Annotated in this window: 42 protein-coding genes (2 of these 42 only partly in view); 20 read left to right on the top strand and 22 right to left on the bottom strand. The window is 64.8% G+C overall.

The window, feature by feature from the left end:
• On the bottom strand, positions 1–53 hold the 5' end (the start) of the coding sequence (locus VVS03_RS06655) for an AMP-binding protein (protein ID WP_368534410.1). It extends 1,603 nt beyond the left edge of the window; the window shows 53 of its 1,656 coding nt (coding positions 1–53); it begins with the start codon at positions 51–53; the stop codon falls past the left edge of the window.
• 171 nt (positions 54–224) lie between these two features.
• Between VVS03_RS06655 and VVS03_RS06650 the strand changes: the two genes are divergently transcribed.
• From VVS03_RS06650 to VVS03_RS06640, 3 genes are all read left to right on the top strand, one after another.
• Complete coding sequence (locus tag VVS03_RS06650; RefSeq protein WP_368520456.1) at positions 225–1,061, top strand: GDSL-type esterase/lipase family protein; 837 nt, start codon at positions 225–227, stop codon at positions 1,059–1,061.
• A 125-nt stretch (positions 1,062–1,186) separates the two neighbouring features.
• Complete coding sequence (locus VVS03_RS06645) at positions 1,187–2,293, top strand: S-(hydroxymethyl)mycothiol dehydrogenase (protein WP_368534411.1); 1,107 nt, start codon at positions 1,187–1,189, stop codon at positions 2,291–2,293.
• 83 nt (positions 2,294–2,376) lie between these two features.
• Positions 2,377–2,997: an MBL fold metallo-hydrolase gene (locus VVS03_RS06640; protein WP_368521552.1), complete on the top strand. Its 621-nt coding sequence runs from the start codon at positions 2,377–2,379 to the stop codon at positions 2,995–2,997.
• A 37-nt stretch (positions 2,998–3,034) separates the two neighbouring features.
• On the opposite strand, the gene VVS03_RS06635 is transcribed toward VVS03_RS06640, so the two are convergent.
• From VVS03_RS06635 to VVS03_RS06595, 9 genes are all read right to left on the bottom strand, one after another.
• Positions 3,035–3,790: a cytochrome c biogenesis CcdA family protein gene (locus VVS03_RS06635; protein ID WP_368534645.1), complete on the bottom strand. Its 756-nt coding sequence runs from the start codon at positions 3,788–3,790 to the stop codon at positions 3,035–3,037.
• 214 nt (positions 3,791–4,004) lie between these two features.
• A complete protein-coding gene (locus VVS03_RS06630; RefSeq protein ID WP_368534450.1) occupies positions 4,005–4,862 on the bottom strand; it encodes a DsbA family protein in 858 nt (285 codons plus the stop codon).
• Between the two features lie 112 nt (positions 4,863–4,974).
• Positions 4,975–5,838 (bottom strand): glucose-1-phosphate thymidylyltransferase RfbA, encoded by an 864-nt coding sequence (rfbA, locus tag VVS03_RS06625; protein ID WP_368534640.1) that lies wholly within the window; start codon positions 5,836–5,838, stop codon positions 4,975–4,977.
• An 11-nt stretch (positions 5,839–5,849) separates the two neighbouring features.
• Positions 5,850–7,220, bottom strand: coding sequence for a dTDP-4-dehydrorhamnose reductase (gene rfbD / locus VVS03_RS06620; RefSeq protein ID WP_368520450.1), 1,371 nt, complete (start codon positions 7,218–7,220; stop codon positions 5,850–5,852).
• A 92-nt stretch (positions 7,221–7,312) separates the two neighbouring features.
• Positions 7,313–8,311, bottom strand: coding sequence for a dTDP-glucose 4,6-dehydratase (gene rfbB / locus VVS03_RS06615; RefSeq protein WP_368520594.1), 999 nt, complete (start codon positions 8,309–8,311; stop codon positions 7,313–7,315).
• A gap of 320 nt (positions 8,312–8,631) precedes the next feature.
• Positions 8,632–10,182, bottom strand: coding sequence for a DUF222 domain-containing protein (locus VVS03_RS06610; RefSeq protein ID WP_368534639.1), 1,551 nt, complete (start codon positions 10,180–10,182; stop codon positions 8,632–8,634).
• Positions 10,183–10,419: 237 nt separating this feature from the next.
• On the bottom strand, positions 10,420–11,814 hold the full coding sequence (locus VVS03_RS06605) for a M1 family metallopeptidase (RefSeq protein WP_368521555.1): 1,395 nt from the start codon (positions 11,812–11,814) through the stop codon (positions 10,420–10,422).
• An 86-nt stretch (positions 11,815–11,900) separates the two neighbouring features.
• Positions 11,901–12,980 carry an alpha/beta hydrolase gene (locus VVS03_RS06600; RefSeq protein WP_368534414.1) on the bottom strand — a complete coding sequence of 360 codons (1,080 nt, stop codon included), beginning with the start codon at positions 12,978–12,980 and terminating at the stop codon, positions 11,901–11,903.
• Between the two features lie 35 nt (positions 12,981–13,015).
• Entirely contained in the window at positions 13,016–14,380 is a 1,365-nt protein-coding gene (locus tag VVS03_RS06595) for an alpha/beta hydrolase (RefSeq protein ID WP_368534415.1), read from the bottom strand.
• A gap of 578 nt (positions 14,381–14,958) precedes the next feature.
• On the opposite strand from VVS03_RS06595, the gene lpdA reads away from it, so the two are divergent.
• Both lpdA and VVS03_RS06585 read left to right on the top strand, forming a co-directional pair.
• Positions 14,959–16,371 carry a dihydrolipoyl dehydrogenase gene (lpdA, locus tag VVS03_RS06590; RefSeq protein WP_368520445.1) on the top strand — a complete coding sequence of 471 codons (1,413 nt, stop codon included), beginning with the start codon at positions 14,959–14,961 and terminating at the stop codon, positions 16,369–16,371.
• 182 nt (positions 16,372–16,553) lie between these two features.
• Positions 16,554–17,429 carry a MetQ/NlpA family ABC transporter substrate-binding protein gene (locus VVS03_RS06585; protein ID WP_368521557.1) on the top strand — a complete coding sequence of 292 codons (876 nt, stop codon included), beginning with the start codon at positions 16,554–16,556 and terminating at the stop codon, positions 17,427–17,429.
• 14 nt (positions 17,430–17,443) lie between these two features.
• On the opposite strand, the gene ramB is transcribed toward VVS03_RS06585, so the two are convergent.
• The gene (gene ramB / locus VVS03_RS06580) at positions 17,444–18,853 is read right to left on the bottom strand and encodes an acetate metabolism transcriptional regulator RamB (protein WP_368534416.1); all 1,410 of its coding nucleotides are present in this window, start codon (positions 18,851–18,853) and stop codon (positions 17,444–17,446) included.
• A 423-nt stretch (positions 18,854–19,276) separates the two neighbouring features.
• On the opposite strand from ramB, the gene VVS03_RS06575 reads away from it, so the two are divergent.
• From VVS03_RS06575 to VVS03_RS11320, 8 genes are all read left to right on the top strand, one after another.
• Positions 19,277–20,032 (top strand): succinate dehydrogenase cytochrome b subunit, encoded by a 756-nt coding sequence (locus tag VVS03_RS06575; RefSeq protein WP_290224413.1) that lies wholly within the window; start codon positions 19,277–19,279, stop codon positions 20,030–20,032.
• Between the two features lie 30 nt (positions 20,033–20,062).
• Positions 20,063–22,078 carry a fumarate reductase/succinate dehydrogenase flavoprotein subunit gene (locus tag VVS03_RS06570; protein WP_368534417.1) on the top strand — a complete coding sequence of 672 codons (2,016 nt, stop codon included), beginning with the start codon at positions 20,063–20,065 and terminating at the stop codon, positions 22,076–22,078.
• Positions 22,078–22,827: a succinate dehydrogenase/fumarate reductase iron-sulfur subunit gene (locus VVS03_RS06565; RefSeq protein WP_368534418.1), complete on the top strand. Its 750-nt coding sequence runs from the start codon at positions 22,078–22,080 to the stop codon at positions 22,825–22,827. The genes VVS03_RS06570 and VVS03_RS06565 overlap by 1 nt, the downstream gene beginning before the upstream one ends.
• Before the next feature lie 57 nt (positions 22,828–22,884).
• A complete protein-coding gene (locus VVS03_RS06560) occupies positions 22,885–23,259 on the top strand; it encodes a hypothetical protein (RefSeq protein ID WP_070768891.1) in 375 nt (124 codons plus the stop codon).
• Positions 23,260–23,487: 228 nt separating this feature from the next.
• On the top strand, positions 23,488–24,798 hold the full coding sequence (locus VVS03_RS06555) for a DUF445 domain-containing protein (RefSeq protein WP_368534451.1): 1,311 nt from the start codon (positions 23,488–23,490) through the stop codon (positions 24,796–24,798).
• A 131-nt stretch (positions 24,799–24,929) separates the two neighbouring features.
• The gene (locus VVS03_RS06550) at positions 24,930–25,430 is read left to right on the top strand and encodes a CGLAU_01105 family protein (RefSeq protein ID WP_368534638.1); all 501 of its coding nucleotides are present in this window, start codon (positions 24,930–24,932) and stop codon (positions 25,428–25,430) included.
• A 36-nt stretch (positions 25,431–25,466) separates the two neighbouring features.
• Positions 25,467–25,745, top strand: coding sequence for a DUF2516 family protein (locus VVS03_RS06545; protein WP_409338398.1), 279 nt, complete (start codon positions 25,467–25,469; stop codon positions 25,743–25,745).
• A 13-nt stretch (positions 25,746–25,758) separates the two neighbouring features.
• Complete coding sequence (locus tag VVS03_RS11320; RefSeq protein ID WP_409338397.1) at positions 25,759–26,322, top strand: hypothetical protein; 564 nt, start codon at positions 25,759–25,761, stop codon at positions 26,320–26,322.
• On the opposite strand, the gene VVS03_RS06535 is transcribed toward VVS03_RS11320, so the two are convergent.
• The 3 genes from VVS03_RS06535 to VVS03_RS06525 are packed head-to-tail and all read right to left on the bottom strand — an operon-like array spanning position 26,319 to position 28,493.
• Complete coding sequence (locus tag VVS03_RS06535; RefSeq protein WP_368534420.1) at positions 26,319–27,122, bottom strand: DUF2993 domain-containing protein; 804 nt, start codon at positions 27,120–27,122, stop codon at positions 26,319–26,321. The genes VVS03_RS11320 and VVS03_RS06535 overlap by 4 nt on opposite strands.
• A gap of 57 nt (positions 27,123–27,179) precedes the next feature.
• The gene (locus VVS03_RS06530) at positions 27,180–27,986 is read right to left on the bottom strand and encodes a class I SAM-dependent methyltransferase (protein ID WP_368534637.1); all 807 of its coding nucleotides are present in this window, start codon (positions 27,984–27,986) and stop codon (positions 27,180–27,182) included.
• Positions 27,987–28,001: 15 nt separating this feature from the next.
• Complete coding sequence (locus VVS03_RS06525; protein WP_368520436.1) at positions 28,002–28,493, bottom strand: DUF2505 domain-containing protein; 492 nt, start codon at positions 28,491–28,493, stop codon at positions 28,002–28,004.
• Positions 28,494–28,517: 24 nt separating this feature from the next.
• Here VVS03_RS06525 and VVS03_RS06520 point away from each other — a divergent pair, with 24 nt between their 5' ends.
• Complete coding sequence (locus tag VVS03_RS06520; RefSeq protein ID WP_368534422.1) at positions 28,518–29,624, top strand: UDP-N-acetylmuramate dehydrogenase; 1,107 nt, start codon at positions 28,518–28,520, stop codon at positions 29,622–29,624.
• 30 nt (positions 29,625–29,654) lie between these two features.
• Here the strand turns inward: VVS03_RS06520 and VVS03_RS06515 are convergent, their stop codons facing one another.
• The gene (locus VVS03_RS06515) at positions 29,655–30,149 is read right to left on the bottom strand and encodes an S-ribosylhomocysteine lyase (protein WP_368520434.1); all 495 of its coding nucleotides are present in this window, start codon (positions 30,147–30,149) and stop codon (positions 29,655–29,657) included.
• 79 nt (positions 30,150–30,228) lie between these two features.
• Here VVS03_RS06515 and VVS03_RS06510 point away from each other — a divergent pair, with 79 nt between their 5' ends.
• Positions 30,229–31,386: a YihY/virulence factor BrkB family protein gene (locus tag VVS03_RS06510; protein ID WP_368534423.1), complete on the top strand. Its 1,158-nt coding sequence runs from the start codon at positions 30,229–30,231 to the stop codon at positions 31,384–31,386.
• A 36-nt stretch (positions 31,387–31,422) separates the two neighbouring features.
• Here the strand turns inward: VVS03_RS06510 and dcuC are convergent, their stop codons facing one another.
• The 7 genes from dcuC to VVS03_RS06475 form a co-directional block, all read right to left on the bottom strand.
• Positions 31,423–32,838, bottom strand: a complete 1,416-nt coding sequence (gene dcuC / locus VVS03_RS06505) for a C4-dicarboxylate transporter DcuC (RefSeq protein ID WP_368534424.1) — start codon at positions 32,836–32,838, stop codon at positions 31,423–31,425.
• Between the two features lie 412 nt (positions 32,839–33,250).
• The gene (locus tag VVS03_RS06500) at positions 33,251–42,370 is read right to left on the bottom strand and encodes a fatty acid synthase subunit beta domain-containing protein (protein WP_368534636.1); all 9,120 of its coding nucleotides are present in this window, start codon (positions 42,368–42,370) and stop codon (positions 33,251–33,253) included.
• 236 nt (positions 42,371–42,606) lie between these two features.
• Complete coding sequence (locus VVS03_RS06495) at positions 42,607–43,251, bottom strand: exonuclease SbcCD subunit D (RefSeq protein WP_368534425.1); 645 nt, start codon at positions 43,249–43,251, stop codon at positions 42,607–42,609.
• Entirely contained in the window at positions 43,248–45,020 is a 1,773-nt protein-coding gene (locus VVS03_RS06490) for an ABC transporter permease (RefSeq protein WP_368534426.1), read from the bottom strand. The genes VVS03_RS06495 and VVS03_RS06490 overlap by 4 nt, the downstream gene beginning before the upstream one ends.
• 86 nt (positions 45,021–45,106) lie before the next feature.
• Positions 45,107–46,171 (bottom strand): ABC transporter substrate-binding protein, encoded by a 1,065-nt coding sequence (locus VVS03_RS06485; protein WP_368534427.1) that lies wholly within the window; start codon positions 46,169–46,171, stop codon positions 45,107–45,109.
• 43 nt (positions 46,172–46,214) lie between these two features.
• On the bottom strand, positions 46,215–47,219 hold the full coding sequence (locus VVS03_RS06480) for an ABC transporter ATP-binding protein (RefSeq protein ID WP_368534428.1): 1,005 nt from the start codon (positions 47,217–47,219) through the stop codon (positions 46,215–46,217).
• A gap of 18 nt (positions 47,220–47,237) precedes the next feature.
• Positions 47,238–48,074, bottom strand: coding sequence for a hypothetical protein (locus VVS03_RS06475; RefSeq protein ID WP_368534429.1), 837 nt, complete (start codon positions 48,072–48,074; stop codon positions 47,238–47,240).
• 228 nt (positions 48,075–48,302) lie between these two features.
• Here VVS03_RS06475 and VVS03_RS06470 point away from each other — a divergent pair, with 228 nt between their 5' ends.
• The 5 genes from VVS03_RS06470 to VVS03_RS06450 form a co-directional block, all read left to right on the top strand.
• Complete coding sequence (locus VVS03_RS06470; RefSeq protein ID WP_368534430.1) at positions 48,303–50,042, top strand: DUF262 domain-containing protein; 1,740 nt, start codon at positions 48,303–48,305, stop codon at positions 50,040–50,042.
• 89 nt (positions 50,043–50,131) lie between these two features.
• Entirely contained in the window at positions 50,132–51,049 is a 918-nt protein-coding gene (locus VVS03_RS06465; RefSeq protein WP_368534431.1) for a restriction endonuclease, read from the top strand.
• A gap of 694 nt (positions 51,050–51,743) precedes the next feature.
• Positions 51,744–53,318 carry a type I restriction-modification system subunit M gene (locus tag VVS03_RS06460; RefSeq protein WP_368534432.1) on the top strand — a complete coding sequence of 525 codons (1,575 nt, stop codon included), beginning with the start codon at positions 51,744–51,746 and terminating at the stop codon, positions 53,316–53,318.
• A 3-nt stretch (positions 53,319–53,321) separates the two neighbouring features.
• A complete protein-coding gene (locus VVS03_RS06455; protein ID WP_368534433.1) occupies positions 53,322–54,518 on the top strand; it encodes a restriction endonuclease subunit S in 1,197 nt (398 codons plus the stop codon).
• Between the two features lie 6 nt (positions 54,519–54,524).
• Positions 54,525–57,671, top strand: partial view of a type I restriction endonuclease subunit R gene (locus VVS03_RS06450; protein ID WP_368534434.1) — the 5' portion only. 6 nt of this gene lie beyond the right edge of the window; only the first 3,147 of its 3,153 coding nucleotides appear in the window; it begins with the start codon at positions 54,525–54,527; its stop codon lies off the right edge, out of view.

Below are 57,671 nucleotides of genomic sequence, written 5' to 3'. Positions count from 1 at the left end.
GCGAGCGCCCGGGAGTGGAAGGACAGTGAGTGGGCCGCCGAGGAAAAAGACATAAATACCAATCTAAAAGCTACGGGGTTGACATCCGGTATATCGCCGCGGGGGTGGCCCGGCGCTACCCGCCGGTAATGCCGGGGGTGTGTGCAGCGATTGATAAGTACCGGTCGTTGTGGCTGTGAATATAGTGTACTTTTGTAGGGGAATGTAGCGGAGAAAGGAAGCTCGTGTCTGTCGATCTACTGAAAAAGCCTGTTCTAGCCGTCTTTGTTTCTGTCTTTACTTTGCTGGCGGCGCTGCTGGCCGCCCCCGCCCCGCAGGCCCAGGCCGCCGAGCGCAACCTGGTCGCCTTCGGGGACTCGGTGCTGGCGGACCCGGACATGGGGACCTACCTGCGCGACCGCATCGGTGGCGCCTTCGACCAGCGCCCGCTGGGGGTCAACTGCCCGAAGGGCAACAACTACGCGGCCCGCACCGGCGCCAAGCTGGGTCTGCCGGTGCGCGACTTCTCCTGTTCCGGGGCGGCCTCCATGTCCCCGGGGCCGCAGATTTCCGCGCAGATCGACACCGCCATCGCCCGCGGGGCGCTGAACCCGTCGACGGCGCGCGTCATCTACGCCACCGGCTTTAACGACACCTACAACAACGCGAACCTGAACCAGGCCCAGATCCGGGACAAGTTCGTCCGCTTCAACCGCCCGCTCATCGACCGCATCCGCGCGGCCGCCCCCAACGCCCGCATCCAGATCGTGGGCTACCCGACCATCGGCGATGGGATCCACTACTGCCTGATCCACGCCGGTTCCTCCTGGGACCGCACCCCGCTGCCGCAGGTCGCCGACTTTGAGAACAAGGCCCAGTGGATGCAGGTCGACCTGGCCCGCGCGACCGGCACCGAGTTCGTCGACCTGAAGCCCTCGACCCGCAACGCCGGCATGTGCGGCCCGGACGGCAACCGCAAGTGGGCCGGCCTGGTGGACTTCAACGCGGGCGGCGGTAACCTGCCGCTGCACGTCAATGCCCGCGGCCACGAGCACATCGCGAACGTGTTGGCGGCGTCGTAGTCTCGCCCGTTCTTCCGCGCCCGTTCTGCGGGGAGGAGCGGGCGCCTAAACCCCTGGTTGCCCCGGCAATTGGGGGTTGTTTTCATTAGCTGCCGGGTAGTGAAAACATGGGTAGGCTCGCGGGTATGAGCGAGAAGAATGAACAGATTGTATCTGGTGTAATCGCCCGTTCGAAGGGCGCGGAAGTCGAGAAGGTCAACATTGTCATCCCGGCCCCGGGCCCGAATGACGTTGTCGTCAAGATCCAGGCCTGCGGCGTCTGCCACACGGACCTGGCCTACCGCAACGGCGACATCGAAGACGCCTACCCCTTCCTGCTCGGCCACGAGGCGGCCGGCATCGTCGAGACGGTCGGCGAGGACGTCACCCACGTCGCCGAGGGCGACTTCGTGGTGCTGAACTGGCGCGCCGTGTGCGGCGAGTGCCGGGCCTGCAAGAAGGGTGAGCCGAAGTACTGCTTCGACACCTTCAACGCCTCCCAGGCCATGACCCTGGAGGACGGCACCGAGCTGACCCCGGCCCTGGGCATCGGCGCCTTTGCCGAGAAGACCCTGGTCCACGAGGGCCAGTGCACCAAGGTGGATCCGGACGAGGATCCGGCCGCCGCCGGCTTGCTGGGCTGCGGCATCATGGCCGGCCTCGGCGCGGCCGTCAACACCGGCGAGGTCCAGCTGGGCGAGTCGGTCGCCGTCTTCGGCTGCGGCGGCGTGGGCACCGCGGCGGTGGCCGGCGCCAAGCTGGCCGGGGCCGCCAAGATCATCGCGGTCGACCTGGATCAGTCCAAGCTGGACGTGGCCCGCGAATTCGGCGCCACCGACACCATCTGCTCCGCCGGCATGGAGGAGCAGGAGGTCATCGACGCCGTCCGCGAGCTCACCGAGGGCTTCGGCGTCGACGTGGCTATCGATGCCGTGGGCATCCAGCCCACCTGGCGCCAGGCCTTCTACTCCCGCGACCACGCCGGCCGCCTGGTCATGGTGGGCGTGCCCAACCTGACCGACCACGTCGACGTGCCGGCCATCGACCTTTACGGCCGCGGCGGATCCATCCGTCCGGCCTGGTACGGCGACTGCCTGCCGGAGCGCGACTTCCCTGCCTACGTCTCGCTGCACCGCACCGGCCAGTTCCCGCTGGACAAGTTCGTCTCCGAGCGGATCGCCCTGGACGACGTCGAGCGCGCCTTCGGCACCATGCAGGAGGGCAAGGTCCTGCGTTCGGTCGTCGAGATCTAGGCCGGAGATTGAGGCCGCGCCTCCACGCCCCTAGATCCCTGATTCCTCTGTCTGAGTAACCGCACGATAAGGAGACTAACCACATGCGGATTGAAAACCTGGTGACTTCCGGCAAGTTCTGCCTCGACGGCGGCTGCTGGGACGTCGACAACAACGTCTACGTGCTGTCGGTCGGCGACTCCGTCGTGGTGGTTGACCCCTCCCACGATCTGGACGCGATTGCCGACCAGGTGGGCGACCGCGAGGTACGCGCCATCCTGCTCACCCACGCCCACAACGACCACTGCGAGCTGGCCCCGCGGGCGGCCCGCCGCTTCAACGCCCCGGTCTACCTGCACCCGGACGACGACGTCCTGTGGCAGGAGTCGAACGGCAACGAGCCCTACCTCCACCTTTACGACGGGCAGCGCTTCCTGCTCAAGGGCGAGGAGATCCGCGTGCTGCACACGCCGGGTCACTCCCCGGGCTGCGTGGTGCTCTACCTGCCGGGCGAGGAGACCCTGCTCTCCGGCGACACCCTCTTCTCGGGTGGCCCGGGGGCTACGGGGCGCAAGTACTCCGACTTCGATGTCATCGTCGAGTCCCTGCGCGACGTCGTCTTCTTCCTGCCGGCCGAGACCCGGGTGCTGCCCGGGCACGGCGATGCCACCACGGTCGGGGCTGAGGCCGACCGCATCGACGAGTACGTGCGCCGCGGCTACTAAGCGCCGCTAGCGATTACTGGGAGGGCCGGGCTGGACATTACCCGGCTGGGGCCGGGGTGCGGGCGGCCTTGAGGCCCACCGCTGCGGCCGCCACCCCGCTGATCCCGCAGGCCACCCAAGCGTCGGGGACGCAGCTGGCCAGGCGTGCCACCCATTCCTGCACGGCAAAGGCCTCCTCGGTGCCCACCGGGCTGGGCAGCAGGCTCGTGCCGTGGGAGAAGATAAACAGCACCCCGATGCCCACGAACAGGGCCCCGGCCAGCACCGACAGCGAATTGGTGCGGATGGGCCCCAGCTGCAGGGGACGCCCGCGCAGCCAGGGCCGGCGACCCAGATCGAAGCGATCCCAGGCGGCGGCCAGAACGAACAGGGGGATGGTCATGCCGAGGGCGTAAGAGAGCATCGTTAGCGCCCCGTAGCCCAAGGAACCGCTGACGGCGGCCGTGGTGAGGACCGCACCCAGCAGGGGGCCGGCGCAGAACCCGGCGAAGCCGTAGACGCAGCCCAGCAAGAAGACGCTCACGTAGCCGTCGCCGCGGACCTGCTGGCTGAGCCGGCCCAGCCCCGGGAGGGTGAAGCCGCCGCCGAGGGCGATAAAGATCCCGAGGGCCACCATGGCGGCCCCGCCGGCGGTGATGACGGCCTCGCGGTGCTGGTTAAACAGGCCGCCGATTCCTCCCAGCCCCGTGCCCACCGGCACCAGCACGGCCGCCAGCCCGCAGAAAAACACCCTGGTCCGGGCCACCAGCTGGGTCACCGACCGGAAGGCGTAGGCGAAAAAGGCCGGTAGCAGCAGCGCGGAGCAGGGGCTGGCAGCGACAAGACCCCGGTCAGGAAGGAACCCAGCAAGCCGATTTCCACCATGCGGTGCGTCTCCTTTCTCCTGAAGTCTCTTTAAGCTCTTGAAGTCTTCCCTTTAAGCTCCCAGCGCGCTGCCGAGGCCGAGCCCAAAGAAGAACCCGGTGCAGGCCAGCAGGGCGATGAACAGCCAGACGAGCCAGTGGGCCTTACGCACCCCGGGACAGCTCCTCCTCGATGACCTGGCGGAAGACATCCTCGGGCTGGGCGCCGGAGACGAATTGGTTGCCCACCACGAAGGACGGGGTGCCGGTGATGCCCAGGCTGGCCGCGTAATCGCGGGCGTCCTCGACGACCTGGGTGTAGGTGTCGTCGCCGGCCTCCTGGCGGAAGCGTTCGATGTCCTCGACGCCGGCCTCCTCGGCGAAGCGCACGTAGTCGTCCATGCCGAAGTTGGGGTGGCCGTCCATGTCGGCGCTGGCGGCGAAGGCGGCCTTCTGGAACTCCGTGAACTTGCCCTGGGCGGCCGCGGCCCGGCCGGCCTTCGCCCCATCGATGGCGAGGGGGCCGTTGACCGGGAAGTCATTCCACTCGATGCGTACCAGGCCCTTGTCGACGTAATCCGCGATGAGGGCGGGCGCGGTCTGGTTATGGAAGCGGGAGCAGAAGGGGCACTCGAAGTCGGAGAACTCGGAGATCACGACGGGGGCATCGAGGGTGCCGAGGGCGAAGGGATCGTTATCGGCCCGGCGGTGGACCTTGTCGATGTCCTCGTTGGAGGAGATGGTGCCGGCGGGGCCGTACAGCTTGGGATCGCCGTTGGGCTCTTCGAAGTTGGTGCCCGGGGCGGCCTGGGATGCCTCGTCTGATTGGCCGTCTGCCGGTTGGCTGTGGCTGGCCGCCCCGCTGCTGCTGCTGTTGCCGCCGTTGCTGGCGGCATCGTCGGCGTCGTTGCGGTCGGCGACCAGGAAGCCGATGACGATGGCCAACACCACGATGACGGCGGTGAGCACCCACACCAGGGCGGGGACGTCGCGGAGGGCGGAGGGGCGCTTCTGGCCCACCAGGGGTTGGTCGTACATTGAGCTATCGGGCACGGGGCCTCCTCCGTAAAGAACTCTAAAGGTGCGGCGTGAATAAACCTGCGTACCGGACAGTCTAGCCCGGGCGGGGTCGCGGCTAGTCCTCGGCCGCGGCGCGCAGATAGGCGCCGTAGCCCGATTTGTCGAGGCCGGCGGCCAGGCGCAGCAGCTGTTCGCGGTCGATGAAGCCCTCGCGGTAGGCAGCCACCTCGGGCGATCCCAGAACGGTGCCGGTGCGCTTCTGGATGACCTCGACGTAGGCGGAGGCCTCGCTCATCGAATCCACGGTGCCGGTGTCCAGCCACACGTCGCCGCGGCGCATGCGCTTGACCGAGAGTTCCCCGCGGCGCAGGTATTCCTCGTTGACGGCGGTGATTTCCAGCTCCCCGCGGGCCGAGGGCTGAATGGACCGGGCGATCTCGCAGACCTGGTTGTCGTAGAAGTACAGGCCGACGACGGCGTGGCTGGACTTCGGGTGTTCCGGCTTCTCCTCGATGCTGATGGCCCGCCCGTCGGGGGCGAACTCCACCACGCCGTAGCGCTGGGGATCGGAGACCTCGTAGGCGAAGATGACGCCCCCGTGCGGGGATCGGCACTCGGGCAGGGCGCTGCTGAAGCCGTGGCCGTCGAAGATGTTGTCGCCCAAAACGAGGGCGACGTCGTCGCCGCCGATGAACTCCTCGCCGATGATGAAGGCCTGCGCCAGGCCCTCGGGACGGGGCTGGACCGCGTAGGAGAGCATGAGGCCCAGCTGGGATCCGTCGCCGAGCAGGCGCTGGAAGGAGGCGGAATCCTCCGGGGTGGTGATGATGAGGATCTCCCGGATGCCCGCCTGGATCAGGGTGGACAGCGGGTAGTAGACCATCGGCTTGTCGTAGATCGGCATGAGCTGCTTAGAGATCCCCTGGGTGATGGGGTAGAGCCGCGTGCCGGAACCGCCGGCCAGGATGATGCCTTTCATGCTTTAAAAGTCTAGCTTTCCGCTTCCCCGGCGGCCGGGTACAACGCCAGGTAGAGGGCCAGGGCGGCCCGCCAGTTCTGGGGCCGGAAGCCGGTGGCCTCCAGCTTGCTCAGATCGAGGGTCGACTCGGCCGGGCGCGGGGCCGCGCCGGGCTGGGCGAAGTGATCGGTGGTGGTCGGGTGGACCTCGGCCGGATCGTGCCCGATGCCGATGAAGGCGGCCATCGCCAGCTCGTCCCGCCCGACGGTGTCACCGGAGTTGGTGACGTTGTAGACGCCGTACTCGGCCCCGGAGTCCAGCAGGTGGGCGATGGCCTTGGCCAGGTCCTCGGCGAAGGTGGGGCGGCCGCGCTGATCGGCGACGACCTCGGGCTCCACCCCGCGCAGGGCGAGGCCGCGCATGGCCTCGACGAAGTTGTTGCCGTCGCCGAAGACCCAGCTGGTGCGCACCACGTAGTGGCGGGCGGTGGCCTGGGCGGCGGCATCGCCAGCCGCCTTCGATGCCCCATACACGCTCAGCGGGCTCACCGGTTCTTGCTCGGTGTGGAGCTTCTCGGTGCCGTCGAAGATGTAGTCGCTGCTGACGTGCACCAAGGTCAGGTTGTGGGCGCTAGCGATGCCGGCCAGCCGCGCCACCGCCTCCGCGTTGACGGCCCAGGCGCCTGCGCGATCGCGCTCGGCCCCGTCGACGTTGTTGTAGGCGGCGCAGTTGATGATCGCGGAATACTCGCGCCAGCGGCGGGCCTCGGCGAGGCGGGGGTCGGTGATGTCGAGATCGGCGCGGGTGGCGAACTCGGCGTGGGGCAGGATCCGCCGGAGGGCGCGCCCCAGCTGCCCGTCGGCGCCGGTGACCAGGACCTTGCGCGGGGGCATCGGGGTCGCCTCGGAAAGCTGCGGGTGGGCCGCGTCCTTGTCGGAGATCTCGGTCGGATCCAGCGGCCAGTCCACCAGGTCGAGGTTGACGGCCGGGTAGGTGGCCTCCGGGGACCAGTGATCGTTGACCAGGTAGGAATAGGCGGTCGGCTCCAGGGCCTGGAAGCCGTTGGCCACCCCGCGGGGGACGAAGACGGCCGTGTCGGGGCCGATCGCGGTGGTGACCAACTCCCCGTAGGTCTCGGATCCTTCCCGCAGATCGCACCAGGCCCCGAAGACCTTGCCGTAGGCGACGGAGACCAGCTTGTCCCAGGGCTCGGCGTGCAGGCCCCGGGTCACCCCGGCGGTCGCGTTGAAGGACACGTTGTTTTGGACCGGCGCGAAGTCGGGGAGGCCGGCCGCGACCATCTTCTCCCGCTGCCAGTTCTCCTTGAACCAGCCTCGGTCATCCCCGTGGACGTCCAAGTCCACAATGAGGAGCCCCTCGATGCCCGTGGTGCGAATGTCCATTCTGTCCTTCCGTGGTTCTTAGCTGCTAGGTCTGGTTTTGAGTCTGGTAGTGGGTCTGGTTGTTAGACCTGGTTGTTAAACCTTGGCCGATCCTACTGTCCCTGCCGCGCGTAGCCGGCCTCGACGTCCTGCTTGCTGGCCTCCCACCAGTCGCGGTTGTTGGCGTACCACGCGATGGTGTCTTCCAGGCCGGCCCGCAGATCCGTGAACCGCGGGGTCCAGCCGAGTTCGGTGCGCAGCTTGGTCGCGTCCATGGCGTAGCGCTGGTCGTGCCCGGGCCGGTCCGCCACGTGGTCGAAGCCGTCGGCCCCCATGAGGTCGCAGATGATTTCCATGACCTGCAGGTTGCTGGTGTCGGGTTGGTCGGCGCCGATGTTGTAGGTCTCGCCCAGCCGGCCGCGTTCCAGGATGTCGATCACGGCCCGGTTGTGGTCGTCGACGTGGATCCAGTCGCGCACCTGCTCCCCGGTGCCGTACAGCTTCGGGCGCAGGCCGGACAGGATATTCGTGATCTGGCGGGGGATGAACTTCTCGATGTGCTGGTACGGGCCGTAATTGTTCGAGCAGTTCGACACCGTCACGGGCAGGCCGAAGGACCGCGCCCAGGCGCGCACCAGGTGATCGGATCCCGCCTTCGATGACGAGTACGGCGACGACGGCTGATACGCCGTCGATTCCGTAAAGCGCGTGTCGGCCCCAATCTCCAGATCGCCGAAGACCTCGTCGGTAGAAACGTGGTGGAAGCGGGTCCCGCGGGCGCGGGCGGCTTCAAGCAGGGTAAACGTGCCCACCAGGTTGGTCTGGATGAACGGCGACGGGTCGCGCAGGGAGTTGTCGTTGTGGGACTCGGCTGCGAAGTGGACCACGGCGTCAACGTCCCGCATGACCTGGTTAACCAGTTCTACGTCCGCGATGTCGCCCTGGACGAAGGAGCAGCGGTCCCCCTCCAGATCGGCGATGCTGGCGCGGTTCCCCGCGTAGGTCAGCTTGTCGAGGACGACCACCGAGTAGTCGGTTTCCGCTAGGGTCAGCCGGACGAAATTGGAACCGATGAAGCCGGCCCCGCCGGTCACGAGCAACGTAGACATAATGGTCACCATCCTACTTCAGCGGATCCCGCGGAGCCTGCCACCGCCATCTCCCGCTCCAAAGTTCTGCAGCCAACTCCCGCAGCCAACCCCCCGCTGGCAACTCCCGCTGCCAGCACTTACCGTTAGATCCCCGCCAAGATCCCCGGCGACCATCTCCCACCCCGAGCAGCCCAGTGGACCCAAGCTGCCCCGAACAGTCCTCAGCAGCCCCGGGCAGCTCCGAACAGCCCCGAGGAGCCTCAAGAGCCCAGGCACGCGTGAATCCCCGCCAGGACACACGGGCGTGCCCTTGGCAGGGGAGGGTGAACAGGGACAACATCTTAACTAAACAAAGGAGCCTGGCTGTGCGACTTTGGCGGGGGATCCTCGGCGCCGGGGCTAGCCCCTGCGGTTGGTGCCCCGCGGTGGCGGACCTTATGGCCGCACGATTGCTGGGCCGCGGGCGATTCGTTGAACCGCAGCGGTTGTCCCGGCCCGGCCCGGTGGCCGGTGCGCCCGGTATCGGGGGACCTGTCGGCGTGGCCCATGTTGTTGGCACCATCCCGGAAGTCGTTGTTATCCACGTGATGGCGCCGGCACCGGAGCGTGAGGTTGGAAATATCGGTATCTCCTCCCAAAGCCCAGGCGATGACGTGGTGGACGTCGCAGTCAATCCAGGCCCGGTTGCAGTCCGGGTGGGTGCACACCAGCTCGGAGGCGGCCAGGGCAATCTTTTGCCAGAGGCTCGCCGTGCGCTTATTGCGCGCTAGCTCGAGCGGGAAGCCGTGGGGGTCGAGGACGCAGAGGAAGTCGTGCTCAGCCAGCCCCATCCGGAGAAGGTCGAGCGGGCTGACCGAGATTCCCGCGGTGGTGGGGAAGCGGCTGTCGCCGGTCATGTTCTCGAGGTCGTCCATGGTGAGGGTGACCAGAAGGCCCGCCGCACCACCGGTGGACTGGTCCTTGGAGGATAGGTACCGCCGGCAGATATAGCGCAGGTGGTCCACGTTGCGTTCTTGGAAGCTGCGCTTGTCTTCCTGGTCCAGCCCGCTTTCCTTCAAAGCGGCGTTATCCGCGTTGCGGGCGTTCGCCAGGGCGCTCTTGACGAGCGCGGCGGTGGCGGGGTCCAGGTAGCCGCGGACGTGCACGCCGCCGTCGGCGTCCGGGTTGGACAGGGATAGCCGGCGCTTCTTGTAGGCTGCGTCCTTGTCCTTGGTGCCTTCCGGGGTGCGGGCGGCCAGGTTGGAGTTCTTAATCTGCTTGCGCAGCCAGTCCCGCAGCGTGTGCAGCGAGGTATCTTTTGCCTTTTCCAGGGCCTGCTCGCGCAGCTGCTTGCGGCCCGGGGTGGCGTGCTGATTGAGGTGCTTGAGCTCCGACTCAATCATCGCCAGCACCTTGGCGCTGGTGGTTTGGCCGTCCTCCAGGAGGCGCTTGCGGCGACGCTCCTCAGCTTCCTTTTCCGCCTGTGCGCGGCGCTGCGCTTCCGCGTCGGCGGCCTGCTGGCGGGCGCGCTCCTCATCGCTGACAGCCTGGGCGTCGTCGGGCAGGGGAGTCGGTTCCGGGGCGGGCGCGGCCTCCTCGAGAGGGCTGAACAGATCGCGGCCGGTCTCGAGACGCTCCCGGGCGGTGGCAAAATCCAGGCCGAGGCGTGCCATGAGGTAGTCGATGGCCTTGGATGAGCCGACCTGGCGGCCGGCGTCGTCGCGCTCGGCGAGGAAGGCGAAGGCGGCATCGATGACGGTCTTGTTGTTGAAGGCGTATTCGAAGGCCTCGAAGCCGCGGTGAAGGCGTCCAAAGGACAGGTCTTCGGGTTTCTTCATCAGGGAGCGTAACCGCTCCATGGAGCCAGAGATTTCTTTGAGCGTTGCTAGGATTTCGTCGTGCTGGTCAGTCATGGCGGTCACCCCCTAAGGAACCGTCGTATAGAACCTTTGTTCGCTTACGTGTTCTAGTATACCGACGAAAAAGCCCGTGTCAACAGCAAAAAAGAAAATATGTTCGAATTTTCTAAAGTCCCTGTTCGCCAGAGCTGGCTTAGTTTAAGCCGAAACTAAACTAGGCCGCGAACCAAGCCAACCCAGCCAACCAAGCCAACCAAGCCAACCAAGCCAACCAAGCCAACCCAGCACCAACTACTCCGGGAACCGCGGCAACTCCCGCTCGTTCAGCCATTGGTTCCAGAGGCCCTCCACGTCCGCAACAGAAACACCGGAAGCGCCCTCTTCTGCGTCTTCTACAGCCCCCGTCAGAGCCTCCCAGAAGTCCTGCGCAACCACGTTTCCGTGCTGGTTATCGGCGAGGTAGGAGCGGACGAGGGGGAAGAAGGTGGCATCGCCAAGCAGGCGCCGCAGGGAGTGGACGAACAGGGCGCCGCGCTTGTAGACGCGGTCATCGAACATGTCGCGGGTGCCGGGGTCGCCCAGCAGGAGGTCGTGGGGCTTGCGGGAGAGGACCGAGTAGTGGGAGTGGGCGGCATCGTGGGCCCTGGCCTGGCCGGTGTGCTCGCCCCAGAGCCATTCGCAGTAGCAGGCGAAACCCTCGTTGAGCCAGATGTCCTGCCAGCGGCTAAGGCCCACGGCGTTGCCGAACCACTGGTGGGAAAGCTCGTGGAAGATGAGCCGCTCGAAGGCGTGGTCGCCGCGCACGTGGTTGGAGCCAAAGATGGAAATGCCCTGCGCCTCCAGCGGGATTTCCAGCTCGTCTTCGGTCACGACCACGCGGTAGTCGGGGAAGGGGTACGGCCCGAAGGTCTCGGCCAGGAAATCGAGCATCTCCTGCTGGCGGCCGAATTCCTCGGTCACCTGTTCACGCAGGTCGGCGGGCGCGTACGCCACGGTGTTGGGGCCTAGGCGGAACTCGCTGAACTCGCCCACCTGCACCGTCGCCAGGTAGGTCGCCATAGGCTTATCGATGCGGTAGTGCCACGCCGTCCGCGACGACCCCGCCGTGGCCTTGTCGACCAGCGTGCCGTTGGCGACGATGGTGAAGGGATCGTCGGCCGTGATGGCGAGGTCGAAGGTGGCCTTCTGGCTCGGGTGATCGTCGCACGGGAACCAGCTCGGCGCCCCGTTGGGCTGGCTGGCGACCAGGGAACCGGATTCGGTTTCCTCCCAACCGATTTCACCCCAGGGGCTGGCGATGGGCCGCGGGTTGCCGCCGTAGCGGATGGCCAGCGTGATTTCTGCCCCCGATGCCACCGGCTCCGCGAACGAAATTCGCAGCTTGCCGCCCGAGGTCTTAAAGCGGGCCACCCGCGGGCCCCCGGGGCAGCTAACGCGGCGCACCGCCATCGCGGGGCCTAGGTCGAGCTGCAGGGCGTTCAGGTCTTCCTCGCCCACCTCGATGGTCAGCGTGGCCTGCGCAGACAGCAGGTTGGGCTCGACCTTGTAGTCCAGCTCCAGCTGGTAGTGGCGCACCCGAAAGCCCAGGTTGTAGTCAACCTTGGTGTACGGGTCCCGGGTGGCGTTAGAGGCAACCCCGGCACTAGAACCAGCAACAGCAGAAAGGGCGGTAGAAGAAAGCATCATGATAGATGCTAAGTCTACCGCCCTTGCAGAAAGCCCCAGGAGCCAGTCCGAGAACCGGCGTTAAGGCCCGCGCTTAGAACGCAGCGTTAGTTGTAGAAGGCCTGCCAGAAGGTGGCCCAGGACTTCTCCAGGTCCTCGCGCCAGCCGGTCCAGTTGTGGACGCCGGCGTTGCGGAAGTTGTAGGTAGCCGGGATCTTCTGGGAGTCCAGCTTGGCCTTGAGGTTGTGGGTGCAGTGGTTGACGCCGGCCTCGATGACGCCGCCCTCGACCTGGTTGATGGCGGAGCCGACGGCGGCCTCAGCCTGGCTGGCGCCCTTGGACTGCAGGTAGCTCGGCATGGCGGTCTCATCGGCTAGGCCGGAACCGGAGGAGATGTAGAGCTTGGTGCCGCGCAGCTTCTCCGAGTTCATCAGGGCGTCGTTGTAGCGGTTGTTCGCGGAGCCCTGGCGGCCCCACATCTGCTCCGGCTGGCCGCCGCCCCGGTTGACGGTCAGGCGCAGGAACTCGTATTCCATCGGGTAAGCGGTGGCGGCGCAGCCGGCGAAGGAGCCGACGGCGTCGTAGAAACCCTGGTTGTGCTGGGCCAGCAGCAGCGAGGAGGTCGCGGACATGGACATGCCGGCGATGGCGCGCTTGTTGTTGGCCTGCAGGCGGGACTCGATCGAGCCCGGCAGCTCCTTGGTCAGGAAGGTCTCCCACTTCTGCGGGCCCTGCAGGTACTTGCCGTTCGGGGTCTGCTCCCAGTCGGTGTAGTAGGAGAAGGCGCCGGCCTGCGGGATGACCACGTTGACCTTCTTGTCGGCGTAGAAGTCGACGGTCTGGGCCTTGGACAGCCAGTCCGCGTCCTGCTCGGCGCTGCCGGCACCGTTGAGCAGGTAGATGGTGGGGCGGTTGGGCTCGCCCGCCGGGATGACGGCCAGCGGAATCTGGCGGCCATTCATGGCCGGAGAGCTAGCCTGCAGCTTGAGTACCCGGTCGTCGTCCTTGTACTGCTTGTACCACTTGGAGTTCGCGACGGCGTCGGTGACCTGCAGGTTGCTAACCTCTGAGACTGGGGCGCCGCCGTTGACGTCAGCCGGGGTCAGGGTGGCAGCGGTGGCCGCCGGGACGGCGGTGGCCGTGGCAGCCAGGGCTGCGGTGGCCAGGAGGGTACTCAGTCGCTTCATGCTAGCGCTCTCTTTCTGGTTATGTTCTTAGTTCTTTAATTCTCGCCGAAGGCCCGCTCGAAGGTCGGCCAGGACTCGCTGATGTCCTTGATCCAGCCCGGCCAGGAGTGGGTACCGGTGTTGCGGAAGTTCCAGTCCGCCGGGATGGACAGGGAGTCCATCTTGGCCTTCAGGTCGTGGGTGCAGGCGTTCATGGCCGCCTCGATGACGCCGCCCTCGATGGTGAGGGTGGAGGACCCGGCCAGCGCGGTCGACAGGTCAGCGCCCTGGTTCATCAGGTGGGAGACGGTGTCTTCCTTGCCCACCAGGCCGGAGTTGGCGGACACGTAGATCTCGTGGCCGCGGAGCTTCTCAGCGTTGGCGAGGCCGTCGTAGCGGCGGTTCTCGGCGGAGCCGCGGGCGCCCCAGATCTGCTCCGGGGTGGCGCCGCCGCGGTTGACGGTCAGGCCGACGAACTGGTGCGGCAGCACCGTCGAGGTGGCGGCGCAGCCGGAGAAGGAACCGACCGCGTCGTAGAGGTCCGGGTGCTGCTGGGCGAGCACCAGCGCGGAGGTCGCGGACATGGACATGCCGGCGATGCCGCGCTTGCCGTTACCGTTGATGGTCTGCTCCAGTGCGCCCGGCAGCTCCTGGGTCAGGAAGGTCTCCCACTTCTGCGGGCCCTTCAGGTACTTGCTGTTGGGGTCCTTCTGCCAGTCGAAGTAGTAGGAGAAGGCGCCGGCCTGCGGGATGACCACGTTGATGCCCTTGTCGACGTAGAAGTCCACCATGTCCTGGGTGCCTTCCTTGGTCGGGTCGACATCCTTGCGGTAGGTCTGCTTGATCCACTCCATGTCCTGGTCCGCGCCGCCGGCGCCGTTGAGCAGGTACAGGGTCGGGCGGGCCTGGTCGAAGTTGCCGTCCGGGGTGATGACCGCCAGCGGGATTTCGCGCCCGCCCATAGCCGGCGAGGTGGCGTTGAAGGCCTTGACGTGCTCGCGGTTGAAGGAGCTGGCCTGGGCATAGGCCATCCACTGCTTACCGCTGGCCATCTTGGACGGGCTGATGACGCGCTTGCCCTCGGCGTTGGTGGACCATGCCGGGGCGGTCTCCTGCGCCAGGTCGATTTCCGTGATGACGGACTCGCCGGCCGCGGTCTCTGCTTCCTCGGCAGCGGCGTCGGACTGCGCGGACTCGGGAGCGTTTTCATCGCCCAGGATGGCGTCGTCAATTGCCGGATCCTCGGCCGGCTCTTCCAGGTCGGCAACAGCCTCCGAGTCATCAGCCTCCGGAGCAGCGGCCGGGCTATCGATGGCCGGGCTTTCGGCGGCCGGCTCGTCAGCCAGGGCCGGGGAGACGCAAAGGCCAAGGGCAAGGGCGGTGGCGGCGGTGGTGCCAACCAGCGGGCGAATAATCTTCATAAGGTTAACGCTTCCTGAGAGAGGGGCCCTTTTCGCAAAGGGTAGAGAGAGTTTCCTGACTGGTTATCGTAGGCGCAAACAAAGTTGTTAGCAGCTGTCCGTTAGCTGAAATTTTTCAGCAAATCCCAGCCTAAAACAAACAACTGTCGCTCACAGTGCGAATATAGCTTAGCAGCCGGACATGAAACAGGTGGTGTGCAAGTGAAAGGTGTGTCATAATCTAGGGGGTTTCCGGCTTCCGATGCCGGCTAGCCGCCCGGAAGTTCCCCGCCGGCGTAACGCGGGCTGGGAATTTTTCGTTAAAACAACCGCACCGCTTAACCGCGTTCGCGCTGTCTCTCCACCGTTTACAGAAGGGTTTTAAAAATGAACGCTTTCGACACCATCTTGGTCCAGATCAACGAATTCCTGGGCGGCCTCGTCCACGCTGGTTCCTCCACCTCGTCGACCATCGCTCTGGCCCTGGGGATGTTCTAAAGACAAGATCCCCGGCCGATTGGCTGGCCAGACCCCCAGTTGTCGCGCTTTGTTTGCCCCTTTGGCAGACAGCGTGGCCAAAGTTACGTATCCTGTAGGACGTGACTAATGAACATTATGACGTTGTAGTACTCGGCGCGGGCCCTGGCGGCTACGTCGCCGCCATCCGCGCAGCCCAGCTCGGCAAGAAGGTAGCCGTGGTGGAGAAGCAGTACTGGGGCGGTATCTGCCTCAATGTCGGCTGCATCCCCTCCAAGGCGCTGCTGAAGAACGCCGAGGTGGCCCACACCTTCAACCACGAGGCCAAGGACTTTGGCATCTCCGGTGAGGTCTCCTTCGATTATGGGGCAGCCCACAAGCGTTCCCGCAAGGTTTCTTCGGGCATCGTCAAGGGCGTGCACTACCTGATGAAGAAGAACAAGATCACCGAGGTCAACGGCCTGGGTTCCTTTAAGGACGCCAAGACGATTGAGATCACCGAGGGTGACGACAAGGGCAAGACCCTCACCTTCGATGACTGCATCATCGCCACCGGCTCCGTTGTTAAGTCCCTGCCGGGCGTTGAGATCGGGGGCAACATCGTCTCCTTCGAGGAGCAGATCCTCAAGGAAGACGCTCCCGAGTCCATGGTCATCGTGGGCGCCGGCGCCATCGGCATGGAGTTCGCTTACGTCCTGGCCAACTACGGCGTGGACGTGACCATCGTGGAATTCATGGACCGCGTCCTGCCGAACGAGGACAAGGACGCCTCCAAGGAGATCGCCAAGCAGTACAAGAAGCTGGGCGTGACCCTGAAGACCGGTTACAAGACCACCTCCATCAAGGACAACGGCGACGACGTGACCGTCGAGATCGAGTCCAAGGACGGCGAGAAGACCGAGACCCTGACCGTCGACCGCTGCATGGTCTCCATCGGCTTTGCCCCGCGCACCGAGGGCTACGGCCTGGAAAACACCGGTGTCGAGCTCACCGACCGCGGCGCCATCGCCATCGATGAGCGCATGCGCACCAACGTCGACGGCATCTACGCCATCGGCGACGTCACCGCCAAGCTGCAGCTGGCCCACGTGGCCGAGGCGCAGGGCGTGGTGGCCGCCGAGACCATCGCCGGCGCCGAGACCCAGGAGCTGGGCGACTACCAGATGATGCCGCGCGCGACCTTCTGCAACCCGCAGGTTGCTTCCTTCGGCTACACCGAGGAGGCCGCGAAGGAGAAGTTCCCGGACCGCGAGATCAAGGTCGCCAGCTTCCCGTTCTCCGCGAACGGCAAGGCCGCGGGCCTGAACGAGACCGCCGGCTTCGTCAAGCTGGTTGCTGACGCCGAGTTCGGCGAGCTGCTGGGCGGCCACATGGTCGGCGCCAACGTCTCGGAGCTCCTGCCGGAGCTGACCCTGGCTCAGCGCTTCGACCTGACCACTGAGGAAATCGGCCGCAACATCCACACGCACCCGACCCTGTCGGAGGCGATGAAGGAAGCTGCCGAGGGCATCGGCGGCCACATGATCAACCTCTAAGATGCTCAAGCTCTAAGGAGCCTTTCTTAGGCACCTATCCGGATTCCCTGCCCCACCCGTTGGGGGAGGGAATTTTTGCGTTTTATAGACCGAGCGGTTCGAATTTTGCTAGGCTTCACTAGACCGCTTAGTTCATGGGCGTGCCCAGGCCGGGCGCGCCGAATAACGCAAAGGACAAACGCATGAAGCTTCGCCGCATTATCGCTACCGCCACCGCCGTGGCCGTCGCCAGCACCGGGCTGGCGGCCTGCTCTAGCTCCGACGGGGAGGGCAAGGACCAGAAGATCGTCGTCGGCACCACCGATGCTGCGAAGAAGGCCTGGACCGCCTTCGAGGAGGTGGCCGAGGAGAACGGCTTCAACATCGAGGTCGAGAACTTCGAGGACTATGCCACCCCGAACGTCGCGCTGGCGCAGAGCCAGAACGACATCAACAACTTCCAGACCCTGCGCTTCCTGGCGGAGTACAACGTGGGCAACGCCGAGGATCTCGTGCCGATTGTCTCCACGGAGATCGTGCCGCTCGCGCTGTTCTGGAAGGACCACGACTCCCTGGATGGCATCGAGGGCGAGACGGTGGCCATCCCGAACGACCCGTCCAACCAGGGCCGTGCGCTCAACGTGCTGGCCGCCGCGGGCCTGGTCGAGCTGACCGTCGAGGGTAGCCTCTCGCCGACGCCGGCCGACGTCGACGAGGCCAAGTCCAAGGTCAAGGTCACCACCGTCGATGCCGCCCAGACCACCTCCGCGTGGGGCGAGGGCACCCCGGCCGTCATCAACAACTCCTTCCTGGAGCGCGCCGGCATCGACCCGACCACCGCCGTGGCCCAGGACGATCCGGCTTCCGACGAGGCCGCGCCGTACATCAACGCCTTCGTTGTGCGCGCCGAGGACAAGGACAACGAGGTCTACCGCGAGCTGGCGCAGCTGTGGCACGACCCGAAGGTCCAGGCCGCCGTCGACGAGGACTCCCAGGGTACCTCCGTCCAGGTCCAGCGCTCCTCGGAGGAGATGGACGAGGTCCTGCAGCGCGTCATGGACGAGCTCGAGGCGGAATAGCCGCACCCACCCGCTTAGTACGGCGCCACCGCCGAGCGGTGCGTGTCGATGTCCAGCGCCTCGTGGATGGGCGGGAACGCCCGTTGGGCGCAGTTGCTGCGGGGGCAGATGCGGCAGCCGGCGCCGATCGGGGTGGCGCTGGACATGTCGGATAAATCGAGGCCGGCGGCGTAGACGGTGCGGTCGGCGTGCCGGGCCTCGCAGCCGAGCCCGATGGCGAACATCTTGTTGGTGTCGCCGTAGCGGCCCTGCAGGTACTGGACGGTCCGGGCCACCCACAGGTAGTTGCGGCCGTCCGGCATCTGCGCCAGCTGCCGGGAGATGGTGCCGGGCCGGGAGAAGGTCTCGTAGATATTCCACAGCGGGCAGGTGCCGCCGGAATTGGAAAAGTGCACGCCGGTGGCGGACTGCCGCTTGGACATGTTGCCCGCGCGGTCCACGCGCACGAAGGTAAAAGGAATGCCGCGCTGGTTGTCGCGCTGCAGGGTGGACAGCCGGGAGGCGACCGTCTCGTAGCCCACGCCGAAGGACTGGCACAAAAACTCCACATCGTAGCCGGACTTTTCGGCCTCCGCGTGGATTAAGCCGTAGGGCAGCACGGTCGCGGCCGCGAAATAGCTAGCGATGCCGCGCAGCGCCAACCGGCGCGAGGCCTGGGAGGTAAACGGCTCCTCGTCGGCGGCGTCGTTGATGAGATCGCCGGCCTCCAGGAATCCCAGCTCCGTGGCCATGCGGAAGGCGCGCTGGCCCTCGGTCAGCCGGCTGGCCAGCAGCAGGGTGCCGGCCTCCCGGTCGAGCCGGTGGAGGGTGCCGTCGAGCTGGCCGACGGTCTTGATCTCCAGGTTGTGCTTGGTGCGCAGCCGGTCGGCCAGGGCCTGCTCGGTGTCGCGGATGTGGAAGGGCTCGACGCCCAACTCGCCGGCCAGGTCCTCGGCGTGGTGGTCGAGGCCGTCGAGGTAGTTCTGGCGGGCGTAGAAGAAGTCACGGACCTCGTCGTGGGGCATCGATAGCGCCTGCGCCGAGTCCGTGACGCGGCGCGAGTCCGTGGCCAGGGAGAGCTTGTCACGGACGTTGCGGTAGCGCCGGTGCATGTCCACGAGCGTGCGGGCGACGGTGGGGTGGTTGTAGACCAGCTCGGACAGCTCCTGCAGCTCCACGGGGGAGGGGCAGAGCTCCTTGTCCTGGATGACGTCCTGGATTTCGGCGAGCAGCCGGGAGTCGTCGTCGCGGGAGAAGAACGTGGCGTCCACGCCGAAGACCTCGGTGATGCGCAGCAGGACGGGCACCGTCAGGGGGCGCACGTCGTGCTCGATCTGGTTCACGTAGCTAGCAGACAGGCCCAGGGTGGACGCCAGGGAGGCCTGGCTGAGGTCTCTTTCGCGTCGCAGCTGCCGCAGCCGGGAGCCCACGTAAGTCTTCGTCATGACGGTTAGATTACCTCCCTAATGCCCCTATAACAGTGTTTTAGCAAATTTTGTGTGAAGGTTCTTAGCGGTGGTGTGAAAGTAGTGCTTAGGGGATAAAAGGTACGAACGTCCGGTTTTGAAAAACGCCCGATCCGGGGGCGATACCTGCGAAAGTATGACACCAATTGGGGTAAGTCATTCACCATTAACGCGCCGGGTGACCAACCTCACAAATGTCAAAATAATTACACAACACACGTGTTTTCTAATTGCGAGTTGCCAAGGTGGCGCCCCGTTTCCTAAAACGCAGATTTGGACACCCTTACCTAAAGCTGGGTAATTTCGGCCAAGGCAAAATTTGCCTCCGGTCCTTTAGGCCAGCTCATAACTAGGAGAAAGGCCCATATCCTGCGTAAAGTCTAGGTTGACTATGGAGGTGTCATGACTTTGAAGAAACCTGACCGTGAGGCAATCGCTCACGGTCGTATCAGTGAAGAACCGATCCGCCAGACCCCCGGCGTCCCGTCGTGGGCTCTCAAGCTCATCATGGCGGTCAGCGGTCTCTTGTTCGCTTTGTTCGTCGTCGGCCACATGGCCGGCAACCTGAAGCTGTACATGCCCGCCCATGGCGGGGAGGAAGCCCTGGACGTCTACGGCGAGTTCCTGCGCTCCCTGGGTGAGCCGCTGCTGCCGCACGGCACGGCCCTGTGGATCATCCGCATCGTGCTCCTGGTTGCCCTGGTCGGCCACATCTACGGTGCTATCGCGCTGCACTCGCGCTCCAAGGCTTCGCGCGGCAGCTTCCGCCGCTCCAACCTGATGGGCGGCCTGGACTCTTTCGCTACCAAGTCCATGCTGGTCACCGGCATCGTGCTGCTGCTGTTCCTCATCTTCCACCTGCTGGACCTGACCATGGGCGTGGCCCCGGCCGCTCCGGACGCCTTCGTCCACGGCGCCGTCAAGGCCAACATGATTGCTACCTTCAGCCGCTGGCCCGTGACCATCTTCTACGTGCTGGCCATGTGCTGCCTGTTCCTGCACCTGACCCACGGCATCAAGCTGGCTGCGTCTGACCTGGGTATCACCGGATACAAGTGGCGTCAGACCTTCCTGGTGCTGGCCTACCTGATTCCGGCCATCGTCTGCATTGGCAACATCGTTATGCCCCTGTCCGTCGCCTTTGGCTTCGTCAGTTAGTAACTAGGACTGATAGGAATATTTGAACCCATGACTAATACCGAACTGAAGCGAGAGCACCCGGACTTCTCGCACCCAGAGTCCATCGTCGAGGGCGTGCGCCCCGGCAAGATCCTGGAGTCGAACGAGCCCCACGGCGTCCCGATGAAGGACATGTGGAGCTACCAGAAGGACCACATGCAGCTGGTCTCCCCGCTGAACCGCCGCAAATTCGAGGTCCTCGTGGTTGGCACCGGCCTGTCCGCCGGCGCCGCCGCGGCCTCCCTCGGCGAGCTCGGCTACAACGTGAAGGTCTTCACCTACCACGACTCCCCGCGCCGTGCGCACTCCATCGCGGCCCAGGGCGGCGTGAACTCTTCGCGCTCCAAGAAGGTCGACAACGACTCGGCTTACCGCCACACCAAGGACACCGTCAAGGGCGGCGACTACCGCTGCCGCGAGTCCGACTGCTGGCGCCTGGCCTCCGAGTCCGGCCGTGTCATCGACCACATGAACGCCATCGGCGCCCCGTTCGCCCGTGAGTACGGCGGCACCCTGGCCACCCGTTCCTTCGGTGGTGTGCAGGTCTCCCGTACCTACTACACCCGTGGCCAAACGGGTCAGCAGCTGCAGCTGTCGACCACCTCGGCGCTGTACCGCCAGATCGGCCTGGGCAACGTGGAGCTGTTCTCCCACCACGATCTGCAGGACATCATCACCTACGATGACAACGGCACCAAGCGCGCCGGCGGCATCGTCACCCGTAACCTGATTACCGGCGAGCTCAAGGCCTTCACCGGCCACGCCGTCATCCTGGGTACCGGTGGCTACGGCAACGTCTTCCACATGTCCACCCTGGCGAAGAACTCGAACGCCGGCGCCATGATGCGCGCCTACGAGCAGGGCGCCTACCTGGCCTCCCCGTCGTTCATCCAGTTCCACCCGACGGGCCTGCCGGTCAACTCCGAGTGGCAGTCGAAGACCATCCTGATGTCCGAGTCGCTGCGTAACGACGGCCGCATCTGGTCCCCGAAGACCGAGGGCGATGACCGCGACCCCAACTCCATCCCGGAGGAGGAGCGCGACTACTTCCTGGAGCGCCGCTACCCGGCCTTCGGCAACCTGGTCCCGCGTGACGTCGCCTCCCGCGCCATCTCCCAGCAGATCAACGCCGGCCTCGGCGTGGGCCCGCTGAAGAACTCGGTCTACCTGGACTTCCGCGACGCCATCGAGCGCCTCGGCAAGGACAAGATCCGCGAGCGCTACTCGAACCTGATCGAGATGTACAAGGAAGCCATCGGCGAGGACGCCTACGAGACCCCGATGCGCATCGCCCCGACCTGCCACTTCACCATGGGTGGCCTGTGGAGCGACTTCAACGAGATGACCTCCATCGACGGCCTGTTCGCCGCCGGTGAGTGCTCCTGGACCTACCACGGCGCTAACCGCCTGGGCGCGAACTCGCTGCTGTCGGCTTCCGTGGATGGCTGGTTCACCCTGCCGTTCACCATCCCGAACTACCTGGCTAACCACCTCGGTGAGGACAAGCTGGCCGAGGACTCCGAGGCCGCACAGCGCGCCCTGGAGCGCGCTAAGGGCCGCATCGACCGCCTGATGAACGTCCGCGGCAACGACCCGCACGGCCCGGCCTACTACCACCGCAAGCTGGGCGAGCTCCTCTACTGGGGCTGCGGCGTGTCCCGCAACGTCGAGGATCTGAAGACCACCATCGGCAAGATCCGCGAGCTGCGCGCCGAGTTCTGGGCCAACGTCCGGATCCCGGGCTCCGCCGAGGACATGAACCAGGTGCTCGAGTACGGCGCCCGCGTGGCCGACTACTTGGACCTGGGTGAGCTGATGTGCATCGACGCCCTGGACCGCGACGAGTCCTGTGGCGCGCACTTCCGCGACGATCACCTGTCCGAGGACGGCGAGGCCGAGCGAGACGACGAGCACTGGTGCTTCGTCTCCGCTTGGGAGGCGGGCGAAGGTGAGCACGAGTTCATCCGCCACGCCGAGCCCCTGTACTTTGATTCGATCCCGCTGATGACAAGGAACTACAAGTAATGAAACTGACACTTGAGATCTGGCGTCAGGCCGGACCGACCCAAGAAGGCAAGTTTGAGACGGTCCAGGTCGACGACGCTGAAGAGCAGATGTCCATCCTGGAGCTGCTGGACCACGTCAACGACGGAATCATCGAGCGTGGCGAAGAGCCGTTCGCGTTCGCTTCCGACTGCCGCGAGGGCATCTGCGGCACCTGTGGTCTGACTGTTAACGGCCGCCCGCACGGCCCGGGCCAGAACACCCCGGCCTGCCAGCAGCGCCTGTTCCAGTTCAACGACGGTGACACCGTCAAGATCGAGCCCTTCCGCTCCGCGGCCTACCCGGTCATCAAGGACATGGTGGTCGACCGCAGCGCCCTCGATCACGTGATGGAGCAGGGTGGCTACGTCTCCATGGACGCCGGCACCGCCCCGGACGCCGACACCATGCACATCAACCACGAGACCGCCGAGCACTCGCTGGACCACGCGGCCTGCATCGGCTGCGGTGCCTGCGTGGCGGCCTGCCCGAACGGCGCAGCCCACCTGTTTACCGGCGCCAAGCTGGTGCACCTGTCGCTGATGCCGCTGGGCAAGGAAGAGCGCGGTCGTCGCGCCCGCAACATGGTCGACGACCTGGAGCAGAACTTCGGCCACTGCTCGCTGTACGGCGAGTGCGCCGACGTTTGCCCGGCCGGCGTTCCGCTGACCGCGGTCTCCGCGGTCACCCGCGAACGTGCCCGTGCTGCTTTCCGCGGCAAGGACGACTAGACTATAGTCAGTAGAGAAACACCAGTAACAACCGATTCCGGCAGAAAGTTCATCCCTATGAGCACTCATTCCCAGGCAATCGCGGATCACGCGAGCGAGACCTACCCGGAGTTTTCCGGCAAGATCCAGGACAACTACATCGAGGGCTACGAGCCCATGTCGTTCGCCGCGCCGCACTCTTCGCTGCTGCGCACCTCCACCTGGGTGGGCATGGGCCTCATCATGGGCATCCTGCCGGCCATCGGCATCATCACCTGGGGCCTTGGCATTTACCTGTTCCCGAACGGCACCGCCTCCGAGGCGCACGTGGACACCACCATCATCATCGGTGTGGTCCTGGCCGTCATCATCTCCATCGCGGCCATCGTCTCCGTGAAGTTCGGGCGCCGCTACTACCACCAGTACCGCAAGGAAACTGGTCGCGTTAACTAGGCCAAACGCCAAGGACACAAGCCGTACCCGTTGCTGGCGGGTGCGGTTTTTTCTTGCCCTAAAGGGCTTAACGATGCCACCTCGCCCGGCCCAGCACCCCGGCGCCGGGCCCCACATGAGGCAGAATGGTTAAGTAAAAAGACACTGCGCGGCGGTTAAGGAGTATTCACGTTGGGCAAGCACAGCACTGTTGCTAGCTACGAGGGGGCTAGCCTCGAGGGCCAGGCACTGGAGGCCAGCGCCGGTGGCATCGCTAGCCGCCCCGTGCCGGGGCCGTCGCCGGAGGTGGAGCAGGAGCGGCGCCGCACGCTGCGGAACCACAAGATTTTCGTCACCGCGCTGCTGGGCCTGGCGGCCGTCATCTTCTTCGCGTGCTCCTGGTGGCAGAACCAGCCCGGGGGCGCGCCGGTGTGGGTCGGCTACGTGCGCGCGGCCGCGGAGGCCGGCATGGTCGGCGGCCTGGCGGACTGGTTCGCCGTCACGGCGCTGTTTAGGCACCCGATGGGCATCCCCATCCCGCACACGGCGCTCATCCCGCGCAAGAAGGACCAGGTGGGCGAGGCCCTGTCGGAGTTCGTCGGGGAGAACTTCCTCAACGCCGAGCTGATCACGGACAAGGTCTCCCAGGCGCAGCTGCCGGACAAGCTGGGCCGCTGGCTGTCCCAGGAGGAAAACGCCGCGAAGGCCTCCCGGGAGGCGGGCAAGTTGACGGCCAACGCCATCCGGGCGCTGGACCCGAAGGACGCCGAGGCGCTCATCCAGTCCCAGATCCTGGACCGGCTGGCCGAGCCCGAGTGGGGCCCGCCGGCCGGGCGGCTGCTGGAAGGGCTTATCGCCGACGGCAAGGTCGAGCCCGTCGTCGACGAGCTCATCGATTACGCCCACGCCAAGGTCGGCCAGATGGAAGAGCCCGTCGTGCGGCTCATCGACGAGCGCATGCCGCAGTGGGCGCCGCGCTTTGCGCGCTCGCTGGTGGGCGAGAAGGTTTACCGGGAGCTGGTCCAGTTCGCCGACGAGGTCAAGGCGGACAAGAACCACCCAGCCCGCCAGTCCATTCGCCGCAGCCTCGACAAGTTTGCCGACGACCTGCAGCACGACCCGGGCATCATCCGCCGCGTGGAGGAGCTCAAGGTCGACCTGATGGGCTCGGAGCGCATGCAGCGCGCCCCGCAGGCCATCTGGCGCCAGTCGGCGGCCGCCATCATCGCGCAGGCCGAAGACCCGGACTCGATGCTGCGCGAGAAGATCCGGGACCTGTGCCTGCAGTGGGGCACCAATATCTGCGAGGACCCGCAGCTGCGCGCCAGCCTGGACCGCCGCATCAACGGCACCGCGGCCTTCCTAGCGGACAACTACTCCGGCGAGGTCACCTCGATCATTTCCGAGACCATCGAGCGCTGGGACGCGGAGGAAGCCTCCGAAAAGATCGAGCTCATGGTCGGCAAGGATCTACAGTTCATCCGCCTGAACGGCACCATTGTCGGTGCGCTGGCCGGCTTGGTCATCTACACTGTTAATCACCTCATATTTGGCGTTTAGGGACGGCGTTCTGGGACTTCCCACTGGGCTCTCTCCGCGGCGCCGAATCCGCCTGCACGACCAGTTTTTAAAAATCCCATACCGGCACGACCTAAAGAACCGAACGAAAGTATTTCCCCGAGGAGAAAACCATGGCCGAGCACACGCAGCAGCCGGACAACGGAAACAATGACAAGTCCATCGCGGATTCGCTGAAGGAATCCTGGGGCCCGATCAAGGAGGCCGGCGCCTCCGCCCTGGGCGTGGCGAAGGACTTCACGGACCGCTTCCGCGAGGACCGCAGCAGCCACGCAACCGATAAGCCGGAGGTCGGCGAGGACGCCTCCCTGGTGGACAAGGCGAAGGCCGCCGCGAAGGACTACGGCGGATCCCTGCGCCGCGCGGTGGAGGGCACCAAGGACTCCGAGTCCTTCAACGCCGCCAAGGACAACTTCGGCCAAGCCTACAACGCCACTAAGGACGGCGTGAATGAGGCCGTCAACACCGCCCAGGAGCGCCGCCGCGCCAACGGTGCGACCACCGAGCAGGAAGGCGCCGGCAAGCACGCCAAGGGCGCGGATTCGGTGGCGGATCCGACGCAAGATATCATCGATGGAGAGGTAATCTCCACTGAGGACAACCAAGAGAAGTAGGTTTAACAGCTAGTGTTCTTTCTCGATAATCCCGTTATTTTCGTACTGACCGCGATCGAGACGGTGCTGTTCTGGGGCGTGGCCATCGCCGCCATCGTGGGCGCCGTGATGGCCGCCAACACCCGGGAGGACGCGTTTACCGCCGGGGACCGCCAGTCCAAGATGACGTGGGTTGCGATCATGGCCGGCTCGGCCCTGGCACTGCTGCTGAACCTGCCCTTCCTGAAGTGGATCGCGGCGGTCTGCGTGGGCGTCTACTGGTTCGACGTGCGCCCGCAGCTGCGCGCCCTCATCAACGGCGACTACCGCTACTAGACCCAGCGCCACAATGTCGCTCAATGATGCCGAGTGGCTCGCCCAGCGGGTCTTCCGCGACCTGACCCGCGCGTCCCGGCCGCAGGTGGAGCGCGCCCTGCAGGAATCCGCCGGCCCCGTACTGCTCAGCCCGCACCACCTGCCGCAGGCCGCCGCCGGCCACGTAGCGGCCGTCGCCGGTTTTCCCACCGGTAGGCACCACAGCCTGATTAAGGCGACGGAGGCCCGCCTGGCGGTCCAGAACGGCGCCGCCGAAATCTGGGTGGCTGTCGATGCCACCTTGAACGACCCCAACGCCCTGCTCACCGATCTGGTCACGGTCCGCGAGGCCTGCCCCGACCCGGTCGTGCTGGGCGTCATTCTGCCGGCTGCCGATGCCGCCGCCGACGCTACCGTGGTCGACACGGTGCTCGACACGGCCGAAAAGGCCGGCTACCAGCGCGCCATCAGCCGCGGCGACCAGGAGGGGCCAGAGACGACCCGCCTCGAGCAGGTCTACTGGGCGGATTCCCCCTTGGATACCGCGCAGCAGGTGGACGCGCTGGCCGCCGGCCGCGTGGCCGTCGCCACGCCTTAGGCCGGCTGCTGTTCCTGCTCGTTGGCGGCCCCGCCGGCGGCGTTCTGCGCCTCGGAGAGCTTGACGTTATCCCCAGCCACGGTGATCTTCAGCGTGCCCTCCTGGACCTGCACGTCCTCGATGGCCAGCGCGTTGCCGGCCATCTGATCGGACAGGCCGTCGGACAGCGACTGGGTGATTTGCTGGGTGACCTCCGCGGGCAGCTCCATGCCGAAGAGGGTGGACTTGGTGGCCTCGATCTTCAGGTTGCCGTCGGCGGCGTGCGGGGTCAGCGACAGGGTGGCCAGCCCGCCGCCCAGCTGCACCTCGAGGACGTTTTCGGCGTCCTTGGAGGTGATGTCGGTGACCACGATATCGCCCAGCATGTCCAGGCCGGACTGTTCGCGCAGGCTGTCCTGGAAGGTCTTGAGCAGGAACTCGTCGGGCAGGGTGGTGGTGGCCACCAGGTGCCCGGCGGTCTCGGTGTTCATCTCCAGGTCGGTGACCTCGAGCTGCGCGGCGGGCTGGCCCTTGATGCCCGCGTCCGAGATGTCCAGCGTGGAGGGCACGTCCATGTTGATCTGCCCGATGGTGCCGCTGAGCACGCCGATGACCAGCGGGCTGGCGCCGAAGTTCACGGAAGGATCTTCCTGCATCACCACGCCGTCTGCCTCGGCGTTCTCGCGCAGCTGTGTTTTCATCCTGTCTCCGACGAACCAGCGCAGGCCGAACTCGGCGACGAGGACGAGAACCAGGAGGGCGACGAGCACCCCGACGATGATCTTCCAAGCCGTCGATGCGGCAGATTTCTTTTGAGCCATGCACACCAGTTTCGCCCATAACGGTGGGCTTCGGCAATGCGGGGCGCAAAAATCGCCCTAGGGGGCGACGAATTCCCAGTCAACGGTCAGCTGGTTGTCGCGCAGCCGGCGGCGGGAGGGCGCGATGGGCAGGCCGGCATCGCGAAGCAGGGCCTGGGCCATCCGCCAGCGCACGCGCGGGCCGTGCGGCGCCCAGCCGGCGCAGTGATCCCAGGCGCGATCCGCGGCCGAAAGCAGCTCGTAGATGCCCTCGCCCGGCACGTTGCGGTGGATGAGCGCCTTCGGCAGGCGCTCGGCGAGCTGGGAGGGCCGCTCCACGTCGAAGGGATCCCACGCCAGGGTCAGCGTCTGCGGGCCGGCAGCGTCCAGCAGGATCCAGGTGGCGCGGCGGCCCAGCTCGTCGCAGGTGCCCTCCACGAAGACCCCGCCCGGGGCCAGCCGCGCGCAGACCGTCTCCCAGGCCTCCGGAACCTGGTCGACGTCGTACTGGCGCAGCACGTTGAAGGCGCGCACCAGGTGCGGGCGGTAGCCGGCCAGCTCGAAGCCGCCGAGCTCGAATTCCACGCCGTCGCGCGGCGGCAGGACCCGCTCCGGGTTGACCTCCAGCCCCGTGACCCGCGTGTGCGGGTTGATCCGGCGCAGCCAGCGCGCCCATTCCACGGTGGTGGTGTGGGAGGCACCGTAGCCGACGTCGATGGCGTGCGGGACCGGGTGGCTGCGCAGCAGCGAGGCGATGTCCGGGTGGGCGTGCATCCACCGGTCGCAGCGCCGCAGCCGGTTGACCGCGGTGGTGCCGCGGGTAATGACGCCATAAGGCCGACCCGCGCTGGGGTTAGCCTTCAGGTTATGCGCGTGGTCGGCCATTTAAGGAGCAAGCGTTTAGAGGTTGTCGGTGATCCACTTGTCGGTCAGGGCGCCCTCGTTGTTGAACAGCTCCTCGAGAGCCTCGCCCACCTTGGGCTCGATGGCAGCACCCATCATCGGGATGTTGACGGAGATCTCGTTGGTGTAGGCCAGGGTGGTGGTCTCGCCCTCGCCGGTCAGCTTGATCTCGCCCTTGAAGTCCACCGGGGTGCCCTTGACGTCGGCGGTGTAGTTGGCATCGGCCGCGTTGCCGTCCAGATCGGAGGTGGTGAACACGCGCTTGACCTTCAGGTCCTGGGAAACCATGGCGCGCACGGCCTCCGGCAGCAGGGTGGTCGGCAGGATCTCGTACAGGATCGCGGTGTCGTTGGTGAAGTCGTGCACCTGGCCCGGATCCGGCGACAGGTTGGCTACCACGTACTCCCAGTAAGCCTCGGTACGCAGAGCTTCGTGCACCTTCTCGATGGGCTGATTGATAGTCACGGTGTTTTCGCTACGAGTTGACATGGTATACAGACTACCGTGGATAACGTGCCGAAAGAATTATTGACCCAGCAGCTGAATGAAATTGACGGGGTGGAGCTCGATCCACAGGTGACGTTCGCGGATCTGACCACCTTGCGCATCGGCGGCTCCCCGCGGGCCTGTGTGCGCGCCGCGACCCCCGAAGCAGCTGCCCAAGCCATCGCTGCTATCGATGCCTCCCGCGCGCCCCTAGTCATCGTCGGCGGCGGCTCCAACCTGGTCGTCGCCGACGGCCAGCTCGACTACGTCGCCGTGCTGCTCGACTTCGACGCCGTGGCCATCGATGCCGAGTCCGGCATCGTCCGCGCCCAAGCCGGCGCCAACTGGGACGCCGTGGTAGCTGCCACCGTCGAGGCGGGCCTGGGCGGCATCGAGTGCCTGTCCGGCATCCCGGGCAACGCGGGCGCCGTACCCGTCCAAAACGTCGGCGCCTACGGGGCGGAAATTTCCGACGTGCTCACCCAGGTCAAGCTCTACCACCGTGACAGTGGACAGACCGAGTGGGTGCCGGCCAGTGACCTGGAACTGGCCTACCGCTACTCCAACCTGAAGTTCACCGGCCGCGCCGTCGTGCTGGAAATCGAGCTGCAGCTGACCACCGACGGGCTCTCCCGGCCCCTGCGCTTCGGCCAGCTCACCGACACCCCGGGCGAGCAGCGCCCCGTCGCCGACGTGCGCGAGCAGGTCCTCAGCCTGCGCCGCGGCAAGGGCATGGTCCTAGACGCCAGCGACCACGACACCTGGTCCGCCGGCTCCTTTTTCACCAACCCCATCGTGCCCAGCGCCGTCGCCGATTCCATCCAGGCCGCCACCGGCGAGGACTCCATGCCGCGCCATGTTGTTTCTGGTGGTGCTTCTGTTGGAAACGGCGAGAGCGGCACCCAGGAGAAACTGAGCGCCGCGTGGCTCATCCAGCGCGCCGGCTTCGACAAGGGCTACCCCGGCCACGGGGCCGCCACCCTGTCTACCAAGCACACGCTGGCGCTGACCAACCGGGGCGGGGCCAGCGCGGACGACATCGTTCGGCTCGCCCGCGACATCCGCGCCGGGGTAAAGAAGGCCTTCGGCGTGGAGCTGGTGCCCGAGCCGGTCTGGCTGGGCGTGAGTATTTAGCTACTTGTCCTCGGGCTGCTTGTCCTCTAGCTACTTATCCTCGGCCATGACCTGGTCCCACTCGTCCTTCTTGTCCAGGAAGGCGCGGGCGGCTTCCTGCGCGCCCTCGAGGGAGTGGTTGGCACCCCAGCCGCACTGGACCTCGTTGGCGGCGGGGACCTCGGTGGCGTTCAGGATGTCGTTCAGCCCGCCCTCGAGCGCGCGCAGCAGCTCCTCGCGGCCCATGCCGTTGGTGATGGCGTAAAAGCCGGTCAGGCAGCCCATCGGGGCAAAGCCGATGAGCTTGTCGGTGTAATTGCGCATGAACTGGGCCATCATGTGCTCGATGGAGTGCATGGCCTTCGGGTCCAGGTGCTCCTTGTTGGGCTGGCAGAAGCGCAGGTCGTACTTGATGACCTCCTTGCCATCGCCCAGATCCGTCTTGCCGGCCACGCGCACGTACGGCGCGGCCACCAGGCGGTGGTCCAGCTCGAAGGATTCGACGTTCGACGGGGTCTTTTCGGAAGCATTGTTCTTTTCAGTCATGCCTCCCAGTCTAACGACACCCCGCCGGGGTGGGTGTCCATTTCTTGCGCACCCAGCGGGTGCTTTAAGGTCTATAGCTGTGACTAAGCACGAACCGGCGGACGCTGTACCCGTGGAGACCGTCGTCCCCATGGACGGCTCCGACGTCTTGCGCGTGGCCGGCCACTCGGGGGACGCCGATCCCTTAGCCCGCAGCAACCGGCTGCGCAAGGACAGCTGGGCGCTGGTCTTCCGGCGTACCTGGCGCGACTTCTTCCACGACGGCTTCTTGGACCGCGCCGCCGCGATGACCTACTTCACCCTCATGGCCTTTGCCCCGACGGTGCTGGCGGCCTATTCCATCGCCACGCTGCTGTTCGCCAGCCGCAAAGAAGAAGTCCTGCGGGTGACCTCGGAATTTATCGACCAATACCTGCCGCATACCTTCGAGGAGCAGGCCAATTCCATCGTCGGCTCCATCATCGGCTCGACGGCCGAAGGCACCCTGGCGCTGGTGATCTCGGTGCTCATCTCCCTGTTTTCCGCCTCCGCCTACGTGCGGGCCTTTTCGCGGACCGCGAACCTGGTCTACGGCCGGATGGAGGGCCGCAGCCTCATCCGCACCTGGTCGCTGATGTGGGGCCTGACGCTGGTGCTGGTCATCGGCGCGGTCATCGTGCTCTTTGCCAACCTGCTGCGCGATACCATCGTCACCGGCGCCATCCAGCCCGTCGCCGACCAGCTCGGGCTCCAAGAGGCCGCCGAATTCCTCATCAGCATCTTCCTGCCGGTGTGGAACTGGCTGCGATTCCCCATCACGCTGCTGGTGGTCCTGACCCTCGTGGCGGTGCTCTACCACTACGCGCCCAACGTGCGTCCCGAGCGCTTCCGCTGGCTGACCCTGGGCTCCATCGTCGCTGTCGGGGTCAACGGCCTGGTCTGGTTCGCTTTCGGCTTGTTCGTGCAGTACGTGGCCAGCATGAGCGCCTACGGCGCCATCAGTACCGTCATGGCCCTGTTCGCTGCGATCTGGATCATGAATACGGTGCTCATCGTGGGCATCAAGATCGACGCCGAGATCCTGCGCGCCAAGGAACTGCAGCTGGGCCTGCATTCGGAGCAGCACATCCAGGCCGCCCCGCGCGACGACACCGCCGCCCGCGCCCAACTCGCCGCCCAGGAAGACCTCTGGGCCCGCTCCGGAGACATCCGCGATGCCGCCGAGGCCGACAGCCCCGAAACCCCGGACGAGTCCTAGGCGGCTGTCAGCCGGCGGGCGCAGGGCTAGCGTTTGCTAGCCGATCAGCAGGAACGCGAACAAGGTGTTGAGCACCGTTGCGGCGACCATCGGCACGGCGGTGCGCTTGACCAAGCGGACGGGGTTGACGTTGATGGCGCCGGAGACGATGATGACCGCGGCGTTGACGGGGGAGGCCTGCCGCATCAGATTCGAGGTGCCCCAGATTGCAGTGAGCATCTGTGGGGCGTGGATGGACGTGTCGGCGGCCAGCGAGGGAACGACCTCAGAAAAGGCGAAGTAGGGAGCAGTACCAGACCCAGTGAGCGCGGCCATCGCTGCGGTGGCTAGCACGAAGATGAGGACGATGACCACGGCGGCGCCGCGCGAACCTTCAGTGGCGCTAATGAGCATGTCGATGACGCCCATTTGCGTGATGCCCTCGATGAGCACCGCGGCCGCGACCAACAGGGCCACGACGCCAGCCGCACCTTCGCCCATCCCCTTGAAGAAAGACTTGCCGGAGTCGAGCGCGCCATTGATAGAGCGGTGCCGGACCGACTCAATCAGCATGGCGATGAGGAGGGAAACCACCGTGACAGGGAGAATGCCAGCCTCGAAAGGAAGGGCTCCCAGCCGGTTTAGAGCAGCCGAAATAAGAATGAGCACTAGCGGAAGCAGGGGCAGCAGGGCGTAGTAGCGCGGTAGGCCTGCGGCGCGCTCGATGGCGTCCCGTGCGGTCTGGTCTGAGGCGTCGGTAGGGACGGCATCGTCGGCAGTAGCGGCTTTATCCGCGGCGGCCTCCTTCAGGTCACAGCGGCGCTGCCACCACACGTGGATGAATGCTGTAATGACCAGCGTCGGAACGGTGGCCCAGGCGACCGAACCGTAAACGAATTCAGTGACGGACATGTCGGTGAGATCGGCGCCCTGGATGAGGCCGGCCTCTAGCGGGGTAGGGATGATGGTCGAAGACGTGACCACAATGGCGCCCACGGTGAGCGGAGTCAGCCCCGCGGCGATGAGGGCCGGCAACAGGGTGGCTACCAGGAGCAGCGAGAGGGAGGCGGCCGAGGGAATAACCAGGGAGAGCAGGTTACCTATCAGGAAACCGACTGGCACGAGCCAGTAGGAGCCCTTAAAACGGCGCAGCGGGCTGGAGAGCGCGACGACTGTCTTCGCGTCCGCGCCGATATGGCGCATATAAGACACGAAGCCGAAGAGCACCATGATCGCCATACCGATGCCGGAGAAGCGCTCCTTGAACAGGGATTCCACGACGAGCAACTGGTCGTAGAAGGAATTACCGGTGGGGTCGATTTCGGTGGCTCGGAACTCGGCGCGGCCGGTGGCAGCGGCGAGCATTAAGAGGATGACGCCAGTAAAGAAAATGGCAGAAGCTGCGTGAACCTTCTTGTAAATGAGGTAAGCCACCGCGGCGATGGAAAGCAGGGAGATGAACAGGTAGAGCATAAGGAGCCCTTTCGCTGATGGAGAGAGACAGGACTTGTTATAACCACTGCTGTTTTAGGATATCACCATCGCAGGCCGGTCACTCCCGAAATGGGAATAGAAATGAGAATCGTTATAAAAGTCAAAGCGAGAGTTCCGGGCAAGTTTGGGGCTGGGAGCCCGTCCTGGAACGCAAAACTTGTCCGGAACTCGCATTGGGGTCGCCGGGAGTGCGTTGGATGCGCCGGCAGGCTTGGGCACTGCCGTCGCTGGGCCGCGGCCGGGACACCTCAGGGCGGTTTAAGGCTGCCCAGGGCTTCCCGGCAAGAAAAGAGAGTTCCGGGCAAGTTTAGGGCTGGAACCCTGCCCCGGAGGGCAAAACTTGTCCGGAACTCTCGTGGTGGCGCCTAGAGCGGCTGGAGTGCCTAGAGCGCTAGGCCTCCGGGTAGAAGCCGTCCGCGCCGAGGCGGGCGTTCTCGTCCAGGAGCATGGCGGCCTCGGCCTGCTTGGACTCGCCGGGCAGGCGGCGGGACTCGATGATCTCGAACAGCGGGGCGCGGCCCAGCATGCCGGCCTCGAAGTGGGCGTGCCCGCGGGCTAGGCGCTGGTTGGCGTGGGCTAGCCAGGCATCGGCGGCGTCTTGGCCGCGCTGTTGGCGCACCGCGGCGTAGAAGACGCCGGGGTGGGCGTAGACCAGCAGGGCGCCGACGTGGCCGAAGCCCAGGGAGGTCAGCGCCGCCGCGCGGACGGGCTGGCCGCCGCCGGCAAGATCCAGCGGGCTGCGCAGCCAGACCAGGTTCTTCGCCTTGGGCGCAATCAGCGGATCCACGCAGTCCAGCGACACGTTCGCCGGCAGGACGCCGGTGCGGAAGACGTCGATGAGCCCGCCCGTCTGGAACAGGGCCGCGCCCGCCTTGGAGTGGCCGGTCAGGGTCTTCTGCGAGATGACGAACAGCGGCTGGTCGGCATCGCGGCCGATGGCCGGCCAGAGCAGGGAGTGCAGCTCCGACTCGTTCGGGTCGTTGGCGTTGGTGGAGGTGTCGTGCTTGGACAGCACGCTCACGTCGTTGGGGGAAAGCCCCAGCCCGCGCAGCGACTTGGCCAGGCGGGAGTTCTCCCGGCCGCGGCCGGCACCCAGCGCACCCAGGCCCGGGGCCGGGATGGAGGTGTGCGCGCCGTCGCCGTAGGAGGCCGCGTGCGCGACCACGGCGTGGACCGGCAGGCCGAGCTCGGCGGCCAGGCTGCCGCGGGCCAGGATGACGGTGCCGCCGCCCTCGCCCTCGAGGAAGCCGCCGCGGCGCCGGTCGTTGGCGCGGGAGATGAACCGGCCGTCGATGCCCTTGTCCAGCATCGCCGCGGTCTCCGCCGTAGCGTTCATGTCGCCGAAGCCGGTCAGGGACTCGACCTGCACGTCATCGATGCCGCCGGCGATGACCACGTCGGCCTTACCCAGGGCAATCTTGTCCACGCCCTCCTCGATGGACACGGCCGCGGTGGCGCAGGCGCCGATGGGGTGAATCATCGAGCCGTAGCCGCCCACCAGCGACTGCATGGTGTGCGCCGCGATGACGTTCGGCAGCGCCTCCTGCAGGATGTCGCTGGGCCGGTCGCCTCCCAGGAAGCGGGTGACGAAGACCTTGTGCAGGCTCTCCATGCCGCCGATGCCGGTGCCCTGCGTCGTGGCCACCTGGCCCGGGTGCACGGCCTGGAGCAGCTCGGTGGGGCTGAATCCGGCCTGGGTGAAGGCATCGACGGCCGTGACCAGGTTCCAGACCGCCATGCGGTCCAGCGAGTCCAGCATGTGGTCCGGAATGCCCCAGCGGGAGGCGTCGAAGTTGTCCGGCATCTGGGCCGCGATGGTGCGCGTCAGCGTGGCCTTGCGCGGCACCTGCACGCGGGCGCCCTTGAGGCGGGTGACCTCCCACTCGTCGTCGGCCGGCTGAATGCGGACGAAGTCCGGGTCGGCGGTGGCGATGTCGCGGGCGGACTGCTCGTCGGGCACGGTGAAGGTGATGTCGCGGTCCAGGAAGACCTCGGTGAGATCGATGGAGCCCTGGTCGACCAGGTGGTACTTGTCGCTGAGCGTGCGCACGCCGGCGCGCGCGACGACCTCGTCGCGGAAGCGGGAGTAGATCTCCTCCTCGGCGACCTCGTTGCCCTCGGCGTCGAACCAGCCCGGGTGCGGATCCTCCGACCAGGAAATCAGCCCGGTCATCCAGGCCAGCTCGAGCACGCCCGCGGCGGTCAGCTCGGCGCCGCCGTCGCGGTCCAGGCCGTATTCGGCCTCGAAGCGGGTGCGGCCCGAGCCCCAGGAGCTGACCTCGCCCACGCCGGCGATGACCACCAGGTCATCCAGGTCCGTCGTGACGGTGCCAACGCCTTCGTCCGGGGTGGCGCCCAGCACCGGCTGCTGCGGGCGCGCCGGGGTGGGCAGGGCGGTGATCGTGGCGGGGGCTTCGGCTACCTCCTCCGTCGCCGCCGGCTGGGCGGCGGCGTTTTCGGCCAGCTCGCGCAGGGACACGCCCTCCAGCCCGCCGGTCAGGTCGAGCTCGACCGGGGTCTGGGCGGCGCGCTCGCGGTTGTCGGCGGAGGCCAGGTCCAGCAGCTGCGCGGAGATCTCCTGCGGGGACCAGACGTGGATGCCGGCGGCCTCGGCGGCGGGCACCAGGCCGTCGTTACCGCCCATCAGGTGGGTGCCGGCCACCCAGCCGATCTTCGCCTGCGCCAGGGTGACGCCGGCCGGCCAGCCGGCCTCGGCGCTCCACTTGGCCAGGATGGCATCGAGGGCGGCCTTGACCTCGCCGTAGGCGCCGTCGCCGCCGAACACGCCGCGGTTCGGCGAGCCGGGCAGCACGACGTGGCAGCGGGTGTCCACGGCCTGCTGCGCCAGGGAGCTCAGGCCCGCGATGGTGCGCTCCAGCGACCACAGCAGCAGGCGGGCTTGGTTCTCGGTGGCGGAGCCGGCATCGGCCAGCGAGCCGGTAACCGAAGGCGCGGCGAAGGGGAAGGCCAGCGTCGGGGTCAGCGCGGGCTTTAGGATCTTGACCTCGTTGCCCACGGACTCGCGCTGCTCGGTGCCGATCCACTCGATGAGCGAATCCACGTCGCGGAAGCTGGACAGGTTGGCCGGCACCAGCCACAGGGCCGCGCCTGGGGCGGCGTGGCGGGCGTAGAGCTTGCGGGCGAATTCCTTGCGGGACTGGCTGACCCGGGAGGCGGTCATGATGACCGTGGCACCCCCGGCCAGCAGGCCCTCCACCAGGGCGGAGGCAATCGAGCCTGGCGCCGCGCCGGTGACCAGCGCGACCTCGCCGGCAAAGTCGCCGGCCGGGTCCTGGCCCGCCAGCTTGGCGATGCCGCGCAGGCGCCGCTCGGCAGCCTCCGGCAGGTCGCCGTGCTCGGCCCACCAGGTGGCCTGCTCTGCGACGGTCTGGCCCGCCCCGCTAAAGCGGACGGTGTCCTGGTCCGCCGTGTCGGCCGCGTCCGTCTCGCCCAGGGCGATGCGGGCAAGATCCTCGCGGGCGCTGGCCCAGCGGTCGTCGAAGAGGACGGCGCGGTTGGCGTCGAAGGACGGGGTGACCAGCTTGAGCCAGCCGGAGCCGAGCTCGGCCTCGACGGCCTCGATGAGCGTGGTGTCCGGGGCCTCGGGCGTGGTCTCCTGCGGGGCAAGTCCCAGCTGGTCGAGCACCTGGCGCGCGGCGGTGGCCAGCACGCCGTTTTCGCCGGTGACGGTCTCGGCGTAGGCCTCCAGCGCGGCGGAGTCCACCACGCCGCCGCCGGCCGCGGAGCTGGCCGCGCCCTTGCTGACGGTGACGGAGTGATCCGCTGCGACGGCCTCGATGGCCTGGTCCAGAAGGTCGGTGACCGCGGACTTGGAGCTGGCCGAATCCGGCAGGGTGGCCAGGCTGCCGCCGCGCACGGAGTCCTCCGCGCGGGTGCCCAGGAGTACCTCGGCCTCCACGAAGGCGGTCCAGGACTCGGGCAGGCCCCAGGTGCCGGTGACGTACTCGCCCACGAAGGCCGGCTTCAGGCCGGCGGCGCCGAAGAGCTGGCGCAGGCGGGAGCCGATGGCCTCGGTGAGCACGGAGCCGAAGGCGGCGTAGCCGGGCGCGGCGGTGTTGACGCGTTCGCGCAGGGTGGCGACGTCGGCATCGGCGGCGCCGTCGATGGCGGGCACGCCGATCTCGGCCGACATGTCCATCAGCAGCTGGTTGCGGCGCGAGGACACGCCGTTGGTCAGCTCCTCGACGGTGTCCGTGTCATTGATCTGGGACAGGCGGATCTTGTTCTGGAAGGCAAAGAGCACCATGATGGCCTGCGCCGCGTCGAAGTTAAGCTCCGGAGCGGCAGACGCCGGGGCGCCTGCAGCCGGGGCAGCCGGGGCAGCAGGCGTAGACGGAGCCGGGGCAGGCGCGGGGGCCGCGGCCGGCTTGGCGGTGGCCGGCTCAGCAGTGGAGTCCGAGTCTGCGGCCGCGGCCTCCTCCGGCGCCGGGGTGGCTGGGGCGGAGCGCACGTCGGAGAGCATGACCTGGTCCTGGTCGCGCTCGACGTTGTAGACGGGCAGCTCGAGGCCGGCCACGGCGAGGGAGCGCTGCGCCAGGTTGGTCAGCGTCGGGGAGCTGGCCAGGCCGACCTCGATGATCTGGTCGACGCGGCCGAAGAGCAGCTCCTGGGTCTCGATCCAGCGCACCGGGGAGGCGAACTGCCAGGACAGCAGCTCGATCATGAGCAGGCGGGCCAGCTGGTTGTCGTCCATGTCGTCCACGCGCAGGCCGTCCAGGCGGCCGGAGGGCGCCAGCGGGGCGACGGCGTCGACGAAGTCCTGGGTCAGCTCGAACGGGCGGGCCACCAGGTTCGGCACGTAGCGGCCGACCAGGGCGTCCAGGTCGAGCTGCTCCGGCAGGAGCTCGTCCAGCTTGTCGGCAAACGCCGGCACGCCGTCGCGCAGCACGCGGGAGTGGAAGGGCACGTCGATGCCCGGCACCATCACCACGGCACGGTCCTTGATGGCGTTGGTCTTTTCCAGCAGCGCGGCCAGGCCGGCCTTGGTGCCGGCCACGGAGTACTGCTGGCCGGCGATGTTGTAGTTGACGATCTCCAGGAACTCGCCGGTGGCTTCGGCCACGCCGGCGACGTAGTCGGCGACGTCCTCGGCCGGGATGCCCACCATGTTCGGGCGCAGCGCGGCCATGGCGTAGTTGGAGTTGCCCTCTGCATCGCGCGGGACCAGCGAGCCCATGGCGGAGCCGCGGGAGTAGACGATGTCGATAACGCCCTCGAGGTCGAAGATGTTGGCCAGCGAGGCCAGGGCGGTGTACTCGCCCAGGGAGTGGCCGGCGTAGTAGGAGCCGGACGCCAGGGCGTCGGCCTCGCGGAGGCGCTCGGTCTGGGCGTAGGCGACCACGGCCAGGGCGACCTGGGTGAACTGGGTCAGGTGCAGCACGCCCTGCGGGTGGCGGAAGACCTCGCCGCGTACGGCCAGCTCGGTCGGGTTCTCATCGATGATCTGCTGGATGGAGAAGCCGAGGTGGTCGCGGGTGTGCCGGTCAGCGCGGCGCCAGATCTCGCGGGCGGCCGGGGAGGCGTCGCGGTCGCTGCGGCCCATGCCGGGGGCCTGGATGCCCTGGCCCGGGTAGACGTAGGCGGTGCGCGGCTGGGCCAGCAGGGCCTGGCCGACGGAGACGACCTCGCCGTCGATGCGGCAGGTGACCTCCAGGGCGGCGTGGATGCCCTTGCGGCCGACGCGCTCGACGGTGATCTCTACGGCATCGTTGAGCTGGACCATCCCGAACATGGAGTAGGTCCAGCCCACCACTCGGCCCTGGCGCCCGGCCAGGTGCTGGGCGGTGGCAGACAGCCACATGCCGTGCACCAGCGGGGCGGACAGGCCGACCAGGCCGGCGGCGTTGGCGGAGGTGTGGATCGGGTTGTAGTCGCCGGAGACCAGCGCGAAGGGGGTCATGTCAGCCGGGGCGGTGACCACGGCGCGGTCCAGGAAGGAGCGCGGGGTGGATTCCACCTTGGCGGCGGACTTGCCGCCGCCCCACTCCGGGGCGGGGCTGGGCTGGTTGTGGCCGTGGGCGCGGCCGCGGATGGCAAAGCGCTGCATCTGGGTGGCCACGACCTCGCCGCTGGCGTGGTCGCGCAGCTCCAACTCGACGGTGACGATCCGCCCGGAGCTGGACTCCTCAATGGCCGAGCACCAGGAGGTCACGTCAATGCGCCGGCGGTCGGCCAGCTCCTCGAGCGGGACGCGCACGTCGATGACGTGGTTGAGGTGGACGGCGTTGAGCAGGCCCTCGATGACCGGGTAGCCATCCTCCAGCTGCCCGGAGCCCAGGGCGGTGTAGATGGCCGGCCAGCAGGGCCCGACCAGCACGTCCGGGGTGCCGGCGGCGGGGCTGGCCGATGCCTCCTCGGCCGGGGTGCTCGCCGGCAGGGCCGCGCCGGTCACGGCGGTGTGGGCGGACAGGAGGGAGGCCGGCAGGTGGAAGGAATAGTGGGCGACGCCGAAGGGGGTGGACTCGGTGATAGAGCCCGGCACGATCTGGGGCATCTCGGTGATTTCGTCGCCCTGCTCGGCGGTGGAGCCGACGCCGGCCAGGCCGGACAGGAGGGCGAAGACGGAGTCGGGCAGGCGCTCGTCGGAGACGACCGGGGAGCCGCCGGTGGCCACGTCTGCCGGCAGGTCCACCGGGACGGTGACCTCGCGGACGTAGAAGGGGCGCTCGTATTCCGGCAGGTTGTCCCAGTAGGAGTCCGCGGTAATGCGGATGGACCAGTTGCCGTCCTCGTCCTGGATGAGGTCGTAGGCGTCCGGGTCCATCTCGTAGGCGGGGTTGGCCATCAGGTGGCCGTGCCAGACCAGGGTGGGAGCGGCGCGCAGGAAGGCGGCGGCATCGCGGGCGTCGGCCAGGCGGGAGAAAGCCTCGACCGGCTGCTGGCCCGCGGTCTCCAGGGACTGCGTGGTGCCCTGCTCGAAGCGGGCGAGCAGCTCGGCGACGGGCTCGTTGAGTTTGGTGATACCAGCAACGGCCACCGGGCCGGGGATGATGCGGACCTGGTCGGCGGTGTAGCGGGCGTCCTGGGCCTGCCAGAGGGTGTCCTTGCCGAACCAAGTCTTGAGATCGCCATCGATGGCGGGCACCCACGGCATGGGCTTGACGTGCTTGTAGTGCAGGGAGATCCACCAGGCGGCATCGCGCGGCGAGACCTGGACCTCGTTTGCCTCCGGGTAGGCCTCCAGCAGCCGGGCGGCGGCGGCCGGGGCGTCGGCGACGTCGTCGACGGTGGCAAAAAGGGTGTCGATCTCGCCGTGATCGGCGGCGTTGAGGCGCGCCTCGATGCGGTGGAGCAGGTCGAGGAAGCGGTCGTCCCAGCTGGGATCGGCGAAGGGGTGGGCCAGCTCGACGAAGCGGTTGACCCACTCGGCATAAGTCATGGTCTCCACGTCGCCGAAGTAGGGCTTCGAGGTCTTGGCGAGCGCGGCGATGATGTCCTCGCGCCAGGCGCCGTAGTCCTCGATGGGCAGGGAGGTGATAAGGCGGGAGGCCTTGGCGAAGGAGTTGTCCAGGTCGTGGATGTCGGCCAGCAGGTGGGACTGGGAGGAGGCCACGCCGCCGGTGCCCTGGCCGCGGCCGACCCAGCCGCCGTTGTCGTTCGGGGTGACACCCGGAGTGTCGACTAGCAGCTGCTTGACGGAGTCGGTGGCCTTGGCCTCCTTAGTGGCCATGGCGACGGTGCCGATGAAGACGGCATCGACGGGCATGGCCGGCAGGTCGTAGTCGGTGGACCAAGAACCGGTCAGGTAGGTCGCGGCGCGCTCCGGGGAGGAGATGCCGCCGCCGACGGCCAGCAGCACGTTGCGGTGGGCGCGGATATCGGCGTAGGTGGCCAGCAGCATGTCGTCCAGGTTGACCCAGGAGTGGTGGCCGCCGGCGTGGCCGTCCTCGACCTGCATGAGGATGACCGAGTCCGGGTTGGCGGCGGCGATCTTCAAGGTGTCCTGGATCTGGCGGGCCGTGCCCGGCTTGAAGGAGACGAAGGGGAAGCCGTCCGCGTGCAGCTGGTCGAGCAGGGCCGTGGCCTCGTCGACCTCCGGGATGCCGGCGGAAACGCACACGCCGTTAAACGGGGCGCCGGCCGCGCGGGCCTTCGGCACGATGCGCGCCTGGCCGAACTGCAGGTTCCACAGGAAGCGGTCGAAGAACATGGTGTTGAACTGGGCGGTGCGGCCCGGCTTGAGCTGCGCCTCCAGGTTCTTGCGGTGCTCGGTGAAGACCTCGTCCGAGTACATGCCGCCGCCGGCCAGCTCGGTCCAGTGGCCGGCGTTGGCGGCCGCGGCGACGATGTCCGCGTCCGCCGAGGTCGGCGTCATCCCGCCCAGCATGATGGGCGACAGGCCCGTGGCGGCGGAAAAGCGCGTCTGGGTGTAGATGCCGCCGTCCGGCAGGCGCACCAGGCGCGGGGCGAACTCGGAGTAATCCGTGCCCTCCGGCAGCGCGGTGCCCGGAGTGGCCAGCGCGTTGCGCGCCGCCGTGGTGTTGGCGTCCACGATGGCCACCCCGGTGCCGGCCACCAGCGGCTGGGTCAGCTTGGTCAGGCCCTTGTCCAGGCTCAGCAGGTAGTCGGCGTCCAGGGCGGCGACGGTGGCCGGCCAGTCGTGCTCGTCGACCAGGATCTGCTGGGCGAGCGTGCGGGCGAAGTCTTCGTCGATCCCGCACAGGCCCGCGAACTCGACGGTGCGCTCGACGGCGCCGGCCAGGCTGGCGTGGTGGAAGGGCAGAGCCACCGGCAGGTAGTCGAAGACGGGGGCGAGCTCGTCGCCGCCGAATTCGCGGGACTCCAGGCGCTCGTTGAAGGCGGCGGCCGCGGTGGCGATGGCCGTCTCCGTGGCGGCCAGGTCCTCCGGCGCGCCCGCGATGACGAAGTGGCGGCGGCCGTTGACCACCGCCACGGCGGCTGAGCCTGCCAGGTGCTGTTCCACCTGCGCGCGGTCCAGGCCCCGGATGGAGAGCATGTGGCTGCGGGTGTCGTGGGCGCCGTGGACCTGGGCCGCGGCGGTGCCCATGAGCACGGCCAGCAGTAGGGCGTCCTGCGGGTTGTCCACCGCGGCCTCGCCGAGTAAGCCCTGCGAGTGGCCGGCGGTCTGCGCCTTGTCTACGTTCAGGCCGAGGTCCCGCAGCTGGCCCACGGCGGCGATCTGGCCTAGGACGATGCCCGGTACCGAGTAGGCCGGGAAGGCGTCCGCGTCGACGGCTTCGGCCGCCGGCGCGCCGGGCTTGTCCGCGGCCGCGGCCTCCGCGCTGGTGGCCTCCGGGCTGTTCAGCAGGGACTCCAGGCGCTCGAACACGCCCGGGCAGGTGGAGGCGATCGCCCGGGCCACCGGACCGGCGGACACGCGCACCTGGGCGAGCAACCCGGTCAACTGCTCCGCCTGCGGGCTCGTTCCGGCGGCGGCCACTGTCTCTTGCCAGGGGGAGCCTTGGCCGGCGAAAAGGAGGGCCGGTGAGGTCTCAGCGGCGTTTAACGTCAACAAGGGAGTCAAAGACATATAGGTGTCTACCTCGATTTTTCTGGATTTGGCAACAACTTGTGCGGCACCAACTTCTCCTGTTGCTGGAAACTGTGTTGTTAGCAATAGGAAATCAATGCGGTCTAGACACAGTAACCCATCCCACAGTCGCAGACGTACCGCCACGCGCGAAATGTGAGTAATTACTCACATTTTGGGGTAGGGTGACTCCCTCGCACACCCGCCCCCGGATCCGCCGGGCCTAGCTGCTCCAGCTACTGCTCAGCGGCAGCGCCCAGGCGGGTGACCTCCACGCCGTCCCCAGCGGCTGCGACCAGCAGCGCGCTGCCCATGCCGACCCAGCCGATGAACGGGTCCTGGTGCAGCTCGATGGGGCGGTGGACGTGGGCCAGCACCCAGGCGTCGTAGCCCAGCTGGGTCAGGTCCTCCACGGTGGCCGGCAGGCAGGGCTTGCGGCTGTAGTCGCCGGTCAGGCTGGTGTGCAGCACGCCCAGGTGCGGGCCGGGCACGCGGCCGCGGGCGGGGAAGGCGGTGATCACGCTGCGCGGATCCGGATCCTGGGCCACCGCGGCGGTGTGGATGGTCATGCCGTGGTAGCGGAAGGAGTGCGGGGCTGACTCGTGGACCACCACGCCGCGCGGCAGGGTGAGCTGGTGGTGGGTGTCGTGGTTTCCGGCGATGAAATGCACCGGCCCGAAAAGCTCCACCGCGCGCTCGAAGAAGGCCGTGACCTCGCCGTAGGTGTCCGCGGTGTAGCGCGCGCGGTCGATGATGTCGCCGGCGCAGATGAAGCCTGCCGCGCCCGCCCGCGCGCCGGCCTCCAGCATGCCCACCGCCCAGTCCAGGCCCGGGGCGGCGGGTAGCCCGAGGTGGATATCGCCGAGGACCAGCACACTCATGCCGCCACCCGCTTCGCCCGGCGGGCCTGCCAGAGGTTGGTCAGCACCAGCACGACGGTGGAGGTGCCCACGCCGATGAGCGTCATGGCCATGGCCTCGGCCCGGTGGCCCTGGTCGAACTGGTTCATGATCCACGGCGCCAGCAGGTTGATATTGGACGGCCTAATCAGCGAGGACATCACCAGCTCGCGGATGCCCACGAAAAACGCCAGGATCCAGCCGGCGAAGAGCCCGGGGGCCAGCAGCGGCAGGGTAATGCGCCACAGCGTCTGCCCGCCGCTGGCGCCGGCCACCTGCGCGGCCTCGTAGACCGTCGGGGAAATCGCCCCGGCCGAGGTCTTGATGTTTTGCACGGCCATGGGCAAAAAGAGCACGCTAAAGGCCATGACCAGGATGACCTGGGTGCCGTACGGCGACCACGGCAGCCGCGGCGAGTTCCACAGCAGGATAAAGCCGATGGCCAAGACGATGCCCGGCACGGTATCCGGCGCGACGGCGAAGAAGTCCGTCACCCGCGCCGGCAGGCGATGCCGCGAGCGCGCCGCCGCCCGGCCCACCAGCGTGACCAGCAGCGCCAGCAGCACCGCCGTGCACGCGCCGATGGCGCCGAGGGTGATGCTGCGCAGCAGCGCCTCCTGGGCCGAGGGCGTGGACAGCACGATTCCGAAGTAGTCGAAGGTCAGGTTGTCCGGCGTGGGCGGCTGGGAGCGTAGGATAGTCATCGCGGACAGGATGATGGCGATGTACGGGATGATGACCGAGCCCAAAAAGACCAGGGCGCAGTAGAGCCAAGCAACCGCCTTGCCGGGGCCGGACAGGCGCAGGTGCACCTGCCGGGCCACGCGCCCGCCGCCGGTGAGATCCTTGCGCGCGATCCACTGCTGGAAGGCCCAGGCGGTAACGCCCAGGGCGAAGAGCACGGAGGAGGACGCCGCGGCGGAGGAGAAATTCAGCGGGTCGATGGTCACGTCCTGGTAGATGGAGGAGACCAGCACCGGGTAGCCGATGGCGTTGCCCAGCGTGACCGGGGTGCCGAACTCGCCGGCGGCCTTGATGAAGACGATGAGCGCGCCCAGCGAATAGGGCCCGACTACCAGGGGAGCGACCACGCGCGTGAACTGCTGCCAGGTGCTCGCGCCGGCGACCTGGGCGGCCTCCAGGCTGGAGGCGGAAATGGCGCTAAAGCAGTTGCGCAGGATGAGGTAGAGGAAGGGGAAGAGCTCCGCGGCCATGATGAAGGCCATGCCGCCGACGGAGTAGATGGCATCGTGAGCCAACTTGCCCACGGTCTTGCCGAAGAGCAGGTCCGCCACCCCGCCCAGGCGGGTGAAGTCCATCCACGCCAGGGCGGAGGCAAAAGGCGGGGTCATAAACGGGATGAGGATGAAGACCTCCATCCACTCGTGCTTTTTCAGCGGCGTCCACGCCCGCAGCAGCGCCAGGGGCGCGGCGAAGACCGTGGCGAAGACCACCACCAGCACGGACAGCTGCACGGTGTTGAACAGCACGCGCAGCATGTCCGCCTTCGCCAGGTCGCCCAGGGCGGAGGGCTCGTCCCGGTAGCCGAAGACCGCGCCGCTCAACACCGCCACCAGCGGCGCGGCCACCAGCACCAACAGGATAAGCAGCACCGGGTAGATGCCCCAGCCGCCCGCACGCGACCAACCGCCCGCGCGACCAGAGCTGCCCGCGCGACCAGAACGGTCCGCGCTAGCCCGACCCGGCCGGCGGCCTGCCGGCTGGTGTGGCGTGTCAGTGGTGGGTGTCATGTGCTCTGCTCGCTTAGTGAGGTGAGTGCGTGGATGCGGTGGAGGTGGGAGTGCGTGCTACCGAAAACGGCGGCCCAATTACCCAATTAGAGGAAGCGCTCGACGAATTCGTCCTTGATGTCGCCGGAGGAATCCGCGATGGAGGACCAGTCATCGTCCAGCTGCTTGATGTCGTCCAGGGCCGGGCCGTTCTTCGGCTCGACGTCCTGGTGGGCCGGGATCATGTTCTTGGATGCGGAGATCTCCTGTGCCTCCTCGGAGAACATGAAGTCGACGAAGGCCTCGGCGGCTTCCTTGTTGTCCGTGGAGTTGAGGATCATCACCGGGCGCGGGGTGACCGTGGTGCCCGAGGACGGGATGATGACGTCCAGGGCCTCGCCCTTGTCCTGGGCGGAGTAGGCGGAGTAGTCCACCCCACCCATGACGATGCCGCGGGACCCGCCCGTGACCTGGTCCAGGGCCTCGCCGTTGGCGCCCTGGATGATCATGCCGTTGTCGAAGAGCTTCTCGAACAGCTCCCAGGTGGCGTCCTTGCCTTTCTCATTGACCATGGCGGTGATGAGGTCCGCGGCGGTGCCGGACTCGCGCGGGTCCGGCATGATGACCTGGTCCTTGTACTTTTCGTCGGTGAGGTCCTCCCAGTCCGCCGGGGCCTCATCCACGACGTTGTTGTTGACCACCAGCGCCAGCGCGGAGCCGTCGCGGCCGTGGAAGGTGTCGTTTTCCGAGTTCCACTTCGGGTTTGCCTTGTCGATGCCCTCCGGCGCGTACTCTTCCAGCGCCCCGGACTCGTCCTGCTTGGCGGCCGCGGACCAGGACGCCAGGTAGACCACGTCGGCCTGCGGGTTGGCCTCCTCCGCCTTCAGCTTGGCGGTGATCTTGCCGGTAGTGTCCGCGAAGACGTTGACCTTCACGTCGGTCTTTTCCTCGAAGGCCTCGACCAGGGCATCGGTCAGCCCCTGCGGGTTGGCGGAGTAGTAGTCCAGCTCGCCGGACAGGCCCTCGGGGGCCTGCCATTCCTCGGCGCTGGAGGCGGCGTTGTTCTCGGACTCGGTGTTCTCGTTGGCGGACTCGACCGAGCCGCAGCCGGTCAGCAGCAGGGCGCCGCCGGTCAGCGCGGCGAGGGCAGAAACGAATTTGGGCTTGAACATGATGGGAAACTCCATGGGTCGTGAATTGGTGGTTCGGGGTAACTTAGCGGCCCGGGAGGGCCAGGTAGATGGTGTCGCCGCGGCGGCAGCGCTCGCGCGCGTAGACCAGCCAGGGCTCCTCCGCGCCGTCGAGGGCGCAGCGCACCTCGTAGCGGCCGCCGACGTAGTGGGCGCTGAGCACCGTGGCGGGTAGCCTCCCCGCCCCGACGTCAGCGTCCTGGCTGGTTGATACCTGCACGTCCTCCGGGCGCGTATCCGGCAGCGACTCGTGCCGGTTCATCACGCCCACGAAGCCGGCGACGAACTCCGTGGCCGGGGCGTCATAGATGGTCACCGGGTCATCGAATTGCTCGACGTTGCCGGCGTTCATCACGACCACCCGGTCCGACATGGCCAGCGCCTCCGCCTGGTCATGGGTGACGTAGATGACCGTCAGGCCCAGCTCGTAGGCCAGTTGGGTCAGCTCGTTGCGGATCTGCACCCGCAGCGCGGCATCCAGCGCGGAGAGCGGCTCGTCCATCAGCAGCACATCCGGGCTGGAGACCAGCGCCCGCGCAATCGCCACGCGCTGCTGCTGCCCGCCGGACAGCTGCTGGGGCCGGGCCTGCGCCTTGGACTGGATGCCGACCATCTCCAGCGCCTTGTCCACCGCGGCCTTTCGCTCCGCCGCGCCCAGCTTTTTAGCCGCCCCGGCCGTGGTCAGCGGGAATTCCACGTTCCCGGCCACGCTCATGTGCGGCCACAGCGCCAAGTCCTGGAAGACCATGGACAGGTTGCGCTTGTTGACCGGCACGTTCACCGAGCCGGAAAAGACCTCGCGGTTCCCGAAGGAAATCGTGCCCGCATCCGGCGTTTCCAGCCCCGCGATGCACCGCAGCAGCGTCGACTTGCCGCAGCCCGACGGCCCCAGCACGGAGACAAACTCCCCGCGCCCAATCGACAAATCAGTAGCGTGCAGCCCCGTCCCGTCCGCGAACTCGCGGCGCACCCCGGCTAGCCGGATATACGGCTGGGGTTCAGTCTGGGCAGATAGTGGTGAAGCAGTCATGGTGGTCGTCCCGGGTCTTTAAGAAGCTGCGATAACTTCGGCGGTCTTGAAGGCGTCGCGGTGCTCGAGCAGGCCCGCGTCATCGAGCGCCTTGATAAGCCGCTCGCGCTTGTCGGTGGCGTCCTTGCGGGAGTCTTCTTCCTCGGAGATCTCCACCCAGTGACGGCCCGCGAAGGTCGAGACCTCCAAGTCCGTAGCGATGCCATCGATGGTCACCCGCCACGTCTTCTGCTCGACCGTCGTGCTGGCCACAGGGCCGACCTCGGCAATTGAGGTGCCCGTAGCCTTGCTGAGCTTGCCCGGCTCTAGCTCCGCAGCGATATCCACCGCCCGGTCGCCCTCGGGCAGGCTGCACTGCTTATCGATGCACCCCGCCTCCTTCTTGTTACTGAAATCAAGGGTGGTGCTGGCGTAGCTGGCGTTTACCTGCGCGGCGTAGTTATCGTCCGAGGAGTCAAAGCCCGCGTCACGGGCTTCCTCCAGGGCGCGATCAACCGAGTCCTCCGACAAGGAATTGTCGGCGAGTTCTGCCCGGCGCTTGAAGGTGACGTCGTAAGAGTCCGCGCCCTCCTTATGGCGCAGGCGGATACTCCAACCGCGGGAGCCGTAGAAGCGGTCCGGGGTGTCTACATAAACGGAGCGCTCCGTGCCTTCGAACTCCCCGAGCTCAAACCGGGACGTCAGCGCCTGGCTGGGCTGCCCCTCGGCATCCACAGCGTCACCTTTAAGGAGCAACTTCACCTGGTAGTCCGGCTTAGCAACCGCAGCAGCAGACGCCTCGCCAGCCCCGCCGGGGGCCGCCATCGCAACCGCCATGAGCATGCCGCAGGCAGCTCCGATACTTCTCTTAAACACGGCGAGAATACTAGAGTGCTTAGGTTTCGAAACTACTAAATAGTTATGTAGATAACGTGAACATCAGGTAAAGCACTACGTCCTGCCCCGCGTAGATGACGGAGTCTGCTCCCCAAGCACCGCCGACGCTCGCAGTTTTAGACAATCCATTCGGACAAACACCACGCTGGGTCTGGTCGTTCACATACAATTTAAAGTGATTTGTCTACATCCCCCTAAGGAGCGTGAATGTCGAAGCTCAGCATCGACCAAAAGACTGTCTTATCGCTGTTCAGCGATAAGCGGGCCGATTTCCTCATCCCCGACTACCAGCGCCCCTACGCCTGGACCGAGGATCAGTGCCTGACCCTATGGGAAGACATTTTCGCTTTCGCCATCCCGGAAGGCGACGTGGACCAGTTCGACGACAACGACGAGTACTTCCTGGGCCCCATCGTGACCTTCCGGAACACGGAAGGCCAGCTCGAAATCATCGACGGGCAGCAGCGATTGACGACCTTGATGCTGCTCCTGCGCGCCTTCTACGCGAAGTTCGAGCACATGAAAGATGCTCGATCGGTGAAAACCCGCGACCTTATCGCGTCGTGTCTGTGGAAGACCGATGAGTTCGGCGACCCCGACTATGAACAGCTGAAGATCGACTCTGAGGTAGCCTCCGACGACGACAAGGGTGAGTTCCTCGAAATCCTGCGAAAAGGGGAGGTAGTTCCTGGCCGGCGGAGCCGATACGCGGAGAACTTCGCGTTCTTCCAACGCAGCATCGACGAGTTTGTCGACAAATTCCCGACCTATACGCCTTCGCTGGCCATGCGCATCCTAAAGAACCTCATCCTGCTTCCGATTGAGGCAGAATCCCAGCGAACAGCCCTTCGGATCTTCTCCACGCTCAACGACCGCGGGCTCCCGTTGGCGGACGCGGACATCTTTAAATCGCAGTTCTACAAGTACTTCGCGGATAAAGACAAGAAGGACGAGTTCATTGATCGCTGGCGGGTGCTGGAAGAGACCAGTAGCCGGATCTTCGACAGGTCCAGTTCCAGTGCGATGGATGAGCTGTTCACGCGTTACATGTACTACCGACGCGCGAAGCTGGGCATTCGCAAGACGACGACGGTGTCCCTGCGTGACTTCTACGAACGCGGCAACTACGAGCTGCTGAAATCAGAGCAGACCCTCGCCGACCTGGAAACCCTCCTCTCGTTCTGGGTAAGGGTCAACGACCGGGAAGGCTTCAGCGAGGAAGTAATCCGCCGCCTCTTCGTCATGTCACACGCGCCGAACAGCATGTGGACCTACTTCGTGTCCGTGTACTACATGCATAACCATGATGAGAACGGTGAACTGGATGACAAGAAATTCCTGGACTTCCTCTCACGTATCAATGCATTCATCTGGGCATATTCGATTGAGCGGCCCGGTGTAAACGCGCTGCGTACCCCGATCTTCCCGGCGATGGTCCGCCTGGTTAACGACGAGCCAGTCACTTTCGAGCAACACCGTTTCGACCGCGCCGGCCTGGAAGAGCGGATGAAGTCCTTCCGGTTCAACAACGGGCGGCCGATTACCCGTTCCATGCTGGTGTGGTGGGCCTTCCAGGACCCCGATCAGCAGCCGTTCGATCCGGACGTAAAACTCGAGCTCGAGCACATCTACGCCAAGAAACGCGCCGACGTGGAAAACTCCCTCGACCCACGTAGCCTGCTCGAGTCACTGGGCAACAAGGCGTTCCTGGAAAAGTCCATTAACATCCGCGCATCGGACTACCGCTTCTCCGACAAGAAGAACTACTACAACGGTTTCACCACGTCCCGCGGCCAAGTCCGACCAGGCACCCACAACGTCGAGCTCAAGAAGCTCGCGGAGAACCACGACGACTTCAAGCAGGAAGACATCATCGCACGAAACGAGAAGATCGTGTCCAGCTTCCTGGACTTCGTGGGCGAGTGGGGACTGCTTACTGATGATTAGACCGTTTGTTTAGCTCAAAGCGCAGGTAAATACCGCTCCCTGTCGTTTGGGCTAGCTCGAAATTCTGTTTTATTTGCTAGGAGGATTAGTTGTCGCACTATCCGTGGCACTATTACATGGTGTACGTCCTGAAGGTCTTAAGCGACGGGAGTCAGCTTCAGCGGCGTGAGTTGATTCAGAAGGTTGCCGATGCTGCCGAAGTCTCCGAGGAACAACGGCAAGCAACGATCTCCAGTGGTTCGCCGGTGTTCGAGAACCGAATTGGCTGGGCGATCTCTTATCTGCGCAATGCCCAGGCCGTGACACGTCCGCGCCGCGCTGTCTATGAAATTAGTGATTACGGTCGGGACTTATTATCTCGGTACCCAGAACGCATCGGTGAGGCTGAACTTCGGGAAGAATTTAGTGGTAATCCTGGTACTTCCACATGGGATCAGATCGCCGCTGCTCGGGTGACCGAGGAAGCTCCTACCTCCAAGGAGGAGAGTATTCTTGGACCCGAGGAGCAGATTGATGAAGGTGTGGACCGGATTCACGAAAACGTAAGTGCGGAGCTTCTCCTGCGGCTCCATGGAAATGATCCAGCGTTCTTTGAGCAAGCAGTTCTCGACGTTCTGATCGCCATGGGCTACGGAGGCACGCAGGGTAAAGCAAGCCGAACCCAACTCACTAACGATGGCGGAATTGACGGGGTCATCGACCAAGACGCCTTAGGCCTATCGCGGATCTACGTCCAGGCCAAGCGCTTCGATCCGTCGAGTTCAGTCGGGCGACCGCTAATCCAAGCCTTTGTCGGTGCTTTGCAGGGCGCACAAGCAGACCGTGGCGTCTTCTTCACGACGGGGACCTTCTCGAAATCGGCGCGAGAGTACGCCACCGGAATTAACACTCGAGTGGTTCTCATTGATGGAGTACGCCTCGCTGGGTTAATGATCAAATATGGCGTCGGCGTCCAAAACAAACGAACGGTAAGCATCGTTGAAATTGACGAGGACTACTTCGAGTAATCCCGCCTCTGAGCAGTAGTCAGTAATTATCAGCATGTGCCGGCAGCTTCTAGGTCACCGCTCTCGGACGTTGTAGCTAGGCTTCGCCGTGGGATTGCGTTATAACATGAAGCGCTTCAGGTTTATTCCTGTACCCCGAAACTGAGGTTGAGTGAATCAGGCTGGCGAAGTAAGTTTGATGGGAACATGACCGGTTCCGCTACCCACCCCGGTGGGAGTCCAGGGCCGGTCTTCGTTTTCTCAGATGCCGATCGCGGAGTTCATGTTAACGGCGTTGGAAAATAGCGCAGTAGCAACGGTCGAAGAGTAGCCCAGCTTAAAAGAGTCGGATGGATGATTTCCGTGGATAATTGGGCACAGATTCGAGTGCTGTCTACCAAACAGCGGGCAGGTCGTACAGACACGAGTAGCACCTGCGAGCCGGCCTGGCGCGCTTAGTTTTGTGAGTTTCAAGGTGCCCGCCTTGGTCGTGTTTGTTCGACACGGCGCAATCTGACGGAGCTGTGTAGTGGGCACTTCAAAGCTACGCCACAGCGCGTGCGGCCAAGTTGTGTCCAAGCTGTAGCTGGAACAGCCTAAACCACCCAAAAGCTTGTTCGTGTTCCCGTGTCGCATCTGGCATGAAAGTCGGTGTCGGCGGCTAAAGTTAAAGGGAATACTGCCAGTACGTCCCCCAACCATTGAAGGAACATCAGTGTCCCCTAAGTCCAAGCAATCCGAGCGCGACAAGCTCCATAAAACCCTCAATGAAATCGCTAATGACCTGCGCGGCAAGGTTGATGGCTGGGACTTCAAAGCGTACGTGCTGGGCACGCTGTTCTACCGCTACCTGTGCGAGCACCTTGTCTACGTCATCAACACCGAGCAGATTGAAGCCGGTGACGAGGGCTTCAACTACGCAGAACTCGACGATGAAACTGCCGAGGACGCACGCGAGCACTACACGGAAATGCTGGGCTACTACATTCTCCCGTCACAATTGTTTGACGCGTTGGAGAAGGGCTCAAAGACGAACCAGAACCTCAACATCGACCTCGACAAGGCGTTTAGGGCGGTAGAGGAATCAACCGTTTCGGCTGACTCGGCTGATGACTTTGCTGGTTTGTTCCAAGACTTCGATATTTCCTCCAACCGTCTGGGCGGTTCCGTGAAGGAACGCAGTGAGCGGCTTGGTGCAATTATGCGTGCAGTCAAGAAACTGGAACTGGGCGGCTTTAGTGATACCACCATCGACGTGTTCGGTGACGCGTATGAGTACCTGCTGCGCATGTATGCCTCCAATGCTGGTCGGAGCGGTGGCGAGCACTTCACCCCACAGGAAGTCTCTGAAGTTCTGGCTGACATTGCGGTGAATAAACGCACGAAGATTCGCCGCGCTTACGACCCATGTACCGGTTCCGGGTCTTTGCTATTCCGGTTTGCTAAGCACCTCGGTATCGACAATATCGAGGATGGCCTGTACGGCCAGGAAATTAACCCGACCAACCACGCACTGTCACGCATGAATATGTTGCTGCACGGTGTTCCGTTTGAGAAGTTCGACATCCGCATAGGCGACACCCTCATGGACCCGCAGCACCTCGACGTGCAGCCGTTTGACGCTATCGTGTCTAACCCGCCGTATTCGCAGAAGTGGCCGGGCAAGGAAGATGTAACCCTGATTAACGACGAGCGCTACTCACCGGCAGGTGTGCTGGCACCGAAGTCGAAGTCTGACCTTGCGTTTACCATGCACATGCTGCACCACTTGGAAGAGGACGGCGTGGCAGCCATCGTCGAGTTTCCGGGTATTTTGTACCGTGGTGGCGACGAGCAGAAGATTCGCAAGTATCTGATTAATAACAACTTTGTGGACGCGGTGATTCAGCTACCGCCCAACCTGTTCTTCGGTACGTCAATCAGCACCGTGATCTTGGTATTGAAGAAGAACCGTGACACCACCGACGTCTTGTTTGTGGACGCTGCGGAGTGCTTCACCAAGCAGGGTGCAAAGAACACGTTGTCCGAGGCTGACCAGAAGGCCATTACTGACCTGTACTTCGGCAAGAAGGACGTGCCGTACAAGGCCGTGATGGTGCCGCAGGAAACAGTCAAGGATAAGGACTTCAACCTGTCGGTCAACACCTATGTCGAAAAGGAAGACACCCGCGAGGAAATCGACATCGAACAGCTCAACAGTGACATCGCGGAAACCAACATCGCCCAAGCTGACTTCAAGGCACGTGTTGACGCTATCGTGGCCGAACTCAAAGCGGACGGACTGGTGTAAACAATGGCAACACTGAAACAACTCATTGATCAGCTCTGCCCCGACGGCGTGGAATACGTTCGGTTGGGGGACGTATTCGGTTTAAGGAATGGCTATACACCGTCGAGACAACGAGCAGATTTTTGGCAGTCGGGAACAGTCCCATGGTTCCGTATGGATGATATTCGGCAAAATGGCCGTGTGCTTGATAGCTCTATTGAGCGGGTGACCGAAAGTGCCATAAAAGGTGGCAGGCTGTTTCCAGCGAACTCTGTCATTCTAGCCACATCGGCAACAATTGGTGAACATGCATTAGTCACCACAGAGTTCATGTGTAATCAGCGCTTCACGGTACTCCAACCAAAGGAAGATTACGTTAGCGAGTTGAACCCAAAGTTCGTCTTTTACGTTGGTTACGTGCTTGGGGAGTACTGCCGAGAAAACGTGAATGAGGGAAATTTCAAGTCTGTATCTATGCCATCGCTGCGTGATTTCCGGTTTCCCCTCCCACCGCGCGAAGTGCAGGACAAGATTGTTGAGTACTTGGACGCGTTCGCCGCACTGTGCGAGAACCTCGACACAGAGATTGAACAGCGGGAGCAGCAGTTTGCCGAGTACCGGGAAAAGTTACTGTCTGCCGACTACCTGGCGAAACGGTATGCCCCCGACGGCGTGGACTACGTACGGCTGGGGGACGTGGCGGTTAATTTCGACCGGTTGCGCAAACCGGTTAGTGCGAAAGACCGGAAACCTGGACATTTCCCTTACTACGGGGCAAATGGCGTTCAAGATTGGGTAGACGATTTCATCCTTGAAGGTGAATTTGTCCTAGTTGGCGAGGACGGAAGTGTCATGAGAAAGGACGGCACTCCATTTGTTCACTGGGCCACTGGAAAAATTTGGGTGAACAATCATGCCCATATCCTCGCGTGCAAAGACGAGAGCTTGTCTTTAAGGTTTCTCTACCATGCGATTAACATTGCCAAGGTTTCAGACTTTGTAACCGGAGGTACCCAGCCGAAGATTAACCAGAAGAATCTGAACCAAATATCAATCCCTCTCCCACCCCGTGAGGCGCAGGACGAACTTGTTGCCAAACTCGACGTTATGCAGGCACTTATTGATAACCTGCGTCTTGAGCGTGCCCAGCGCCAGCAACAGTTCGATTTCTACCGTGAGAAGTTGTTAACGTTCGCGCCGAAAGAAGCTAGCGAGGTCTAATCCGTCATGACTAATCCCTATGTTGACCTGCCGCGGGACGCTAAGAAGCTGGCGGCTACGTCAGAGTCCACCGTGGTGGGCGAGTACGAACCAACTAAGAATACAGGATCGGGCTACCAGTCCGAAGCGCAGCTAGAAGAGCAGCTTATTGCCACGCTCGAGTCGCAGGGCTATGAGTACCCGCCTATTCATGACGAGAAGGCGCTGCTGGATAACCTGCGCGTGTGCGTGGAAAGCCTCAACAACGTCCGATTCAGCGACGGTGAGTGGCAGCGTCTGCTCAATGAGTTCATCGCTCCGACCACCGACTCGATCCTGGATAAGACACGCCGTATCCAGCATGAGGGGGCCGTGACGGACTTCCTGTTCGACAACGGCGAGCGTGAGAACATCATGCTTATCGATGCGGAGAACTGGTCGAACAACAAGCTCCAAGTCATCAACCAGTACAAGGTGACCAAAGAAACTGGGGCGAAGAAGAACAACCGCTATGACGTGACCATCTTGGTCAATGGCTTGCCCATGGTACATATCGAACTCAAGCGCCGCGGTGTGGCCTTGAAGGAGGCGTTCAACCAGATTCGCCGCTATGGCCGGGACAGCCTTAGCGCCGGGCGTCGTTTGTTCGATTACGTGCACATCTTTGTCATCTCCAACGGCACGTTGACCAAGTACTACTCCAACACCACGCGCCAGCGCCACGTGAAGGGACTTGCCAGTAAGGCCACCACGTCGAACTCGTACAAGTTCACGATGTGGTGGGCTGACGCGAAAAACAAGCACATCCGGGACTTGACCGACTTCGCACGCACCTTCTTGGCACAGCACTCCCTGGTGAATTTGTTGACCAAGTACTGCGTGCTCGATACCAGCGACAATCTGCTGATTATGCGTCCGTACCAGATCGCAGCGACCGAGCGCATTATCAACAAGGTTGCCTCTAACGTGAACTACCCGAAGCTGCTCGGAACCCTTGACTCACGCGGCTACATCTGGCACACCACTGGGTCAGGAAAGACTCTGACCTCATTTAAGACCGCCCAGTTGCTTGCCAAGATGCCTGGGGTGGACAAGGTGGTATTCGTTGTTGACCGTCAAGACCTCGACTACCAGACCATCAAGGAATACGACCGGTTCTCTAAGGGTGCAGCTAACGGCAACGCGAGTACGAAGATTCTCCGGGACAATCTGGCAGACGACAACATGCCAATCCTGGTGACCACAATCCAGAAGCTCAACCACCTTGTCCTCAAGAACGACAAGCTCGACATCTACAAAAAGCACGTGGTGTTCGTGTTCGACGAGTGCCACCGTTCCACGTTTGGAAAAATGCACAAGGCCATTACCAAGCGTTTTACCAAAACCTCGATGTTTGGTTTTACTGGTACGCCGATTTTCTACACTAAGGACGACGCAGCACACACGCGGTCAAAGAAGCCGGTGCAAACCACCGAGTCTATTTTTGGTGCGAAGCTGCACACGTACACCATTGTGGACGCTATCCGGGACGAGAACGTGTTGCCGTTCAAGATTGATTTCAATGCCACCATGCACTCAAAGGTCGCTGACAGTGACGACACCCTAGTTGAAGACATTGATCGCACTGGGGCGTTGGAATCGGAAGAGCGTACGTCTGCGATTGTCAGCTACATCCTCGACCACTTCGGCCAACACACGCTGCATGATTCTAAGTTCCGTCACACTGTGCAGTCCTACGACCCGAAGGCGCACAGAGAAGGCCGTGAGACGGCTAAGACTGCTAAAACAGTTAACGGCTTCAACGCCATGTTCGCTGTGTCTTCCATCGAAGCAGCCCAAGCCTTCTACGACGAGTTTGTTGCACAGCAAAACCAACGCGTGGCCGAGGGGACTCTGAAAGAGGAGGACCGGCTTGTTGTTGCCACGATTTTCAGCACGTCCACCCAAGGCGAACAAGAAATCGACCTCGACGGCCCACTACCGGAGGAGGACACCTCAGCGGAGAATCTGACCGACGACGACCGGGACTACCTGTCTGGTGTCATAGACACCTACAACGAGCAGTTTGGTACCTCGTTCGACATTAGCCAACAAGACGGGTTCCAGAACTACTACCGTGACCTCTCGCAGCGAATCAAGAACCGCGAGATTGACTTGACCATCGTGGTCAACATGTTCCTGACTGGTTTCGACGCAACCACGTTGAACACGTTGTACGTGGACAAAAATCTGCGCCAGCACGGGCTGATTCAGGCGTTTTCGCGCACCAACCGTATTCTCAACGCACAGAAACAAGCAGGCAACATCGTCTGTTTCCGCAACCTGAAGGAGGCCACCGAACAGGCTATCCAGCGTTTTGGTGACTCTGACGCCTACAACGTCGTGGTGCTGAAGTCGTACGATCACTACCACAAGCTGTTTGTTGAAGCCGTGGAGAGACTGCGTGCAGTGTGCGCGCCTGGGGACATGCCGGGTACGAACGAGGACAAGAAGAAGTATGTCGAGTCCTACTCCGAGGTTGTCCGCCTGATTAGTTTCTTGGATATGTTCGACGAGTTCAGCGAGGACACCACGCTGTCAACTCGCGATTTCCAGGACTACCAAAGCGTGTATCTGGAAATCTACGAGGAAAAGCGCGGCAAGAATGAGAATAAGCCTGTCGATATTACCGATGACCTCGTGTTTGAGATTGAGCTGGTGTCGCGTTTGTCGGTTGATGTGGACTACATCTTGAAGCTCATTGCCGAGCTGCGTGACGAGAACGGCGACCTAAACGAAGAAGACCGCAAGCGTGTCGAGCGTGAGGTTGACTCATCGGAGAAGCTGCGTCTTAAGAAGGACCTGATTAACAAGTTCATCGAGCAGCAGGACGGCGATACGGACACTGAGGAGTTTTACTCCTTGATGGAACGCGAGTGCCGCCAGGCCATTGATAAGCTCATTGTCACTGAAAATCTCAAGGCGGACAAAGCCTTACAGGTGTTCGCCAAAGGCTTTGTTGACTTGGCGATTCCTTACTCCGGCCTGCTGGTGGGCAGCATGATGCCGCCGGTGCGTCGGTTCGGTGCCAAGAAGAACGAAAGCGTTAACCAAAAGCACCGCGTGGTCACCGCCATGAACCGGATTGTGGAGACCTACGCCGATTCTGTGAACCCGCAATCTCTGCTGGCTGAT

Source organism: Corynebacterium sp. LK2537, assembly GCF_040946485.1.
Classification (GTDB): domain Bacteria; phylum Actinomycetota; class Actinomycetes; order Mycobacteriales; family Mycobacteriaceae; genus Corynebacterium.
This window is presented reverse-complemented; position numbering and strand designations above follow the sequence as displayed.

What these genes read in the sequence shown, in the direction of transcription:
- VVS03_RS06570 (WP_368534417.1), top strand. Translation starts at nt 20,063, where the DNA reads ATGACTAATACCGAACTGAAGCGAGAGCACCCGGACTTCTCGCACCCA.
- VVS03_RS06525 (WP_368520436.1), bottom strand. Translation starts at nt 28,493, where the DNA reads ATGTCAACTCGTAGCGAAAACACCGTGACTATCAATCAGCCCATCGAG.
- VVS03_RS06645 (WP_368534411.1), top strand. Translation starts at nt 1,187, where the DNA reads ATGAGCGAGAAGAATGAACAGATTGTATCTGGTGTAATCGCCCGTTCG.
- rfbD (WP_368520450.1), bottom strand. Translation starts at nt 7,220, where the DNA reads ATGGACATTCGCACCACGGGCATCGAGGGGCTCCTCATTGTGGACTTG.
- VVS03_RS06575 (WP_290224413.1), top strand. Translation starts at nt 19,277, where the DNA reads ATGACTTTGAAGAAACCTGACCGTGAGGCAATCGCTCACGGTCGTATC.
- rfbA (WP_368534640.1), bottom strand. Translation starts at nt 5,838, where the DNA reads ATGAAAGGCATCATCCTGGCCGGCGGTTCCGGCACGCGGCTCTACCCC.
- VVS03_RS06485 (WP_368534427.1), bottom strand. Translation starts at nt 46,171, where the DNA reads ATGTTCAAGCCCAAATTCGTTTCTGCCCTCGCCGCGCTGACCGGCGGC.
- VVS03_RS06600 (WP_368534414.1), bottom strand. Translation starts at nt 12,980, where the DNA reads ATGAAGCGACTGAGTACCCTCCTGGCCACCGCAGCCCTGGCTGCCACG.
- VVS03_RS06610 (WP_368534639.1), bottom strand. Translation starts at nt 10,182, where the DNA reads ATGACTGACCAGCACGACGAAATCCTAGCAACGCTCAAAGAAATCTCT.
- VVS03_RS06565 (WP_368534418.1), top strand. Translation starts at nt 22,078, where the DNA reads ATGAAACTGACACTTGAGATCTGGCGTCAGGCCGGACCGACCCAAGAA.
- VVS03_RS06530 (WP_368534637.1), bottom strand. Translation starts at nt 27,986, where the DNA reads ATGGCCGACCACGCGCATAACCTGAAGGCTAACCCCAGCGCGGGTCGG.
- VVS03_RS06490 (WP_368534426.1), bottom strand. Translation starts at nt 45,020, where the DNA reads ATGACACCCACCACTGACACGCCACACCAGCCGGCAGGCCGCCGGCCG.
- dcuC (WP_368534424.1), bottom strand. Translation starts at nt 32,838, where the DNA reads ATGCTCTACCTGTTCATCTCCCTGCTTTCCATCGCCGCGGTGGCTTAC.
- VVS03_RS11320 (WP_409338397.1), top strand. Translation starts at nt 25,759, where the DNA reads ATGTCGCTCAATGATGCCGAGTGGCTCGCCCAGCGGGTCTTCCGCGAC.
- VVS03_RS06535 (WP_368534420.1), bottom strand. Translation starts at nt 27,122, where the DNA reads ATGGCTCAAAAGAAATCTGCCGCATCGACGGCTTGGAAGATCATCGTC.
- VVS03_RS06470 (WP_368534430.1), top strand. Translation starts at nt 48,303, where the DNA reads ATGTCGAAGCTCAGCATCGACCAAAAGACTGTCTTATCGCTGTTCAGC.
- VVS03_RS06560 (WP_070768891.1), top strand. Translation starts at nt 22,885, where the DNA reads ATGAGCACTCATTCCCAGGCAATCGCGGATCACGCGAGCGAGACCTAC.
- VVS03_RS06605 (WP_368521555.1), bottom strand. Translation starts at nt 11,814, where the DNA reads ATGATGCTTTCTTCTACCGCCCTTTCTGCTGTTGCTGGTTCTAGTGCC.
- VVS03_RS06455 (WP_368534433.1), top strand. Translation starts at nt 53,322, where the DNA reads ATGGCAACACTGAAACAACTCATTGATCAGCTCTGCCCCGACGGCGTG.
- VVS03_RS06640 (WP_368521552.1), top strand. Translation starts at nt 2,377, where the DNA reads ATGCGGATTGAAAACCTGGTGACTTCCGGCAAGTTCTGCCTCGACGGC.
- VVS03_RS06495 (WP_368534425.1), bottom strand. Translation starts at nt 43,251, where the DNA reads ATGAGTGTGCTGGTCCTCGGCGATATCCACCTCGGGCTACCCGCCGCC.
- VVS03_RS06550 (WP_368534638.1), top strand. Translation starts at nt 24,930, where the DNA reads ATGGCCGAGCACACGCAGCAGCCGGACAACGGAAACAATGACAAGTCC.
- VVS03_RS06480 (WP_368534428.1), bottom strand. Translation starts at nt 47,219, where the DNA reads ATGACTGCTTCACCACTATCTGCCCAGACTGAACCCCAGCCGTATATC.
- VVS03_RS06585 (WP_368521557.1), top strand. Translation starts at nt 16,554, where the DNA reads ATGAAGCTTCGCCGCATTATCGCTACCGCCACCGCCGTGGCCGTCGCC.
- VVS03_RS06500 (WP_368534636.1), bottom strand. Translation starts at nt 42,370, where the DNA reads ATGTCTTTGACTCCCTTGTTGACGTTAAACGCCGCTGAGACCTCACCG.
- VVS03_RS06595 (WP_368534415.1), bottom strand. Translation starts at nt 14,380, where the DNA reads ATGAAGATTATTCGCCCGCTGGTTGGCACCACCGCCGCCACCGCCCTT.
- ramB (WP_368534416.1), bottom strand. Translation starts at nt 18,853, where the DNA reads ATGACGAAGACTTACGTGGGCTCCCGGCTGCGGCAGCTGCGACGCGAA.
- VVS03_RS06515 (WP_368520434.1), bottom strand. Translation starts at nt 30,149, where the DNA reads ATGACTGAAAAGAACAATGCTTCCGAAAAGACCCCGTCGAACGTCGAA.